The 57,671-nt window shown below is 51.7% G+C and carries 44 protein-coding genes, 2 tRNA genes and 1 riboswitch (1 of these 47 running past the window's edge); of the genes, 23 read left to right on the top strand and 23 right to left on the bottom strand.

The features are described from left to right. The 5 genes in view from K5L82_RS00845 to thiB are tightly spaced (at most 36 nt apart) and all read right to left on the bottom strand, a layout consistent with a single transcriptional unit that may run on beyond the window. Positions 1–727 carry the 5' portion of an ABC transporter ATP-binding protein gene (locus tag K5L82_RS00845; RefSeq protein ID WP_133005384.1) on the bottom strand. It extends 95 nt beyond the left edge of the window, so the window shows 727 of its 822 coding nt (coding positions 1–727); it begins with the start codon at positions 725–727; its stop codon lies beyond the left edge, outside the window. Positions 728–730: 3 nt separating this feature from the next. Next, complete coding sequence (locus K5L82_RS00840; protein WP_223132838.1) at positions 731–1,882, bottom strand: ABC transporter permease; 1,152 nt, start codon at positions 1,880–1,882, stop codon at positions 731–733. Positions 1,883–1,918: 36 nt separating this feature from the next. Next, positions 1,919–2,533 (bottom strand): ATP-binding cassette domain-containing protein, encoded by a 615-nt coding sequence (locus tag K5L82_RS00835; RefSeq protein WP_223132837.1) that lies wholly within the window; start codon positions 2,531–2,533, stop codon positions 1,919–1,921. Continuing rightward, the gene (gene thiP, locus K5L82_RS00830) at positions 2,526–4,196 is read right to left on the bottom strand and encodes a thiamine/thiamine pyrophosphate ABC transporter permease (RefSeq protein WP_223132836.1); all 1,671 of its coding nucleotides are present in this window, start codon (positions 4,194–4,196) and stop codon (positions 2,526–2,528) included. The genes K5L82_RS00835 and thiP overlap by 8 nt, the downstream gene beginning before the upstream one ends. Positions 4,197–4,200: 4 nt before the next feature. Then, positions 4,201–5,205: a thiamine ABC transporter substrate binding subunit gene (gene thiB / locus K5L82_RS00825; RefSeq protein WP_223132835.1), complete on the bottom strand. Its 1,005-nt coding sequence runs from the start codon at positions 5,203–5,205 to the stop codon at positions 4,201–4,203. Positions 5,206–5,249: 44 nt separating this feature from the next. Then, a riboswitch (TPP riboswitch) is annotated at positions 5,250–5,349 on the bottom strand. A 165-nt stretch (positions 5,350–5,514) separates the two neighbouring features. Here thiB and K5L82_RS00820 point away from each other — a divergent pair. After that, positions 5,515–6,240, top strand: coding sequence for a murein L,D-transpeptidase catalytic domain family protein (locus tag K5L82_RS00820; RefSeq protein ID WP_410505840.1), 726 nt, complete (start codon positions 5,515–5,517; stop codon positions 6,238–6,240). 14 nt (positions 6,241–6,254) lie between these two features. On the opposite strand, the gene K5L82_RS00815 is transcribed toward K5L82_RS00820, so the two are convergent. After that, positions 6,255–6,959 carry an START domain-containing protein gene (locus K5L82_RS00815; protein ID WP_223132833.1) on the bottom strand — a complete coding sequence of 235 codons (705 nt, stop codon included), beginning with the start codon at positions 6,957–6,959 and terminating at the stop codon, positions 6,255–6,257. A gap of 240 nt (positions 6,960–7,199) precedes the next feature. On the opposite strand from K5L82_RS00815, the gene K5L82_RS00810 reads away from it, so the two are divergent. From K5L82_RS00810 to K5L82_RS00800, 3 genes are all read left to right on the top strand, one after another. Then, positions 7,200–7,275, top strand: a tRNA-Gly gene (locus tag K5L82_RS00810). A 50-nt stretch (positions 7,276–7,325) separates the two neighbouring features. After that, positions 7,326–7,399, top strand: a tRNA-Cys gene (locus K5L82_RS00805). 599 nt (positions 7,400–7,998) lie between these two features. Next, complete coding sequence (locus K5L82_RS00800; protein ID WP_223132832.1) at positions 7,999–10,152, top strand: prolyl oligopeptidase family serine peptidase; 2,154 nt, start codon at positions 7,999–8,001, stop codon at positions 10,150–10,152. A gap of 493 nt (positions 10,153–10,645) precedes the next feature. On the opposite strand, the gene K5L82_RS00795 is transcribed toward K5L82_RS00800, so the two are convergent. Beyond that, on the bottom strand, positions 10,646–13,078 hold the full coding sequence (locus tag K5L82_RS00795; protein WP_223132831.1) for a metallophosphoesterase family protein: 2,433 nt from the start codon (positions 13,076–13,078) through the stop codon (positions 10,646–10,648). Between the two features lie 159 nt (positions 13,079–13,237). On the opposite strand from K5L82_RS00795, the gene K5L82_RS00790 reads away from it, so the two are divergent. The 8 genes from K5L82_RS00790 (at position 13,238) to K5L82_RS00755 (ending at position 22,235) form a co-directional block, all read left to right on the top strand. Further along, a complete protein-coding gene (locus tag K5L82_RS00790) occupies positions 13,238–13,969 on the top strand; it encodes a UTRA domain-containing protein (protein WP_223132830.1) in 732 nt (243 codons plus the stop codon). Positions 13,970–14,057: 88 nt separating this feature from the next. After that, positions 14,058–15,290 (top strand): NAD(P)/FAD-dependent oxidoreductase, encoded by a 1,233-nt coding sequence (locus K5L82_RS00785; RefSeq protein WP_223132829.1) that lies wholly within the window; start codon positions 14,058–14,060, stop codon positions 15,288–15,290. An 18-nt stretch (positions 15,291–15,308) separates the two neighbouring features. Next, complete coding sequence (locus tag K5L82_RS00780; RefSeq protein WP_223132828.1) at positions 15,309–16,460, top strand: 2-aminoethylphosphonate--pyruvate transaminase; 1,152 nt, start codon at positions 15,309–15,311, stop codon at positions 16,458–16,460. A 10-nt stretch (positions 16,461–16,470) separates the two neighbouring features. Next, a complete protein-coding gene (gene phnX, locus K5L82_RS00775) occupies positions 16,471–17,298 on the top strand; it encodes a phosphonoacetaldehyde hydrolase (protein WP_223132827.1) in 828 nt (275 codons plus the stop codon). A 127-nt stretch (positions 17,299–17,425) separates the two neighbouring features. After that, the gene (locus K5L82_RS00770) at positions 17,426–18,439 is read left to right on the top strand and encodes a putative 2-aminoethylphosphonate ABC transporter substrate-binding protein (protein ID WP_223132826.1); all 1,014 of its coding nucleotides are present in this window, start codon (positions 17,426–17,428) and stop codon (positions 18,437–18,439) included. A gap of 73 nt (positions 18,440–18,512) precedes the next feature. After that, on the top strand, positions 18,513–19,583 hold the full coding sequence (locus K5L82_RS00765) for a putative 2-aminoethylphosphonate ABC transporter ATP-binding protein (RefSeq protein WP_223132825.1): 1,071 nt from the start codon (positions 18,513–18,515) through the stop codon (positions 19,581–19,583). A 34-nt stretch (positions 19,584–19,617) separates the two neighbouring features. Beyond that, on the top strand, positions 19,618–21,333 hold the full coding sequence (locus tag K5L82_RS00760; protein ID WP_262492453.1) for a putative 2-aminoethylphosphonate ABC transporter permease subunit: 1,716 nt from the start codon (positions 19,618–19,620) through the stop codon (positions 21,331–21,333). Continuing rightward, positions 21,330–22,235: a DMT family transporter gene (locus tag K5L82_RS00755; RefSeq protein ID WP_223132824.1), complete on the top strand. Its 906-nt coding sequence runs from the start codon at positions 21,330–21,332 to the stop codon at positions 22,233–22,235. Before K5L82_RS00760 ends, K5L82_RS00755 begins: the two co-directional genes overlap by 4 nt. 11 nt (positions 22,236–22,246) lie before the next feature. On the opposite strand, the gene K5L82_RS00750 is transcribed toward K5L82_RS00755, so the two are convergent. The 5 genes from K5L82_RS00750 to K5L82_RS00730 all read right to left on the bottom strand — a co-directional run bounded on the left by K5L82_RS00750 (position 22,247) and on the right by K5L82_RS00730 (position 27,711). After that, positions 22,247–22,903 (bottom strand): HAD family hydrolase, encoded by a 657-nt coding sequence (locus K5L82_RS00750; RefSeq protein ID WP_223132823.1) that lies wholly within the window; start codon positions 22,901–22,903, stop codon positions 22,247–22,249. A gap of 75 nt (positions 22,904–22,978) precedes the next feature. After that, entirely contained in the window at positions 22,979–24,970 is a 1,992-nt protein-coding gene (locus K5L82_RS00745) for an alkaline phosphatase family protein (protein WP_223132822.1), read from the bottom strand. A 236-nt stretch (positions 24,971–25,206) separates the two neighbouring features. After that, positions 25,207–25,584, bottom strand: coding sequence for a RidA family protein (locus K5L82_RS00740; RefSeq protein ID WP_223132821.1), 378 nt, complete (start codon positions 25,582–25,584; stop codon positions 25,207–25,209). A 27-nt stretch (positions 25,585–25,611) separates the two neighbouring features. After that, positions 25,612–26,886 carry an NAD(P)/FAD-dependent oxidoreductase gene (locus K5L82_RS00735; protein ID WP_223132820.1) on the bottom strand — a complete coding sequence of 425 codons (1,275 nt, stop codon included), beginning with the start codon at positions 26,884–26,886 and terminating at the stop codon, positions 25,612–25,614. An 18-nt stretch (positions 26,887–26,904) separates the two neighbouring features. Further along, positions 26,905–27,711: an IclR family transcriptional regulator gene (locus K5L82_RS00730; RefSeq protein ID WP_223132819.1), complete on the bottom strand. Its 807-nt coding sequence runs from the start codon at positions 27,709–27,711 to the stop codon at positions 26,905–26,907. A gap of 188 nt (positions 27,712–27,899) precedes the next feature. Between K5L82_RS00730 and hutG the strand changes: the two genes are divergently transcribed. Genes hutG through K5L82_RS00705 form a run of 5 tightly spaced genes read left to right on the top strand, consistent with a single transcriptional unit; the run spans position 27,900 to position 33,384 of the window. Continuing rightward, positions 27,900–28,871: a formimidoylglutamase gene (hutG, locus tag K5L82_RS00725; protein WP_223132818.1), complete on the top strand. Its 972-nt coding sequence runs from the start codon at positions 27,900–27,902 to the stop codon at positions 28,869–28,871. 41 nt (positions 28,872–28,912) lie between these two features. Continuing rightward, positions 28,913–29,878: a TAXI family TRAP transporter solute-binding subunit gene (locus K5L82_RS00720; protein WP_223132817.1), complete on the top strand. Its 966-nt coding sequence runs from the start codon at positions 28,913–28,915 to the stop codon at positions 29,876–29,878. Then, positions 29,871–30,341 carry a DUF1850 domain-containing protein gene (locus K5L82_RS00715; RefSeq protein WP_223132816.1) on the top strand — a complete coding sequence of 157 codons (471 nt, stop codon included), beginning with the start codon at positions 29,871–29,873 and terminating at the stop codon, positions 30,339–30,341. Before K5L82_RS00720 ends, K5L82_RS00715 begins: the two co-directional genes overlap by 8 nt. A gap of 16 nt (positions 30,342–30,357) precedes the next feature. Beyond that, complete coding sequence (locus K5L82_RS00710; RefSeq protein WP_223132815.1) at positions 30,358–32,604, top strand: TRAP transporter permease; 2,247 nt, start codon at positions 30,358–30,360, stop codon at positions 32,602–32,604. Positions 32,605–32,616: 12 nt separating this feature from the next. Continuing rightward, a complete protein-coding gene (locus tag K5L82_RS00705) occupies positions 32,617–33,384 on the top strand; it encodes an IclR family transcriptional regulator (protein WP_133005425.1) in 768 nt (255 codons plus the stop codon). Positions 33,385–33,438: 54 nt separating this feature from the next. Here K5L82_RS00705 and K5L82_RS00700 read toward each other — a convergent pair whose 3' ends face one another. The 4 genes from K5L82_RS00700 to K5L82_RS00685 all read right to left on the bottom strand — a co-directional run bounded on the left by K5L82_RS00700 (position 33,439) and on the right by K5L82_RS00685 (position 40,199). Then, positions 33,439–35,487: a TonB-dependent receptor family protein gene (locus K5L82_RS00700; RefSeq protein WP_223132814.1), complete on the bottom strand. Its 2,049-nt coding sequence runs from the start codon at positions 35,485–35,487 to the stop codon at positions 33,439–33,441. Positions 35,488–35,584: 97 nt separating this feature from the next. After that, positions 35,585–37,099 (bottom strand): aldehyde dehydrogenase family protein, encoded by a 1,515-nt coding sequence (locus K5L82_RS00695; protein ID WP_223132813.1) that lies wholly within the window; start codon positions 37,097–37,099, stop codon positions 35,585–35,587. Between the two features lie 15 nt (positions 37,100–37,114). Next, entirely contained in the window at positions 37,115–39,226 is a 2,112-nt protein-coding gene (locus tag K5L82_RS00690; RefSeq protein WP_223132812.1) for a PQQ-dependent dehydrogenase, methanol/ethanol family, read from the bottom strand. 49 nt (positions 39,227–39,275) lie between these two features. After that, complete coding sequence (locus tag K5L82_RS00685; RefSeq protein ID WP_223132811.1) at positions 39,276–40,199, bottom strand: transporter; 924 nt, start codon at positions 40,197–40,199, stop codon at positions 39,276–39,278. A 211-nt stretch (positions 40,200–40,410) separates the two neighbouring features. Here K5L82_RS00685 and K5L82_RS00680 point away from each other — a divergent pair, with 211 nt between their 5' ends. From K5L82_RS00680 to K5L82_RS00665, 4 genes are all read left to right on the top strand, one after another. Then, positions 40,411–42,291: a sigma-54-dependent Fis family transcriptional regulator gene (locus tag K5L82_RS00680; RefSeq protein WP_223132810.1), complete on the top strand. Its 1,881-nt coding sequence runs from the start codon at positions 40,411–40,413 to the stop codon at positions 42,289–42,291. Between the two features lie 340 nt (positions 42,292–42,631). Then, on the top strand, positions 42,632–44,020 hold the full coding sequence (locus K5L82_RS00675) for a PepSY-associated TM helix domain-containing protein (protein WP_223132809.1): 1,389 nt from the start codon (positions 42,632–42,634) through the stop codon (positions 44,018–44,020). A 287-nt stretch (positions 44,021–44,307) separates the two neighbouring features. After that, on the top strand, positions 44,308–45,105 hold the full coding sequence (locus K5L82_RS00670; RefSeq protein WP_223132808.1) for an enoyl-CoA hydratase/isomerase family protein: 798 nt from the start codon (positions 44,308–44,310) through the stop codon (positions 45,103–45,105). A 79-nt stretch (positions 45,106–45,184) separates the two neighbouring features. Next, on the top strand, positions 45,185–46,159 hold the full coding sequence (locus K5L82_RS00665; RefSeq protein WP_133005432.1) for a GlxA family transcriptional regulator: 975 nt from the start codon (positions 45,185–45,187) through the stop codon (positions 46,157–46,159). A gap of 57 nt (positions 46,160–46,216) precedes the next feature. Here the strand turns inward: K5L82_RS00665 and K5L82_RS00660 are convergent, their stop codons facing one another. The 6 genes from K5L82_RS00660 to K5L82_RS00635 are packed head-to-tail and all read right to left on the bottom strand — an operon-like array spanning position 46,217 to position 53,767. Further along, positions 46,217–47,194 carry an NAD(P)H-dependent flavin oxidoreductase gene (locus K5L82_RS00660; protein ID WP_223132807.1) on the bottom strand — a complete coding sequence of 326 codons (978 nt, stop codon included), beginning with the start codon at positions 47,192–47,194 and terminating at the stop codon, positions 46,217–46,219. Continuing rightward, the gene (locus tag K5L82_RS00655; protein ID WP_223132806.1) at positions 47,187–48,818 is read right to left on the bottom strand and encodes a BCCT family transporter; all 1,632 of its coding nucleotides are present in this window, start codon (positions 48,816–48,818) and stop codon (positions 47,187–47,189) included. The genes K5L82_RS00660 and K5L82_RS00655 overlap by 8 nt, the downstream gene beginning before the upstream one ends. Before the next feature lie 60 nt (positions 48,819–48,878). After that, positions 48,879–50,039, bottom strand: coding sequence for an acyl-CoA dehydrogenase family protein (locus K5L82_RS00650; protein ID WP_223132805.1), 1,161 nt, complete (start codon positions 50,037–50,039; stop codon positions 48,879–48,881). A gap of 24 nt (positions 50,040–50,063) precedes the next feature. After that, on the bottom strand, positions 50,064–50,846 hold the full coding sequence (locus K5L82_RS00645) for an enoyl-CoA hydratase-related protein (protein WP_223132804.1): 783 nt from the start codon (positions 50,844–50,846) through the stop codon (positions 50,064–50,066). A 39-nt stretch (positions 50,847–50,885) separates the two neighbouring features. Further along, positions 50,886–51,668, bottom strand: coding sequence for an enoyl-CoA hydratase-related protein (locus tag K5L82_RS00640; RefSeq protein WP_223132803.1), 783 nt, complete (start codon positions 51,666–51,668; stop codon positions 50,886–50,888). Continuing rightward, the gene (locus tag K5L82_RS00635) at positions 51,668–53,767 is read right to left on the bottom strand and encodes an acetate--CoA ligase family protein (protein ID WP_223132802.1); all 2,100 of its coding nucleotides are present in this window, start codon (positions 53,765–53,767) and stop codon (positions 51,668–51,670) included. The genes K5L82_RS00640 and K5L82_RS00635 overlap by 1 nt, the downstream gene beginning before the upstream one ends. Positions 53,768–54,379: 612 nt before the next feature. On the opposite strand from K5L82_RS00635, the gene K5L82_RS00630 reads away from it, so the two are divergent. Further along, positions 54,380–54,916, top strand: coding sequence for a PRC-barrel domain-containing protein (locus K5L82_RS00630; protein ID WP_223132801.1), 537 nt, complete (start codon positions 54,380–54,382; stop codon positions 54,914–54,916). A 58-nt stretch (positions 54,917–54,974) separates the two neighbouring features. After that, the gene (locus K5L82_RS00625) at positions 54,975–55,490 is read left to right on the top strand and encodes a hypothetical protein (RefSeq protein ID WP_223132800.1); all 516 of its coding nucleotides are present in this window, start codon (positions 54,975–54,977) and stop codon (positions 55,488–55,490) included. Between the two features lie 64 nt (positions 55,491–55,554). Here the strand turns inward: K5L82_RS00625 and K5L82_RS00620 are convergent, their stop codons facing one another. Next, positions 55,555–57,291 carry a putative bifunctional diguanylate cyclase/phosphodiesterase gene (locus K5L82_RS00620; protein ID WP_223132799.1) on the bottom strand — a complete coding sequence of 579 codons (1,737 nt, stop codon included), beginning with the start codon at positions 57,289–57,291 and terminating at the stop codon, positions 55,555–55,557. Positions 57,292–57,671 lie beyond the last annotated feature (380 nt).

Raw genomic sequence — 57,671 nt, 5'->3', positions numbered from 1 at the left:
TTTGGGCAACGTGGTCAAGGGTATCGGCCACTAATACCTTACGTTGAGCGAGAACAGCGACACGGTCACAGGTTGAATACAGTGTGTCCAAATCGTGAGTCACCAGAAAAACGGTAAGACCCAGCGCCCGACTCAGGGTAACGATCAGTTCATCGAAGGCAGCAGCTCCAATGGGGTCGAGACCAGCTGTAGGTTCATCCAAAAACAGAATTTCAGGGTCCAGAGCCAAAGCGCGGGCTAGCGCCGCGCGCTTAACCATGCCACCGGAGAGTTCGGCCGGATATTTCAAAGCCGCTTCGGGTGGTAATCCGGTTAAGGCAAGTTTCATACGAGCTAAACCTTCAGCATCAGAACGACTAAGCCCTGCATGTTCGATCAATGGTAAGGAGATGTTTTGGACCAAGTTCAGCGAGGTGAACAACGCGCCGCCCTGAAATAGCACTCCGAAACGCTGTTCGTACTGCGAGCGCTCCCCTGCGGACAGATCGGTAAGGTCCACACCGAACACGCGGATATGCCCGGCGTTGGAGGTATTCAAACCTACAATGGTGCGCAGTAGTACCGACTTGCCCGTTCCTGATCCTCCAACCACACCCAATATTTCACCTGAGTACAGGTTTAGGTCCAAGCCTTCGTGAACAACATGATTGCCAAAGCGTGTACTCAAGCCCCGTACTTCAATAATGGGCTCGCTGGCGCCATAGCGTTGGATAAAAGGTTCGGTCATGCGTTACCAGCCCATTTCCATAAAGAATAACGCGGCGATGGAATCCAGAAGAATCACCATGAAGATCGACTGCACGACACTGGATGTCGTGTGCTCGCCGACCGATTGCGCGCTGCCAGACACCTTAAAGCCTTCCAGGCACCCGATAACGGCGATTAAAAATGCAAACACCGGCGCTTTGCCGATGCCTACCAGAAAGTGGGTTAAGCCGATGTCCCGTTCGACAATGGCCATATATTGGCTTGGCGGAATTTCTAACGTAATGGCGCACACCACCGCACCGCCGATCATCCCGGAAATCATGCCCACAAACGTAAGTACCGGGAGGCTTACCATCATCGCCAGCACTTTTGGAACAACTAACAGCTCCACAGGGTTCAGGCCCAATGTCCGTATAGCGTCCAGTTCTTCGTTCACCTTCATCGCGCCGATGTGTGCGGTGAAAGAGCTGGCCGTACGGCCAGCCAACAAAATAGCAGCCAGCAAAACGCCAAATTCCCGCAGAAATGAAAAAGCCACGAGGTTTACGGTGTAAATGGTGGCGCCAAAGTCTTGCAATACGGTGGCGCCCAAAAAGGCGACAACAGCACCCACCAAAAAGGTGAGCAGTGCGACAATGGGCAGGGCATTCAGCCCGGTGTCGTGAACGGCAGCGACAAACGGGGTGAATCGCCAACGACTAGGGCGTGGCAAGATGTAGAACAGCGTTGCTAACGTTTCTCCAATGAAGCCGGCTAAAAGCCAGGCTAGGCGGGCAACGGCGGTCACCTTTTCTCCGGTGCTTGCTAGAAACGCCAGAATTGGGTTGGATTTAGGGGCAGGGTGTTCTGTTGCCTCCATGGCCGACGCTACCGTTGTAATCAAGGCAGTTTGCTCAGTGCCAAGATCGCTCACTCGAAGTGCATGCACTAACGCTGTGCTGCCAGCCAGTTTTACGAGCAAAGACGCGCCCGCAGTATCTACCCGGCCGAGCTGAGACACTTCCAAGCTGACGTTCGATAGATTGTTTCTTTGTACCTGCTCGACCAGTCTAGCTAGGATTGTGTAGTTGGCCAGTGTCCAATCGCCGCTGAACGTCAGCGCTGAACCATTGAGCTCAACGTTGCCTGATGACCGTTCCGGTGAATTCGAATGTTGCTGGGGAGAGATCGTCACTACGAAATGACATCCTTGCTGCTGTTCACTGCAAGCTTAGAGATTCCAGTAGCAGTCCGCCAGTAACTTTCGGTCATCTTCGTCGTGACTGGCTAGAACCAAGGCCACGCCTCGCGACTTCTCTTCCAAAAGCATCGCCCGAAGAGCGGTCTTCGCGTTGTTATCCAGTCCCGTTAAGGGCTCGTCCAACAGCAGCAAAGGTTGCCTACGCAAAATAGCTCTCACCAGTGCTACACGTTGCCGCTGACCTCCGGACAAATCACCCGGCATTCTAGTACCGAAGCCGGCAAGCCCGGTGCGCTCAAGCCCTTGATCGATACTCTTCTTTTGCTCAGGGGTCAGCTTCAAGCCTGGATGCAGTCCGAGTCCAATATTGGTGGCAACATCTAAATGCTCAAAAAGATTGTGTTCTTGAAATACGCTGGTCACTGGCCGGTTCCAAGGCTTCAGGTTCTGAATAGGTTCACCTTTCCAGATAATTTGGCCGGAATCCGGCTCCAGAAAACCGGCAATCAAATTCAACAGCGTGGTTTTGCCGCTTCCACTGGCGCCGTGAATTGCCACGCAATGTCCGGGAGACAGCGAGAAGTGGTATTCCCAGCCCTTAATTTGCCCTGGGTAGCGAAAACTCAAGTGTTCGACATCAAGCATGCTCGGGCTCCAAGGTGGTTTCGGGAAAAATGGCTTCTCGTTGGTGCGCGGGCGGTCGGCCAATGGCAGACAAAAGCCCGAAAATGGACACCAGTAACACCAGCAACCAAAGGCCGGTACCTGCTGCGGCCGACACCTGGTAACTGCTCAATTGTTGGTAAAGCAGAACAGGCAATGTCGGTTGCCCAGGACTTCCAAATAACGCAATTACGCCGAAATCCCCCACCGAAAGCGCGATGCCATAGGCCAGCCCTAACGCCATCGGGCGGCGTAGCAAGGGCCAAAAAATCCGACGCCAGCGGTACCAACCCAAAATGCCCAGCTGATCTGCAACTCGAAGAGAGTGGCTATCTAGGCTGTTCAACGGGCCGCGAAGTACCTGAATAACGAAGGGCAGGGCCATCAAGCTGTTGATTAAAGCAACCAGCACCCATCCCTGCGCATGGTTATCCAAGCTTGGGCGAAGCAGGAGGAATAGCCCGGTACCAAGTACGATGGGTGGCACAATCAACGGCAGGTAGCCGGTGGTCGTAGGGATGGCTTTTAATATCGGGTTAGTCGTTTTGTTGGCCGAAGCCAGAATCATTAAAGATGCGGCAACGGAGCCAAGGCCAGCGGGCAGCGCAATTAGCAAGCTGCGCCCGGTTGCGGGTAATAGTTGTTCATAGATGGAAGCGCCGGTATTCAGAGTAAGCAACGCCGGCAAGCCACGGATGCTAATGGCCAACAAGGGCAGCAACAAGAAAAGGCTGAACGCCAGTAGTAGAATGCCAGACAACACCGCCTGTGTTGGCCAAGGCTTTAGCGGAACCCTGTGAGACAGCTGCCGATTGGGAAGGAGAGAAGTTTCCAAACGCTGGCGGAACACCAGCCACCACAAGCTACCACAAATCAATAATTGAATGACCGCTAAAACCGCCGCTTGCGGGAAGTCGAATTCGAAACGCAGCGCCTGATAAATCGCCACTTCCAGTGTCGTTGCAGCAGGTCCACCCCCGAGAGTCATGATGATGGCAAAGCTGGTGAAACATAAGGTAAAGACCAGAGCGCTCAGCCCCGGTAAAACAGGGCGCAGGGCCGGCCATTCAACCGAACGCCACAGCCACCAGCCGCGAAGCCCGAGTTGGGAGGCAATCCGAAGGCGCGATGGGGGCACCGCTTCTAATGATTGCAGCATCACGCGGGCTGCAAGAGGCGCATTAAAGAATATGTGGGCCAGCAGAATGCCATTCAGCCCGTAAAGGTTCCAGCCGTTTCCGGGAAACCATTCGGTCAACAAACCGGTAACCCAGCCTTGACGACCATACATGCCAATAATGCCTGACACGGCAACGATGGTGGGTAGCACCAAGCTGAGCTCCATCACTCGAAGTAATGCCGAGCGGCCTGGGAAGCGTCGGTATCGTGCCAAGGCGCGGGAGATGGGCAGTGCCAATGCCAAACTGACTAAAACTGATAGTGTCGCCTGCCAGACGGTGAACCACACCACCCCTCTTAAATACCGGCTGTTAAACACCGTGGAGAGGTCTAGACCTCCGGCGGTTATCAGCATACTGCCAAGGCCAAGGGCGACCAGTAACAATAAGGCCATCCCAATGAGTTGGCCCGGGATAAGCTGCCATCCCGGGTGGTCTAATGGTGCTTTCATCGGTGTAGAGCGCATGGAATTATCGAGTCATCGCATCCAGCCAGTCGTTTACGAGCTGGCGCCGTTGCTCGGCAACATCGGCAGGGGGCAGGAAGAACGTGTGCTCAGGGGTAATCAGTCGGTCGAAAACGCCGGGTAGGTCGTCCCCCAGGTCGATGGCGGGGTACATCACGTTCTTAAGGGGGATGTGCTTTTGAAATTCAGGAGTTAGCATGAAATCCAAAAATTTGCGTGCCAAGGCTTTTTGTTGGGACGATTCGATCAGCGCGGCCACCTCAACTTGCAGGTAGTGACCTTCTTCAAATTGAACCGCTTGGTAACGGTCGGTTTTATCAACCGCCATGTGATAGGCGGGTGAAGTGCTGTACGAAAGAATCATCGGTGCTTCGCCACTCATAAACAGCGAGAAGTAGCCATCACTCCAGCTTTGTGTGGTGGCCAAAACTTTGTCATTAAGTTGTTCCCATTTGGCCGGAGCTTTGTCGCCGTAGACCGAATGCATCCACAACAACAGGCCGAGCCCTGGGGTGCTGGTGCGCGGGTCCTGAATAATGATTTTCAGCTCATCGGGTGAGCTAATCAGTTCCTCGAAACTGGTCGGGGGCTTTGGCAGCTGCTGGGTGTCGTACACAAACGCAAAGTAACCCCAGTCATAAGGGATGAAATGCGCATCATCCCACTCGATCGGTAAAGCCAGCGCGTCCAAAGAGCGCTTGTGCTCACCGATGAGGCCGGTCTGAAGGGCGGTTTCCATGGTTGCGGTATCCAGGCCCAACACCACATCGGCCGGGGTTGAAGTACCTTCCAATCTTAGCCTCTGCAAAATATCACCGCCGCTGTTCAGTACGGTGTAATTGAGTGTGCAATCACATTGCTTCTCGAAGGCATCTTTGACACCGGGCCCGGGGCCCCATTCAGCCGCGAATGACGGATGGGTGTACACGTTCAATTCAGGGCGGTCGGCAGAGCGTGTGGCCAGCGGTAAAGTGATGGCCAACAACAAAAGGGATAAGCGATATAGCATATGCGGCATCCTATATTGGGGGAGCCATGCCGCGGGAGGCACTGTGTTCAGTGCGACTCAATTCCTTCGCCGGCATTATCCGTGTCAGGTTCCGCGGGTGTGGTCTCAGCCCTTTCTAGATAGAGGGCACCCCGTTGAGTTAGCGCGATTCTACCATGGCGCGGTGGTAGGACAAATGCGAGGTGTTTGTAGGCTAAAGGTTAAAAAATGTACGGAAAGACGAAAGTCTCAAATTTCGCTGATAGAATGAGGCACCTTTTCAGTCAGCTACACAACTATTTAAACCCTTGAGGTAATGTGCGTATGTCTTTGCACACAAAACGACGCCCTTTGACATTGCTGTCGGGCCTGGCATTTCTTGTGTCGTTTTCCGTACAAACGAATGCTTCATCTTTTGATGAAGAACTGCTCGATAAATTAGCAGGCTCCGCACCCTACTTGAGCGCAGAGGTGTTAGGTGCGGCGTTTAAAGCAACCCAGTGCGCGGTTAACAACGGCGTTGCTATGCCCGAGCGGCTGGCGGTCATTGATTTTTCGCTGCCATCCAGTGCGGAGCGTATGTGGATCTTCGATTTGAGCAAGGGAGATTTGTTGCTTAGAGACCTAGTGGCCCATGGAAAGAACTCCGGAAACGTCGAAGCCAACGCCTTCTCAAATATCGAAGGTAGCCACCAATCCAGTATCGGCCTGTTTAAGGGCAACGAAAGCTACAGCGGAACCCACGGTTACGCATTGCGGTTAGATGGATTAGAGCCGGGAGTGAACGATCTGGCCCGTCAGCGAGCCATTGTGATTCATGGCGCAGATTACGTTAGCCCAGACTGGGTAGCAGACTATGGACGGATTGGTCGCAGCCACGGCTGTCCTGCGGTAGACAGAAAAGTGATTCGTTCAGTCGTGGATAATCTGAAGGGTGGGCAGTTGGTGTTTACCTATTACCCGGATCAGGAATGGTTGCAGAGTTCCAGCTTCCTGAATTGTGATGCCCCCGCCCAAGTGGCCGAAGCCAGTCAGGCGAAGGGTAATAACACATAAGCAGGCTGGCTCTTTTAAGAACCCAGCGTTGAGAAGCGCAGGTTGTGCTTCTCAACGAGTCCTGTCGGTACGTTTTCCTCGCTGTAGTGTTTGAACGGTTCCTTGTTCATCATTTTCTGAAGGCCCTCCAAAGTCCGAATGGGCGCATCAGTCGCTACCATGTTCGCAATCCACGCAGGAACCAATCCGCCAGGATCTACCTGCGTTGTAAAGGTAATACGCGTCCAGCCGTCTGCAAGTGGTTCGATGTAAAAGCTATTGTTCAGCATCGGAATGCGAACGTAGTCGGATTGCTCCGGAGCTGCTTGCGGACGACCAATAGATTGGACGGTGACAGGCCCATCTACTTTTGTTTGTTCAAACGAAGACTTCATAACCAGGTCGCGATCGGAAGCAGGCCAAACGCCATCGAACATCATCCAAAGAAACTTTTCGCCGTCGTTTGTGTGATGGTAACGCGCTTTCTGGCAGTTGTAGATCCACTGCTGGCACAGAGAAATGTCGTTGATGACTGACATGGCTGAAAAGATGGAATGCTGAGTCTCCACCACACCACGGAATTGCTTGATAGATGAGTTATCCGCATCGCGAACATAGGTTGTGATATCGGAACGCTCTTCGCCCTGTTGTTTGACCACCCAATCTGAGGCAAGGGTAGGGCTCATGCTGAATAGCGACAGCGTTAGAAAGGCCAAAGTCGAAAGAATGAAATGCCGCATAGTTAATACAAACCTTTATGGAAACGGAACACTAATAGACCGGGATTCTCGGAGATACAGAAAGGTGACGCTATGGCGGGAATGACTGAAGCATAGAGAGGAAAGGCAAAGACGATGGGTTTTGGCTAAAAAATGGCCAAATAATGCGTAAAAACAAAAGGTTGAAAAAAGTTGTTGACGGCGGCGAAGTAATCCGTAGAATACGCATCCGTTGACGAGGCAAAGCCTCTTAAACGAAGAGCGGGAATAGCTCAGTTGGTAGAGCACAACCTTGCCAAGGTTGGGGTCGCGAGTTCGAATCTCGTTTCCCGCTCCATTTCTAAGTCTCTCACGCCCCCTGAGAGCAAGGCCCGAAAAGGCTTACCCGGCGCGGTGGCAGAGTGGTTATGCAGCGGACTGCAACTCCGTGTACGCCGGTTCGATTCCGACCCGCGCCTCCATTTTTACCTTTTAAAATCAACAAATTACTTAATTCGAATTTAGTTGATTATCTTACCAAAAAAATATCCAAACTAAACTCCAAATATTATCCGTTTGCCTGATTCGCTTTATCTAATGATTGGCTCTTGTCGGCACTGAGATAATTCCCCGCGTGCATGCCGAAAAACTTCTTCCTGTTCTAAAAGTTTTCCCTCTGAATCTGAGAGTGAGAAGCAGATCAAGGTAAAAATGGTGAGTCGATCCAGTCAAACGCAATTGCCCGTTGATTTTAGTGAGTCAACGGGTAGGGCGCAGAGGGTTCTCAAAGAACCCTCCATAACATGGCCTTGCTTTGTAACCTTAAACTGATCGCCCATAGCTGCGATACGATGATATTGGGGCGAAGTGTGATATCGAGCTTCTAAACAAAAGCGAACATTCTATTCAGGGCTTTCCGCCAGAGCACTTCTCTAAGCTTCGACCTTGAAGTGCAAGATTAACGTCTGCCATGTTGACTGGATCGACGTCATTTCCGGCTTGTTCCAGCCAATCACCTCTGGATGGCTTTACTGTCAACTGAACTCATCTAAAAATAAAGGGTGAAATGATGGGTAGGCTGTTGAAGTTAAGTTTGGTGATTTCCCTGGGGGTTTTGTCCGGCTGCGAAGGAGGTGGTGGAGAATCTGGTGCAAACAGCCCGCAACTTGAAGAAAATGCCGAAATTACACAGGTCAATCAGGAGCCAAAGGTGAACTGTTCCAGGGAAAGCTGGGTAGCTGGCACGGTTGAGTGGTGTGAAGGCAGACTTGCTTACTACGATTACATCTATGATGATTACGGTGCTGACCGCGGCCTTATCTCCCTGGCCCCGACTCTGCTCAATGTGCTGAACAGAGGTGGACAGCTGGGCTCGCCGATCGCGAACACTCCTGGTTTGCTGTCGCCAACTGCTGGTGACGAACGGTACCCCGAGGGTCTTCTTAATACTTCAGACCTAGTCAAACTTCATGTCGAAAAACTCGGTGGTACGCTCAAAATGACCGCTGAGCTAAATACTCTTTACAATCCTGACGATGCGATACTCGGTGTAGCGCTGGACCTAGACCCTGGCCAGTCAACTGGCGGAGGCCACTGGGGAAGGATCGATGTTTCTAGCGATGGCTGGGACCAAGTTCATTTTCAGGACAGAGGTGATCCCAATTCCAATAAATTGGTGCTGAAAATTCCAGCTCCGACTACCGATAGTTTCCGACTCCAGGCAGTTGTTGCCCAAAAGACTGGTACCGTTATGAATGTTGCATTTCGCGGCATTCATGAAGGTGCCTCCGCAGGCGGCGGTGTGAACCAGGTTTTGCCCTCAACAGGCAATTGGTGGGATGAACGCCAGGCACAGGCCTTGGGACGTGGTGACATCAGCGAATTTGGGGTGACGATAGAGCTCCAAGATTTTGAAACCAGGCGATCCGATGCTATTGAATTACCCAGCGGCTTCTATCAACGAGTGTACACGTCGGATTACCCTTTGGGTGAAGGCGTTGCTATACCGGGAATCACTGGTCGCGACGGCGGCGGCATCTTTTGCGGTCAATCCTTTAATTACTTAGGTAAATACCAACCTTATGGAATTTATGTTCCCGAATCGGCTGTCCAGCCGGGTACCGAGGCAGGTATGCAGGTTGTCATGCATGGCTGTGAGGCAAATCATGCCAGCCAGATTAATCAGGCGAACATGCAGCAGCGGTTTGGTGATGCGCTCAATCGCATATTAGTCTCGCCACTGGCGCGTGGCCCGCATGGCTTTTACACGGGCCCTTCGGAGCGAGACGTTCTGGACGTTATGGAGGATGTACAGGACACTTACTCAATCGATGCGAAAAAAGTTTTCGCATCGGGATATTCCATGGGAGGTTATGGCGCCTTGCATTTCGCAACCCATTACCCAGACCGGTTTGCGGGCGTGGTCAACTGGGTGGGATACACAGGTGACCTGTTTAACATTCCGGAACTCCTCCCTGTTATTGATGAATTACTAGCGCAGGTCACAGAAATCGCCCCACGCGCGATTCTGGGTGAACTGTTGGGCAGCATTGCGAACTCGCCAGACGGGTTTGCTAATGTTGTCGACTATACCGAGAATCTCCGTCATGTTCCTAGCGCTCACCTCTACGCGGCAGCAGACGAGCTTGTGCAGGTGAATCAAGCCCTCGCTCTTGCCCAACGGCTCGAGTCTACATCAACTTTAGACTATAGCTTCTACTTGCACCCAGTCGCGGAGCATCTGACGTTTTTAGTTCTGGATGACTGGCGAAAAGAGGCTCTCGTGTCTGCCAGTTGGGTGCTAGAGGAGAATCCTGCCAACGTGGCGTACACCTTTGATTCGACGTTCGATTACCCCGAATTTAATATTAAGCACGATTCCGCGTATTGGATAAGCAATTTGGTTGCCCGTGAGTCGAAGGTAGCTCAAATCAAACTCAGTGGTTCGGGATGCAGATCGGTCAGATCAGAGACCTCCAGCATACTGACTTTAGGACTGGATCCGGTACCCTGGAGTGGCATGCGTGGAGAAGTTGTTCAGCGGCCCGGGCCCGTCACGAGTGAGCTCATCGGAAAATTGCTGAATATCGGCAGTGCAACGATCGATGTTGACGATATTTGTTTGGCTGACATGCCAATTTACTACCGAATTGAGAGTGACGGAGAGGCCTCACTAATCTTCAGCGATGGCAGGACATTAGCTATAAAAAAAGGCTTGCAGGAAGGCGTTCTGTAAAAGAGTGTCCTACGTGGGCGCTTAATCATTCTGATAAATCACTGACTCAACCGATTCGTTGAGCCAGTGATTCATTTAAAGTGACTCTGAGTAAGTCTCACAATTGGCAATAATATGCCCATCGCCAACCGCACAAGATCCGTTGCCACCATGGATCAGATCATCTCTTCAAGGGAAGGTGTTGATCTATTCGCTTGAATGTTCGCTTTGCGACCATGGCGGTTGTTGTAAAAGTCTCTACTCAAAGCTTCGTTTATGGTGGCAATATCACCGCCCAGGCTGGTGTCCAAAATTATTGAATCACTACATTCTGATTGAGAAGTTGCCGAAGTAACTAACGACTAAGTGGTTGGACAGTAGCTCAAAAAATGAAAATACAACTTATTGATTGAAAAGGGTTTTGCAACGCCGTGTTCGCCGGTTCGATTCCGACCCGCCCCTCCCTCATTTAATGAGGGAGGGGGAGGCTCCAGATGCTAATTTAATAAAGGCTTTAGTGAAGAAGGTTGAGATTCAAATCGTCGAAGTAGACATCGTTGTCGCTGCCTTGCTTTCGTGTACCGCCAATATAGACCTTAATGCTCCTAACGCCGGCCGGAATTTGGTCGATGATGGTCATGGTATCCCAGTTCCGAACTGCGCCACTTCTATGGGGGCCAGAGGAACTCCATGGAACGGTGTTTTCATTGGCATCCAATAATTCTATCGTCAGCTCGGGTTCGTCTACTCCATTCCAGGTGGCTACCTTGGCGCTCAATTCGATGTAAGCCTGCTCGGTGTCGATGAGATCCGTATAGCTTGATACATCGACGACTTGGAGTGCAGTGTCAGTGCAGCAGTCGGCTGGCTGCCCGTTTCCAAAGCCTCGGCCCGTAAAGTAGTATTCGCCCTGGGCCGCATTGAGTACGCCGGAGTTGTTAACGCCAGATACAGTATTGACTGACCCGTTGAGGACAGCCCAGCCAGTGAGGTCGCCAGACTCCGCGTCACCATTTATTAACAGGTTGGGCGTACGAGAGCCTTCCACGTCAAATTTATAGTGATGACTCCAGTTAGACCAGTTCATGTTTTTATCTCTTACACGAGCTCTCCAGTAGTATGCTGTACCGGGTTTTAGTGTCAGGTTTGGTCGGGAGCGCCCCTGGTAATCATCGTGTGCTGATGTGTGGGTGTTTTGGCTTGCGTAGCGTTTGTTCCAGCGGTAATGGTCATCTCCGCCAAGGCGAATGGTTTTCTGTTGAAGCAGCAACGAAAGATCAAGCTTAAAAAGGTCTACACCTTGTTGGGTGTCAATGGACTCAAAGCCTGCATACTCATCACCCCCAACTAACGACGCCTCGTCATAGAAATAATTATGCCGTCTTGTATCGTTACCCCAGATATCGAACACGGCCCCCGAAAAATCTTCTGTTTCGGTCACTTGCCACTGTACTTCATGGACGGAATCTGGAGCCCCAACTTGAATGCCTAGCTGAACGTCAGTGGCCGCCAGTGGCCCTGTGCCGGAGATGGCCTGAGGGAATTCGTTGTTTATTGCGGGCGAAAAAGTGACCTTATCGACAACTTCGAAGTCGGTATCACCGTTATACCCGCCCTTCTTACGGCGCAAGGTAACGGCTTGATCCTGGCCAAACTGGTATGTAAGAACGCTGTAACCAAATTCGCTACGACTGACTTCAAAGGTTTCGTAGTCGCTGATTTGGGCGTTCTGGAAACTTGGGTCATCTAGCGGTTCAATATAGCCAGATGCACTGGCAGCGTTCAGCCATAAATGCAGTGCCTCCATGGATTGGCCACGAGAGTAGGAGTGCGTATGGCCAAAGAAATGCCCAGTAACTGCGCCAGTACGTTCGCTGTATTGCTCCAACTCGGCCACTAATTCACAGGAGCCGATGCTTTCGCCGGCATTCCACATTTCGGAGAGACAGCCATGGTGGAATATGCCCATAACAAACGTCTTGTTGTGGATTTCGGCGTCTTTAAGTGTTTCACGGAGCCATTGGCGTTGTACGGCTAGGGTTTCTTGGTTGAAGTCGCCGTGCGCGCCGGAGATGGGATAGCTGTCAAGACCAATCAAGCGTAGGTCAAGGTAGTCGAGGAAGTACCAGTGGTCTTCATATCCTGCCGATCCATTGGCGGGTGGCGCCATGTAGGTGCGATACAGTTCAAGTTCGGCGTTGCCATAATAATCATGGTTTCCCGGAACGGTCACCAGGGGTACATAGGGGGTTATCTCTGCCATTCGCCCGAACAATTGCTCTCTCCAGTGAGTGCGGTTGCTACCAGTCTGAACGACATCTCCGGAGATCGTAATGGCAGCGATATTTTCCGAACAGGTTTCAGGTTGCGTGCGATCGCACTCCTTTGCCATGAAACCGTCGCTTACCACGTTGTTCAGTACGACTTCGTACATGGTTCGATCCAGTTGGGTGTCGCTGATCGCAATGAATTTTGCTTCGGCAACGCCATCACCAGGGCCCGGCCAGGTTTTGAACGCAAACGGTTGGGTTACCCGCTGGTTTCCTTCAGTATCGGTGGTCAGTACGTAGTACTCATACAGAGTGTTGGATTCCAGCTCTGAAAGCGGTGCGCGATATACCAAACCATCGCTAGAGTGTATCTCGCCCGCAACCTTGCGGAATTTTTCATTTGATCCGAATGAGCGAGCCCACACTTGAGGTTCAGTGTTTTCGGTTTCGAACATCACTGTCATCGTATCCGTGCTAGGGGCCTGCAGATAGGGCTGAACAATAAAGTCGGGGGCTGCATCCGCCTGTGGTGGGGGAATAACGACGGGGTCAGGCTGGCCCGGAATTTCGGGAGGAGTTGGCTCGGTTTCGGTGTTTGAGTTAGAGGAATCGTCGCAGCCAACAAGTAATAGGCCGGACAGCCCCAGAGCAAGAGCGAAGCGGTATTTGAAAAGCATGGAATCTCCTTTGGTGTATACCAGTATGGAACGCCAGCTAATCGTAGGTTGAAAGCATTTCAAGCGAGTGACTGTAATATTTCAGGTGCCTTTGGCGGTGTCACAAAGCTGCATTAAACTGTTGCTACCCTGTAACGTTTTCGCTAAGGAGTTTTGTGCATGCCAGAGAATTTCGTCACCTCAGAGGCCGACGCACCCCTATACCTGCGTGTAAGGGATCAGTTGGCTGATCTGATTAAAAGGGGAGAGGTGAGTGCGAACATCAGGTTGCCCTCGGAGCGTATTTTAGCTGAGCGTTTTGGTACCACCCGAGTAACAGCCCGGCTTGCGTTGGCTCAGTTGGAAGCAGAGGGGCGTATATATCGCTCCAATCGGAGGGGCTGGTTTGTGTCCCCACCGCGTCTGATCTACAACCCTACGGAAGATTATAGTTTTTCGGATAATGCGGTTTCCCAAGGACGCCTCCCTCGAACGGAAACGCTTGAGGTTCGCTGCACTGTTGTCTCGGCTTGGCTGGCGGGTAAGACAGGTCTTGAGACGGGAGATCCGGTTGTGCTGGTCCGGCGCCGACGTTACCTGGATGAGCGGCCGGTGCTGGTGGAAAACATCTTTCTCAACCCCCGCCGCCTCCCGGACATCAAAGATTTTGATTTTAATCGGTCTCTGTGGAAGCTTCTGCGCGATCAATACAGCGTTGATTTGGTTCAGAAGAAGATCGAAATGTTTCCCACTGCGCTGGTGGATCCTCAGGCAAGTGCGCTGAGCGTCAATGCTGGTACCGCAGGACTTTGCGTGAACCGCTGTAGCCGGGACGCTGCAGGGGTTTTCGTGGAGTTTGATGAGGAGTTTTGGCTTCACGACACCCTCAGCATTCAGGTGAATGTGGTCTGAGTCTGCTCGTTAGTTCGTCATCTATCCTTCATTAAACTGTCATAACTTCCCGCAATACTGGTCTATACCAGATTAGCGGGGAGTTACTATGTCCATTGCCAATCATCCAGATGTCGTCGTCATTGGTGGCGGCATCCTGGGATGTTCCATTGCCAGTTATCTCAGCCAGCAACCCGGTCTGACTGTTACCGTCATTGAGCGCGGAGGTCTGGCCGAGCAAACCACCAGTCAAGCAGCCGGCCTGTTGACCAGGATTCGTCCGTCCTCTGGTCTGACGGTACTGGCGACCGAGACCTTTGAAGCCATCGACCGGCTAGAGCAGGACGCTGGTACGCCACTGCCAATTCAGCGGGCGGGCAGTTTGCAGGTTGCTGCTTCCGCGTCAGGGCAATGTCAGCTCGATATTCTTGCTCTCCGAGCGGCCGAATTTGGTCGGCAGACCGAGTGGCTTGATAACTCCGAAGCGGAGAAATTGGCTCCTTGGTTGGCTCTGGGTGAGGGGGCTCGGGCTCTGTTTCTCCCAGACGATGGTTATATCGACCCGTATGCCTTGTGCATGGCATACGCCCGTGCGGCCCGGCGTAACGGTGTTCGATTCCTCTTGCACCACGAGGTGACGGAGCTGGTTGGCTCTGGGGAACGTGTTACAGGTGTTCGGCTGTCAACTGGCGATACAGTGCAGGCAGGATTGGTGATAGATGCCGCTGGTCCCTGGAGCACGGCGCTGGCGCGTCAAAAAGGTATCAACCTGGCGATGGCACCGATCCGAAGTCATTACTGGATTTCTGCGCCTCATCCGCGAATGGCTAACGGTGGTCCCATGACCATTCTGCCCGACAGCGGAGCCTACGCACGCCCAGAAGTAGGCGGCCTGCTGTTCGGGCTGCGTGATAGCCGCGCCGTTTACGCCCGACCGGACACTCTCCCAGATAGCCTGCATGGTTATCGCTTCGATGTCGATCCTACTGGCAATGAGGCCTTGGAAGCAGGCTATTCGGCATTTCAGCATCAATGTCAGGTGCTCGAAGAACTGACCCTCGCCCACTATATCAGCAGCATCTCCAGCTATACGCCGGACAGTGCGCCGCTAATCGGAGCGATGCCCGGTGTGTCTGGATTCCTCGTGGCTACCGGTTGTTCGGGTGCCGGTGTCGGTCTGTCGGGAGGTATTGGGCGCCTCGTATCAGATTTGGTGTCCGGTCAGACTCCTTTTGTTTCTCTCAACGATTTCAGGCTGGATCGGTTTGGTCCAGTCGATTCTTTTGATGCCACTTTTATCCAACGCTGTGCCGAGGCTCGCGCCCGTAAGCGTTCCGGTTAATTACCACGGAGATTACCTATGATTGAGAAAGACCCTTACCTGCTTACCCCTGGCCCGTTGACCACCAGCTTGACCGTCAAGCAGGCGATGTTGAGGGACTGGGGTTCTTGGGATGGTGATTTCAATGGCATGACCGCACAAGTGTGTCAGCGATTGCTGGAGGCAGCGGGCGGCGAGAAAAGCCACGTCTGTGTGCCGATGCAGGGCAGTGGCACCTTCGCTGTTGAGGCGGTCTTAGGGACGTTGGTTGCTCCAGACAGCCATACCCTCGTGCTGATGAACGGCGCTTATGGCAAGCGGATAGGTCAGATTCTGGATTACCTGGATCGGCCGTACTTGAGCATCGACAAAGGCGACTATGAGCCACCGCGCGGCGATGAAGTGGCCGCATTCCTGAGTGCTCACCCCGAGGTGGCCCAAGTTGTGGTGGTCCATTGCGAAACCAGCTCCGGGATCCTCAATCCGATTGAGGAAATTGCGGCAGTTTGTGAGCGAGCGGGTACCCGGTTGATCATTGATAGCATGAGTGCATTCGGAGCCTTGCCCGTAAATGTCGCAGCATTGCCCTGTGCTGCGCTTGTGTCATCCGCAAACAAGTGCTTTGAAGGTGTGCCCGGATTCGGCTTCGCAATCATTGAGCGGTCGTTGTTGGAAGGCGCTCAAGGCCGTTGTCACAGTCTGTCGCTGGATTTATATAAGCAGTGGCGCTACATGGAAAAAAACGGTCAGTGGCGGTATACCCCGCCGACCCACGTCGTAGCCGCGTTTCTGCAAGCGCTGAAAGAGCATGAGGCTGAAGGCGGCGTGGCGGGGCGTTTGGCACGGTATACCCGCAACCGGGACCGGCTGGTGGCTGGCATGCGTGAGCTGGGCTTCGAGACTTTGTTGGCCGACGAGTGGCTTTCTCCGATTATTACCACCTTTTTGTCTCCGAGCGCGTCAACGTTCGACTTCCGCCAGTTTTACGATGAGATCAAGCACCAGGGTTTTGTCATCTACCCTGGCAAGCTCACGGTTACTGACAGTTTCCGAATTGGCTGTATTGGCCAGTTGTTCGATGAGCAAATCGACGACGTTATTACTGCGGTGGCCAATGCCTGCAAAAATATGAAGCTGACACTGCCTGTGCCACCTCCCGTTTTGACCCCTGATAACCTCAAATCCGACTGAAGGAGTTGTTATGTACCGTTATACCCGTTCGTACACCGGGCCTGTACAGGCCATCATTCTGGATCTTGCCGGCACGTGTGTGGACTTTGGCTCGTTGGCACCGATTCAAGCGTTTCTCACACTGTTTGAATCCGAAGGTCTTTCGCTGACGGAGGCAGAGGCCCGTGAGCCGATGGGCACCGAAAAGCGAGAGCACATCCGGCAGCTGCTGGCGATGCCTCGAATACGGCAACAGTGGCGGGAGCGAAGTGGCGCCGAACCGACTGAGCAGGACATTGAACGTCTGTATCACGCGTTTGTACCGTTCCAGACCCAGGCAATTGCAGAGCGCTCGGAGTTGATTCCCGGAGCCTTGGCTCTGCAGGGGTTTGCCCGCGACCACGGCATCAAGCTAGGCGTGAATACAGGTTACAGCCGCGAGATGGTGAACGTGATGCTACCGGAGCTTTACCGGCAGGGTTTTGAGCCTGACAGCGTTGTGTGTGCCACCGAGGTACCTCAGGGTCGCCCAGCGCCTTATATGAGTTTTTGCAATGCCATGGAGCTGGGGGCGACTGCCGTGCAAGGTTGCGTAAAAGTGGATGATACCGCTACGGGCATTGAGGAGGGGTTGAATGCCGGTATGTGGACAGTCGGCGTGGTCGCATCAGGGAATGCGGTCGGCCTTTCTCGAGAGCAATTTGATGGATTAGAGGAGACGGTGCGCGCGCAGCGTCTAGCACTTTCGCACCGTAAAATGGCTCAGTCGGGTGCACACTATCTTATTGATTCAATTGCAGATTTACCAGAGGTTTTGGCGTGTATCCAAGATCGAATTGAGGCCGGCGATTGCCCCTGATAGGAGGCAAAAAGAAACCGTCACGACTCTGTCACGACATTGAAATCTTAGCTGTTTATCGTGAGGGCGCGACTCTGGTGTAGACCAGTTGATAATTGCCCGCTCAATTTAAGATGAGGAACATCACGTGAAAAAATTGAAACTCGCAATCGCTTTGGGCTTGTGTGCTGCAGCTTTTGGAGCTCAGGCGAAAACTGAGCTGACGGTTTACACCGCTCTGGAAGCAGACGACTTGAAGCGATATGCGCAGCGTTTTAATGAAGATCATCCAGACATCAAAATTAACTGGGTTCGGGATTCCACTGGGATTGTCACAGCGCGCTTGTTGGCAGAGAAAGAAAACCCTCGTGCCGATGTTGTTTGGGGACTTGCGGGTACCAGCCTTCTGATGTTGAAAAATGAGGGTATGTTGCAACCGTATTCGCCCGAAGGGCTAGAAAAATTGTCTCCGAAGTTCCGTGACTCTGGGGATGAGCCTTCCTGGGTAGGCACCAATGCCTGGATGGCAGGCCTCTGTGTAAACACAATTGAGGCCGAAAAAGAGGGGCTACCCATTCCTTCGAGCTGGAATGATCTAACTAAGCCGGTTTACGAAGGTCACGTGGTTATGCCTAACCCAAACTCCTCCGGAACGGGCTATTTAGACGTTTCGGGCTGGTTGCAGATGATGGGTGAGGACGAAGGCTGGGCCTTCATGGATGGCCTGCACAACAATATCAGTCGTTACACTCACTCCGGTTCTAAGCCTTGCAAAATGGCAGCGTCTGGCGAAACCCCTATTGGGGTGTCATTCGCGTTCCGTGGTGCCCGTTTGAAAGACCAAGGTGCCCCCTTGGAGTTGGTATTCCCGAAAGAAGGTTTGGGGTGGGAAGTAGAAGCGGCAGGCATCATTAAAGGGACAGCGAAGGTGGATGCCGCTGAGACACTTGTTGACTGGGCTATTAGTCGTAAAGCGATGGAAATGTATAACGAAGGCTTCGCTATTGTGGCAATGCCGGGCGTGGCCAAACCGGTGAAGCACTTCCCAAGCAATGCAGAGGAGTTGATCATCGATAACGACTTTGCCTGGGCGGCGGAGAATCGCGAGGCGATTCTTTCGAAGTGGCAGCAGCGGTATGACAACAAATCGGAAGCGAAATAACTGAGTGGTTTCCGGCCCGGTAATCGGGTCGGGACTTTTGGTGCAATGGGATGAGTGAATGGAGGCTAGAGCTATGAAACAGTCAATCCAGGGAAGTCGCCTGATCGTAAACAATGTCAGTAAACATTTCGGTGACTTCTGTGCACTTCGGGACGTGAATCTGGATATTGAGCCAGGTGAGCTGGTGTGTTTTTTGGGCCCCTCGGGGTGTGGGAAAACCACATTGTTGCGAATCATCGCCGGTTTAGAGCAGCAATCCACTGGTTCGCTGCACCAAGGGGAGGTTGATATTTCCCTGAAACCGCCTCATGCGCGTGATTTCGGCATTGTTTTTCAGTCCTACGCGCTTTTCCCAAATATGACGGTTGAAGACAATGTTGCGTACGGATTGCGCAGTGTAGGGACGTCTAAACCACAGATTCAGTACAGGGTTAGCGAGCTGTTAGCCACAGTCGGTTTGCCTGAACAGGCAAAAAAATACCCAACCCAGTTGTCCGGTGGCCAACAACAGCGCGTAGCTTTGGCCCGTGCTTTAGCGCCCAGTCCGGGTTTGCTGCTGTTGGATGAGCCGCTATCGGCCCTCGATGCCAAAGTTCGTAATCACCTACGGGCAGAGATCCGACAGCTACAGCGGCAGTTGGGTGTGACCACCATTTTAGTCACGCATGATCAGGAAGAAGCCCTAGCGATGGCCGACCGCGTTGTGGTGATGAACAATGGTGTGATCGAACAAGTTGGAACACCGGTGGATATCTATCAACAGCCGGCTTCGGCGTTTGTTGCTGAATTTGTCGGAGCGATGAACTTCATGGACAGTTCAGCGGTAAGTGATCGCTCTGTGCAAGTGGGCAGTCGCGTACTTAACCTAAAACACCCGCTGAAAGGCGGACAGGGGCCGGTGCGGCTGGCGATTCGCCCAGAGGATGTCCATCTTCAGCCCCTCACTGGAAATGGTTGGCAAGCGCAGGTGGTCTCTGTGGATTACTTGGGGGCCTTCATCCGAATCGAAATCATCCTGAGAGAGTGCGGTCTGCGTTTGGTGGTTGATGTGTCCCCCCGCTCAGCTCGTCAGCTTGGATTGGCGCAAGGCGCATGGGTAAACGTAACGTTGCCCTCAGACTCACTGCATTGTTTTGCAGCCTGAGATCGTTATTTTTGACAGACTGAATGATGAATTTATGAACCTTTCTGTATCTGCTGATAAATTAGGGCCAATGGCTGAGAAAGTGCGACAACTCGGTCAGCGCTGGAACTATACGCTTTTTCTGGTTTTGGGTTGTAGCGTTCTGGTGCTTCTCGTCCTAGCCCCGCTGTACACCCTGTTATCTAAAAGCGTGAAAAATAAAGCCGGCGATTTTGTCGGTCTGGATAATTTCGCGCAGTATCTCGGGTCAGGGGCCATCGAATCTGCCTTCTTTAATTCTCTGTGGGTCGCATCCCTGAGCATGGTCATAGTAGTTTTGCTGGCCTTCATGGCAGCTTGGGCATTAACCAGAACTCGGCTGCCGATGACCGGTTTGATTCGTGGCATTCTCGTTGTGCCAATTCTGGCACCATCACTGCTTTCAGCGATCAGTTTGGTGTATCTGTTTGGAAACCAGGGGATACTGAAAAGTTGGCTGTTCGGTGCCGAAATCTACGGCCCAATAGGGGTCATTCTAGGTTCCTGTTTTTGGACGTTTCCTCACGCATTAATGATTCTTTTGACCGCGATGGAAAATGCCGATGGGCGTCATTACGAAGCCGCCACTTCGTTGAAAGCTAGCCCCTGGCGAACCTTCTGGACGGTCACAGTGCCGGGTGCCCGTTACGGGCTGGTTAGTGCAGCGTTTGTGGTATTCACCTTGGTGATAACAGATTTTGGGGTGCCCAAGGTAATTGGTGGTCAGTTTGATGTTCTGGCCACCGATATATACAAGCAGGTGGTTGGTCAGCAACGGTTTGAAATGGGTGCGGTGGTGAGTGTGTTGTTGTTACTGCCGGCACTTTTGGCTTTTGCCGCAGACCGTTATGTGCAGCGCAAGCAGACGGCCAGCTTTACCGCCCAGTCGACCCCCTACAAGCCCAGAGTTAACAAGGCCCGCGACTGGCTGGGCGCTATGATGCTGCTCCCTGCGGTTGTGTTTATTCTGGCGATCATTGGTATGGCCATCTATGCGTCGTTTGTAACTTTCTGGCCTTACAATCTGGACCTTAGTTTCAAGAATTACCAGTTCGACCTGATGGACGGTGGCGGCTGGGGGGCCTACTTTAACAGTATCCAAATGGCGTTGGGTGCGATGGTGCTAGGAGCGGCGCTGGTGTTTTTTAATGCTTGGTTAACAGAACGGACACCTCAGCCCTCTGGCCTTAAAGGTTTGTTTCATTTGCTAGCCCTGCTACCTCTTGCCGTACCGGGGCTGGTGCTGGGGCTTTCGTACATTTTCTTTTTTAATGATCCGGATAATCCGTTGAATGTGATTTACGGCTCACTGTTTATCCTGATGTTATGCACTGTCGCACACTTTTATTCAGTCTCGCACCTGACGGCGATCACAGCCCTGAAACAGCTGGATCGGGAGTTTGAGGCTGTGGGTGAGTCTCTGAATGCATCCCGCTGGCGGGTGTTAGTGACCGTTACGCTGCCGCTGTGTTTGCCAGCGATCCTGGATGTGGCGTTGTACTTTTTTGTAAATGCTATGACAACAGTGTCTGCCGTGGTGTTTTTGTACGGACATGACTCTCAACTGGCTTCTGTGGCCGTATTGAATATGGATGAAGCGGGGGACATCGCTCCGGCGGCGGCTATGGCAGTGCTGATTACCATAACCTGTGCCGGTGCTAAATTGGTCCAGGGGGTGTTACGGTTCTGGCTGGACCGCTCCACCAGAGGCTGGCGCCAAGGAAAAGCATGACCCTCTCGGCAATTCTGATTGTGCTGCTGTCGGCCCTAGCTCATGCAAGCTGGAATCTGTTCGGAAAAAGCGTCAGTCCAAGTGGCGCTTTTTTTTGGTACTGCACTGTTTGGGGAGTACTGTTTACGTCACCTGTGTTGCTCTCTTATCTGGATGTTTTGCGAACATTTACCCACGATATTTGGGCCTTGGTGGTTTTGACTGGGGTCTTTCAGGCGTCCTATCTTAGTGCGCTCGCGGCCGCGTACCGCCATGGCGAAATGTCTGTTGTTTATCCCATGGCCCGATCCTCACCGCTTATCATTTTGTTGATCGGAACCCTGTTTCTGGGGACTTCGGACAGGATTACCGCGGCGGCTGTCTGCGGCATTCTGCTGATCGTTGTAGGTTGTATGGTTCTGCCCATGCGCTATTTCCGAGATTTTCGCTGGTCGAACTATGCCAACCTTGCAACGTTTTTTGCGCTTGTTGCTGCCTTCAGTACGGCGGGTTACTCGTTGATCGATGATAACGCTACTCGGCAGATACGGGCGCTACCAGGTTTGGCGATCAATGACGGAGAAGTGGCGTTGCTGTTTGTCATATTACAAGCTTGGTCGGCTCTGGCGTGGCTCTCTCTGGGGGTGTTGTGCCAACCTGAAGAGCGGCGATTAATGAGGATTCTTGTCGGGAAATGGCGGAGCACTCTGGGTGCAGGACTTTTGATTCTGGGAACCTATGTCCTGGTGGTGTGGGCCATGGCCTACGCTGAAGACGTCAGTTATGTGGTCGCGTTTCGCCAGATCAGTATTCCTATGGGGGTTCTGATGGGTTGGTTGTTTTTGAAGGAGCCATTGCACGGTCCCAAAATACTGGGGGTCGGTGTGATTTTGAGTGGTTTGTTTCTTGTGGTTTTGGGGTAGGGGGCGGAGGCTCACGGCCTCACCCCCTCCAGAATGGTCCAACCGGCGGCCTGCGCTCGAGCTAGTAGCTTCGGGTCGGGATTAACAGCCACGGGGTGATCGACTTGCTCAAGCAGGGGTAGGTCGTTGTGGGAGTCGGAATAAAACCACGTGGGCCCCAGAGGTGTCGTTTGCACTGAGCTCCAGTGCTTCAGAGCTTCTATCTTGCCGGCTTGAAACGGGCGCCGAGCACCGATTTCTCCAGTCAGTTCACAGTCGTTCCAAAGTACTTCAATTCCGAGTGCGTCGTGAATCCCCAGTGCCTTTGCGATTGGTAAGACCAAATGTTCGCCGGTCGCAGAAATTATGAGCAGTCGGTGTTGTTGTTGCCGGTGCCAATCAAGGCGCTGTTTCATGGCTGGACAAATGCGTGGTTCGATCACTTCAATCACAAACGCATTTACCATATTTTCTAAACGTGTTTTGCTCCAACCTTTAAGGGGCTCCAGACTGAACTCCATATATTCTTCGAGGTTAAGAGTCCCGTTCTGGTATTTTTGGATAAACTGTTCGTCTTTGTGGGTTGCATCTGGATTTGGATGCAGACCTTGGCCGAGTAAGAAAGCTGTGAATAGATGAGCACTGTCACCGTGAATCAAAGTGTCGTCGAGATCGAAAATTGCAAGCATAAGGAGTTCTTGGATCTTAATTGGTTTTTGGGAAAGATAGCCCCGGCCCGGATTGCTTCGGACCGGGGGAAACGCTTAGAGGTCGCCCAAGGGCGCTGTTGAGTTGGCTAGAGCTTTTGCTTCGGCCTCTGTCAGGGCACGGTTAAAGGTCACAAAGTCAGTAATGTCCAACTCTACGCCACGACCTACGTTGAATTGTCCATCCCCACCTTCACCGATATTGAGCGGGTAAGGTGAAGCCAGGCTAGAGACAGAGCCGGTATTGGTCTGCGACGCCTGAAACCCAAAGGTTGCATCTTGCAGATAAAGCGCCGCTTTGCCGTTGGTTAAATCCATGGTCGCGAGTGCAAAAACCCATTGACCTTTGGCCAGTGACATCCAGCTGGTGTCGGCTCGGTGGGAGCCGTCTCCCAAATTCAATTTGATGCTGTTATTGGTCACAGTGACGATAAAGCCAGGGTTGTAACCGCTTGCCCAGTCTTTATTTGAGATGAGATGAGGGTCGCCTTGGATGTCGCCATTGACTCGGAACCGAAAACCGAAGGAGATCTGATCGTAATCGGAAAAATCCTTGTTTTGGCTCAGGTAGCCTTGGCTGCGCTGGAGATTGACTGCTTTGGTATCGGCGAAGGGGCCGTCCACATACGTGGGGATGGCGGAAGCTTCAGAGACCCAGCCGAATGGTGCAACGGTCCCATTGAAACTGGATAGACTTTCCCGTTCGGCTAGCAGGCTGCCAAGGTCGACGGGTTCCGCCAAAGAGACTTTAACCCGGCTGCTCACTGGCGCGCCTATGTCAGCCTGCACGGAGTAAACCACGGTATGAGATCCTTCTCCGAGGTCTTCTAGTTTCAGGGTATCAACGTAACTGCTTTCCTGGCCACTCGTTTTAGCGATCCGCTCGTTGTTGCGGTAGATAGCAACGTTTTCAACATCCTTAGTTAACTGCCATTGGAGATTAACGGTTGCTGATGTGAATTCAGGCTGATCTATAAAGCTGAGCAGCTTGTACGCGCCTAGCTCGCCGATCAATGAAGGGCTCGCAAGTTGATCGTCCACCTCTGGGATGCGGGCCAGATAGGTCATAACCGTTGGCATGATCGAGGTAATGGCGGGGTAAGCCATTAGAGTATTCTGTTCCGCATCATTGGATAAAGCCAATGGGGCTGATGGAGTCGTTAGGAATTGGTTGAACAGCTCTGGTTTATTCACTCCGATCACACTTGTCCGTTCAGCCACGGTATCACCGCCGTGGCCGCCGGCCGGCCGATGGCCGTGGTCGGATACAACCATAACCAACCAGTCTTCGTTCAGGTTACGTTCACGCTGCTCAATGGCAGCCATAATTTGCCCTAAACGAGCATCGGTTTCGCGCAGCGCGGCTTCATAGGGTTCACACCAACCGCAAGCATGGCCTGCGCCATCTACTTCATCTAAGTGAGTAAAAATAAAGTCTAGGTTGCTTTCCTCTTGTTCCAGCTCATTCACAAGCTGTTCGGTGATGAACGTATCGACCGACTTGCCATCGGGGCGGGAAGCGCCGTCGACCCTACGATCGATGTTCGACATTTCTTTGATCAGGTGCCCGCTGTTAATCGGTGTCCAAGATACAAAACTCCCGCTTTTTAACGCTGGATCACTCTGCTTCAGAGTCGCGAAAATACTGTTGGTAGCGACAGGCTTGTTGTTGTTACTTTGTACGCCGTGACCATCCACCCAAGTCCCTGTAAGGATGCTCGACCAGCTAGGTCCCGAATAGGAACGTTGGTGCGAGCTGGTATTGAGCAGCCCCCCAGCGAAGCTTTTGGTCAACGTGAAGCGGGCAAAGTTTGGTGTTTCTGGCTCGTTGAGATCGGGGCTATCGATGGGATCAATGTAGTCGTACATCAAACCATCGATGCCTATCACGAGTGCCTTGCGGGTTGGTTCGGTTACTGGAGTTTCGATTTCAGGTGTGGTGATTTTTGTGCTGTCATCTCTGCTATCGCTGTCATTGCAGCCACTCAGCGCGACAATCGCCGCGGTAGCAACGACTAGGTGTTTGCTCGGAAGCTTTCCAAAAGGCATCGTGTAATTCCTGTTTAGGTTGTTGACGCTCAGCATGATGAGTTCTGGTATATGCCAGATGCAGCTTAAGGAAGGTTCTTGACGAATAGATGTCAAAGTTATTGCACAGGTATCGAATGGAAGGGAGCAAAAAAGCCCCAAAGTGATTGGGGCTTTCATCGTGGTTAACCCAAGTAGCCTGCCTAGCTTGTTGGGAATTTCAAACAGAGAAGTGTTTTGGTGTCATTGTTTAACGCTTAATCTTCGACCGCCGCATAGACGACCAATTCAACCAGCATCTCTTCGCGAGCAAGGCCGGCTATTACCATAGCAGCACGGTTGGGATATGGCTCTTTGAAGTACTCTGCGTAGACTTTGTTTACAACCGGCAGGTGCGATCTATCGGTAACGTAAATCAGAACCTGTGTGACATCTGTGAGGCTTACCTTTGCGCATTCCAGTGTGTGGCGCAGGTTTTCCATAGTTTGACGGGTTTGGGCCTCAATTCCGCCGTCAACCACTTTCCCTTGGTCATCAATAGGGATCTGAGCAGTGAATAATATGCCGTTACCAATGGTTGCCCACTCTAGCGGTGACGGGGAGGCGTATAATTCGGTTTTTACTGTTTTGATCATGCTTACTCTTCCTTAGGTGGGTTTTGGTTAGCGTTCAGCACCTGCCAGCCGCCTTTCCACGGCGCTGACGAGGTTGAATCCAATGTGTCTAATTGGCTCAGGCGGCATCCAACTGGGCATGCCCATGAGCTCCTTTACGTTAAGGGATGGCTGGCCGGAAGCCAGATTGGCCAGCTGTTGTCCCAGAAGCGTTCCCTTCAAAATACCTACACCGTTGCAGCCGATGGAGGCGAATAGTCCTTTCTTAAGCTGGCCCCAAAGCGGTGCACCGTTTGCCGTCAGCGACGTGGTGCCGCCCCACCACTCTTCTAAGCCAAAACGGGTCAGTTCAGGGAAGCGGTTTATCAGACTTTGTTCAAGATAACGTCGTGTAGAGTCATTGCCTTCGCGCTCGTAACCGTAAAAGCCTCGTATGAGAAGTCTTCCATCGTCAGTGGTTCGCAGGGTGGAGCCGAGACGGTGGGCAGGCAGCAACCCCCATTGTCCTTCTGGTGCTAGGGCGGCGAATAAATCGGCTGGCAATTTTGGGGTGACTCCTGCATAGGTGAATATTTTCACGCTATAGGCATTTCCGAACCCCAAAGAGCTAGCGAAGGCATTGTTAGCCAGAAAGACCTTGGGTGCCTGAAGTGAACCGTCGGGTGTTGTGGCCAACCACCCGGATGAGTTTTGTGACAGGTGAACAGCCGGGCTTTTCTCATACACTTTAATTGTGGCTGGAAGACTTCGGGCCAGGTTTGAAATCAGTGCATAGGGGTTGACCAGGCTGTTGCCTGGCAAATTCAGCCCAGCACGGTAATAGTTACTGCCTGTTATCGACCTTAAACGTTTCCCACTCATCCACTCGAAGGGTTGGCCGCTCTTTTCGAGGAGTGAAGCTAAGGCCGATAAATTTCGCATGCCTCGGTCTGTAGCTGCGCCTTTGAAAATTGTAGAGTTTGCTGTGACGGCTCCTTGATAGCCTATTTCACGCATAGCATCTTGGGTGGACTGATAGTGCCGATAGAGTTCCCCAGCGGCCTCAGGGTCGGCTCCGGTGAAAGCGTGCTCAAGAACAAATCCCGAGTTGCGGCCCGGGGAGCCTGCTCCAATAGTTTCCGCCTCCAAAACTCTGATATCACTATTTGGCTGTAGCTTTGCGAGCTGGCGGGCTATGCCGATTCCAGTATAGCCAGCACCGACAATGATCGCGTCGCAGGTGTGAGAGCCGGTAAGGCGAGGGTGTTTCGGAGACAACTCAGCCGCCTCATTCCAGCCACAGGCGCGTTTATAGTCAGGGTAGGGGGCGCTGCTTCTGCTCATCGTGGATATACTCTTTTATCAGGTATGTTCTACCGGTTCGAAAAGGTTGTGGCTAATTGCTCTTGCACTGGCCAGAAGTGATTTCGTAAGGCAGCTGTAATGTTCGTCAGACAACCGGGAGCGCCGCAGGCAACAACTTAATGCAGCGATTGGTGTCTGGTTTTTTCCGAAGACAGGAACAGCTACACCCGTAAATTCGGGAGGATCAGAGCCTTCCACTCCGCAGGTGACTTCTAGGTGCCGGCAGTTGGCGATGGCTTCCTGCACACGACCGCGAGTAATTCCTTTTCCTCGCAGAAACGGCGCTTCGTTGTGTTCAAGGATGTGTGTCTGTTCTTGCTTGCTCAGAAAGCTAAGGATGGCAATGGACGCCTGGCCGACTCCGAAGGGAATTCGGTCACCCTTTTGACGGGTGTAGCTCCGTGCGGGGTGTTGCCCATCGGCGATATCGAGGCATAACACGTGAAAGCCGTCAGGAATCATAAGAAAAAAGCTGTCCCCTAAATTCTCTGCCATATCCAAAAGGTGCATGTGCGCAACCTTGTCCAGTGCGGCGCGGGTTAGCTCACTCCAGCTTAAGAGTTCCGGGCCGGGGTAGACTGGTCCGCGACTAAGTGGCTGCCTGACAAGACCTAGATCTTTTAAGGCGCGAACCAAACGATACACAGTTGACGTGCTCAGGCCTGTTGCGTCGGCGAGTTCTGAAATGGAGAGACCGTATTGCCCGGCTTTTATCACGAAGCGAAGCAATGAATAACTTCTATCCAGAGTTTGAATGCCGCTTTCATACATACCGGTCTTACCCTTTTTAATTTCATTGCTCACTTTGAGTGTAACTGTACCTCTTGGCGTTCATTTTGGCTTATCGCAAAGTGAGAAAATTATCGAAATATAGTCTTAAAAATTCATCAGCAAATATTTAATTCATATTTGGATGTCTTGTGGTGACAGGGTGTTTAAATGTCGATTTCTATGTGCTTATATGATCGCATCTTGAATTAGGGTGAGAGAGTATGGTCACGTTCAAGCCAGCATCAGAGTGGCACGGCAGGGTAGATAGTGAAGAAGGAGCGGGCGCAATACGTTGGCATCAGAAGGTGTCACTAGCGCCAGATGGATGCTCCGGTCAAACCGTGGGAATGCTTGGCTTCTCGTGCGATGCAGGTGTTCAGAGAAATAAAGGGCGCCTCGGCGCTGCGGCTGGCCCGGATGCTCTTCGGCGTCAACTGGGTGGCTTAGCTTGGCACGGTGGTGACGACCTGTCTGTAATTGACCTTGGTACGGTCGAGGTTAGCGGCGACGCACTTGAGAAGGGTCAAGATGAGTTGGCGTCAAAAGTTGCGGAAGCACTTTCGTCCGTTAGTCGCCTGTTAGTTGTGGGTGGGGGACATGAGACGGCTTGGGGTAGTTTTTCCGGTTTAGCCAAGGCTTACGACCCCACGACTACAAAAATCGGCATTATCAATTTAGACGCTCACTTTGATCTACGAATGAAAGGCGAACAAGGGGCGTCCTCCGGTACGCCCTTTGCTCAGATAGCTGAGCACTGCGGGCAGGATCATTTCCATTACTGCTGCTTGGGCGTTGCACGGACGAGCAATACCTCCTCATTATTCGATCGTGCTTGTGCTATGGGCGTTAGTTATCGTGAAGATAGGTATATGCGGGAGGTAGATATTCCGGACGTCATAGAACAAGTCCGCGAATTCAGTCAAGGTTTGGACATGCTCTACCTGACCATCGACTTGGATGTACTTCCTCATTATCAGGCACCGGGTGTCAGTGCTCCTGCGGCACGAGGCGTTGTGCTGGAAGTGGTGCAAGCTGTGGTTGATGAATTGGAGCAGATCGCTGCGACATTACCCTACGGCATGCCACTGGTAGAAATTTGCGAGTTGAATCCCGAATTTGATGAATCTGGCGTTACCGCTAAAACAGCGGCTCTGCTGGCGGACACCTTGCTGTGTCAACACTGCCGCTCATGAGGCGGTCTCACTAAGCTAAAAGAGTAAAGGAAGTCAAAACAATGAAAAAGCTGAAAATGATGCTTATGACCGCCGCTTTGGGCGTGGGTCTTGCGGCTGGAGCTGCGCAGGCACAGGAGCGGGTGTTTTTTGGAATCGCTACCGGCGGTACTGGCGGCACCTATTACCCGCTTGGCGGCATGTTAGCGCAAGTGATCTCCAATAATGCCGAGTTGGAAGGTAAGAAACTGTCAGCAACGGCAGAAACTGGAAACGCATCGGTAGCGAATGCCGGCTTGCTCGGACGGGGAGATATAGAGTCTGCTTTTGTTGCGGCTGATATCCTCGATTCCGCGTATAAAGGACAGAACCAGTTTGAGGGCAAGGCACAGAAGAATTTGCGAGCTCTGGGAGCTTTGTATCCAGAGGCTGTTCAATTGGTAGCCCAACCCGGTATTGCGTCATTCGGTGACTTGAAAGGCCATTCCGTTAGTTCCGGTTCGCCTGGCTCCGGGCAGTGGCAACTACTCGGCGATCTACTGGAAGCTCATGGCATGACCCGTGATGATTTAACCGAAGATTATTCGTCCTTTTCTCAATCTGCAGAAAAAATCAAAGATGGAAATCTTGACGCATCCTTGATTACTGCTGGTTCACCAACCGCATCTATCCTGGAATTGGCTAACGGGCACGATATCAACATCATTCCGTTGACCGGTGCACCGATCAAGAAACTGCAGGAAACCCAGCCGTATTACGCATCCACCATCCTGCCGGCTGGCACCTATAAAGGCGTGGACAACGATGTTGAAACCATTGCTGTCCGAGCGATCTGGGCAACCCATGCTGATTTGCCAGAAGATATTGCGTACGCGGTTACCAAGGCGCTTTACGAGAATACAGACACCTTGGCGAAGGTGCATGTGAAGGGTAAGGAAATTACACGTCAGAGTGCACTTGAATCGGTATCGATTCCGCTGCATCCAGGCGCGGAAAGATACTTCCGTGAAAAGGGTCTCATTGAATAAGTTTACGCTGCTGCTGGCCGGGGCCTTTGCCCTGGTTGGCGATCTTCAGGCCGCCGGTCTGGAGATTAGTCAGTACCGGGAGGGCAAGTTACTTACTTGTGTTCCTGTGGTAGATAGGAAGTTTGAGCTTTCGTTCATTCACTCCGTGTCGCTCACTCCCGTCAAGGATTACTACCGATTGGATGAGACTGCTTCCGGCGAACTGACGATCAATCAGACCTCGGAAGTTTTCCTCGCCCATGGGCAAGGGCTGCCCTCACTGGTGAACGAACCCGATGCGACGTCATTCAAACGCAAAAGTGGTGCATTCATTCTGGAGATGGACCGGAATATTGGGCAGCTGATTGTGCGAACCGATCGGCGCTTCAAGAACAGACTGCACACTGGAAATAAACATATAAATTTGAACCAATGGCCGGACAGCGGGCTGCTGATTTTTCCGGTCTCTAACTGCCAACCATAACTCAGAGTGAACGGGTATGAGCAACTCAAACAGCCAGGCGGACAACCGTTCTTCGTTCAGCGGGCCTGAAATGCACCAAGCCGATCTGGATAGCCTGATAAAAAAGTTCGATAACGAATCGAATTTCCGGGACCTGAAAGGGATTCTTAAAACGCTGGTGACTATCACTTGCGTGGTCCTGAGCGTTTTCCATATCTATACAGCTGGATTTGGTCTATTAAACGAGATTACCCACCGTAACGTGCACATGGCCTTCATCATGGGGCTGCTCTTTATTGTGTTTCCTCGGCGGCCACCGAAACACCTCAAAATCAATATCGTCTTGAGCCTTGCCTACGGCGCTTTCTATCTTCTGATTGCCCATCAGCTAGCCCAAGCCTTGGCGAGCGATATTCCGGTTTGGTGGACATGGATGATCTACGGTTTTGCGGGGTTCATGGCGCTGTCCGCTTTGCCCGTTGCTGCTATGGGAAGTCGGAATAAGCCCAGTTGGCTTGATTGGCCGTTGGTACTGGCAGGTGCCGGTTTTTCAGCCTACCTGGTCATTTTCTTCAAAGATATTTTCATCATCAACATAGGTTTCCCGAAAGCGTTTGATTATCTCATGGGCGGAATGGCCGTGATGTTGGTGGTTGAAGGTGCTCGCCGGACCATGGGTGAGTCCCTCTCCATCATTGGGGTCTTGGCGTTGCTATATGCGATGTTTGGTCCGAGCTTGCCCGGAGTTATGGCACACAGAGGTTACGATATTATTCGCCTCGTTGAGCACCTGTATCTCGGTACGGAGGGCATTTATGGCATAGCGATCGGTGTTGTCGCTACATATGTATTCCACTTTGTACTTTTTGGCGTACTGGCCCAAGCTTCCGGCCTTGGCCAACTGTTCATTGAGCTAGCAACCCTCGTTGCAGGGCGCTATTCAGGTGGTCCGGCAAAGGTTTCGGTCGTTTCGTCGGGTTTCTTTGGCATGATTTCCGGTTCACCGGTCGCTAACACGGTTACGACCGGTGCATTCACCATACCGATGATGAAAAAGTACGGCTTTAGCGGTCGCTTCGCTGCAGCCACAGAAGCGGCATCTTCTTGTGGTGGCCAGATTACCCCACCGATCATGGGCGCATCCGCATTCGTGATGGCGGAAATGCTGGGTGTTCCATACAGTGAGCTGATTCTGATTGCCATCATACCGGCTGCGTTTCACTATCTAGCAACCTTGTGCATGGTTCATTTTGAGGCCCGTCGCCTGGACCTTAAAGGCATGCCAGAAGAGCAAATTCCCCGCCTTGGAGCCGTGCTATCCAAACATTGGCATCAGGTTATTCCTTTGGTCGTCATGGTGACATTGCTGCTTATGCAGTTCACCCCATTCCTAGCGGCATTTTGGGGCATTATCCTGACCATTATTTGTTCTTACATACCTCTCGTGCTCCGGCCACTTGGATTCACCAAGCTGGATCATGAAAGTGCCTTAACTCCTCGACGATTGATTGACGGTTTAGAAGAAGGCGCCAAGCAATCCATAGCCATCACGGCTGCCTGCGCCTGTGTGGGCTTTCTTTTGGGCGTAACGACATTGACCGGGCTAGGATTCAAGTTCTCCGGAGCTATTATCGGTTTAGCTAATGACTTCGGTAGCACTCTGGCTGTCTTGATACCTTTCGATCTGGTCACTGAAGGCAGTTTGACTCTGTTCATCGCACTGATTTTGGTCGCATTGGCGTGTATTCTGATGGGGGCGGGAATTCCAACCACACCCACGTACATTATCCTTGCCGCTATCGTGGCTCCGGCATTGGATGATTTTGGTATTGCCTTGTTGGCATCCCACTTTTTCATCTTTTACTACGGTGTACTTGCCGATGTGACGCCGCCGGTAGCTTTGGCCGCGTATGCAGGGGCGGGGATCTCGGGGTCAGATCCGATGAAGACCGGGGTCACCGCATTCCGGCTATCTATGGGTAAGGCACTGGTGCCATTGATGTTCATCTATGCTCCGAGCCTGTTATTTCTCAATTTCACATGGTTCGAGTTCTCGCTCGCGATGATCAGTGGCATCTTGTGTATTGTAGCCTTGTCAGCGGCGTATATCGGTTTCTTCAGTGCGCCAATTTCGAAGGTTGAGAAAACAATACTTAGCCTTGCGGGGTTGTCTCTGGTAGGCAACAATCCTTGGCTGATCTTGGTCTCCGGCGCAGTAGTACTCGTGATTCTTGGGAGGAACTACAGGGCGGGGCACTCTCAACCGGTGGCGCACACAGCATAGGGAAGATACCTCTTGAGTCAGAAGGACTATACCGTTCCGGCCTTACAGAAAGGGCTACGTATCTTGGAAATGTTTGACAGTAACTGTCGGGCATTGAGCCAAGTGGAGATGGCACAGAGCTTAGGGGTCAGCACGAGTTCTTTATACAGAATCGTGCAGACTCTGGTCTCCATGGGGTACTTGAACAAGATCGGAACCAATACCTATTCGTTAGGTACTCAAGTGGTTTCTCGTGGTTTCAGCTACCTCGCCAGTCGGGAGATTGTCGAGGTAGCTGCTCCTTTCGTGACGCGATTGCGAGACAGCACTTCATTATCCAGCCATGTAGGCGTTCGCGCCGGGACGGAAGTACTCTATGTCTATCGTGCGTTGGCGTTACAGAGGGTTTCGGTCAACGTGCCTGTTGGTACTCGTCTTCCGCTGCACACAACCGCTATGGGTAGGGCACTTCTGACGGGGATGTCACCGGCTGAGTTGCAGCACCTTTTTCAGGGCCAGCGACTCGATGGCTATCCTCGGCCAGCACCCCAGTCAATGCCAGAATTGATGGCGCTCTGCGAAAAAGAGCGCGCTCAAGGCTGGACACATCACTATTCAGACCACTCGACGGCACTCGCGATTCCTATCCGAAATTTTACTGGGCAGGTAATAGCGGCCATAAACATTTCAGGACCTGATCCTGTTATGAATACTGAAGGCGTTATGGAAACATTACTCTCTGAATTGAAGCATACTGCAGCCGAAGTGATGCGGCACGTAGGTGGAATGAATTATAGGTAGCTAACATTTAGAAGCGAAGTTGTTGCTAGGGACCCGGGTCAAAGGAGCAATCCGTCAAAACACAAACTCAAGGCCCGTGTACCAAGTACGCCCAGAAGCCGGTTCATAGTACCGATCATTACTGGCGTTACTACGAACATTGGCAAAGTGATCCTTATCGCCTAGATTATTCACGCCAACAAATCCTTTCAACAGATAACTCCTTTCCGCGTACAACGTATTGCCTGCCCGAAAGTTGATCAACCAATAGTCATCGACCTTGGTTTCATTGGCATCGTCGGCGAAGATATCTCCGATATAACGGACCTCCAGGGTGGTAAACGCGCCGCCCAAACCTTGCCATGTGAGTTGGTTTGACCAAACTTGCTCAGGTAGGCCGGGTAACCGGTTTCCATCATAACTAGCGGTACTCGAACGGTACGTATCAAACTGGTAGCTAGCCAACGCGAGTGCTGTTTCTGCGCGCCAGCTAGGAGACATTAGCCAATCGGCTGCAGCCTCGAGACCTTTGCGTGTGGTATTGCCAGTATTACGGTAGTAGGTACGGTCATCCAGCCCAGGCAACTCATAGGGGATCAGTTCATCGCGGACATCTACCCAGAACAGGGCTATGTCGTAGTTGACGCCGCTACCAAAGCTGCCTCGCAGCCCAAGTTCATGATTCAGCGATTTTTGTGGTTCAGCTGCGGGGTTAAGCCCACCCACTCCAGACGGATTTGCAAACTCCGAGAAAGTTGGGGTTTCGTAAGCACTGCTGATATTGGCATAGGCCTGGTGGGATTTAAGGTAGCGGTAACTCAAACCCGCAGAGCCACTCCATTCACGTAGAGTGCGACTCCCGCTTTGGTCCCCGTCGGTGGTGAAAGAATCATCGACTTTGAGGTATACCCGATCAAAGCGACCACCCACTGATAGGGTTAATTGCTCGGACAGGCTCACATCTCCTTGTGCGAAGGCACCCAATGCCGTGGCGGTTTGCAGTTCATCGGCGGTCCGCCCTTTCAGCTCTCCGCCGAAGCTCATGCCTCGGCGGATACGATCATCCCTTTGTTTTCGGGCTTCTAGGCCAGCGACATAGCGAAAAGGCAACCCAGAGATCAAAATCGAATCTCGGTAATCGGCCCTTACCCCATAATAATCCCTATCGTAATCAATTCGGCTGTCACCGGGGTAGGGCAGTTGCTGTTCAAAGTTCCTGCGGAGGTAAAAGGTATTCGCGCGGAATTCGCCTGGTCCTGCAGAAAGATCCTGGTATTGGAGGCTTATCACTTGTTGATCAACGGATTGCCCGGTGTGGTACGCCTCAGTAAAGCGCCCAGCCTGAGATCGGTCTTTTTCAGCCTGTTGAGTAGTCAGTGCGCCCGGGTCTTTTGAGCGTGGGTTGTCTAGGAGGTTAACAATGGCGGTCATCGAGCGATCGTTTCCGAGCTCTCGGCGCAGCTTGGCATTCAGAAGGTATTTTTCTACCTTAGCGTTCGCGCGATATCCCTCATAGTTCAGTGCTGAACCGTTGATGCTGTGCGACCAGGGACCATTGTTCTGGCTGTTTTTGAGTGAGACCTTGCCAAAGCCATCGCTTCCGCCCGTAACTTGCAGAGATGTATGATTGGGTCTCCGACGCCCATCTGATGTGGTTACACTGATAACGCCACCAGCTGCGTTGCCATATAAAGCTGAGGCCGGGCCGCGGATAACTTCGATGCGTTCGGCGCTGTCGAGGTCAATCGCATCAAGCTGGGCCTGCCCATCTGGCAACGTATACGGGATGTCATCTACTACAACCGTAATACCCCGAACCCCAAAAGGCGCTCGCGCTCCAAACCCGCGTATGGCTATACGTTCTCCTTGTGCGAAGTTCTCTTTGTTTTGCAGAAAAAGACCAGGAACCATAGCAAGAGTTTCATCAAGCTTTACCTTGGGTTGACCTTTTTGAATCGAATCTGGCTGAACGACCGAGATGGCCGCCGGTGTTTGGTACAAAGTGCGCTCCATCACCGGCGAAGTCACCACTATTTCGGCGGGTGTTCGTGCATAGGTAGCCATGGTGAAAGGCAACATGATAAGTCCACTCAACAAGCGAAAGATTAATTTGTAGTTGTTCATAAGTGTCGTCTTGGGAGGGTGCTTCACACTGTAAACCAGTGGCTCGAAGATCGAGGCCCCGGTATCCGTTCCCCGGGGCCTCATGCTCTCTATTTTGTTAAAGGGCCATAAAAACCGATTTGGTTTCTAGGTAGGAGTCCAGAGACTGTTTGCCCATATCGCGGCCAACCCCAGAAAGTTTGTAGCCTCCAAATGGCACGTTTGCGTCAAGCAAGTTGTGCCCATTGACCCAGACCGTGCCAGCTTTAAGCTTTGGGACGATACGTTGTACCCGTGAGAGATCGTTTGACCAGATACTGGCTGCCAGACCGTAGCGACTGTCATTGGCGCGAAGAACGACATCGTCTTCATCATCAAAGGGGATTGCCACAAGTACGGGGCCAAATATTTCCTCTTTGGCAATAACGAGGCTGTCATCTTCACTGGTGAAAATGGTTGGTTTGACGTAGTAGCCCTTGCGATCTGCCCTCTCACCTCCCGTTACCAATTTGGCACCTTCCTCGCGCCCTTTTTCAATGAAATGACAGACCCTATCTAACTGTACCTGAGACACCAATGGACCCATTTCCGTTGCAGGGTCGAGACCTGAGCCAAGTGGAATGGTCTCGGCTAGCTCTGTGAGCCGACTTACAACCTCATCAAAGATGCTTCTGTGTATGTATAAGCGTGAACCCGCGCTACAGGTTTGCCCGTGATTAAAAAATATAGCTGTCGCTGCACCTTGTGCCGCCTTTTCAGGGTCACAGTCTCCCAAGACAATCATTGGCGACTTGCCGCCTAACTCGAGAGTTACGCGGGCCATATTATCCATGGCGGCGCGGCCGATGACCTGTCCGACCTGTGTTGACCCCGTGAAGCTGATTTTGTTGATGCCCGGGTGCTCAGTCAAAGCCGAGCCAGCATTTTGCCCATCGCCCGTGACGATGTTGACGACCCCGTCAGGGAAGCCGGCCTCTTCGATAAGTTCCCCTAAATACAGTGCGGAAAGGGATGTTTGCTCTGCAGGCTTAAGAACCACGGTACACCCGGCTGCAAGTGCTGGTGCGAGTTTCCAGCAGGCCATCAGGAATGGGAAATTCCACGGTATGATAGCGGCCACGACGCCAACTGGTTCCCGTCGGGTATAGGCGAAAAAGTCGGCTTCTGGCGGCGCAAAAGGTACCGATACATCCAAAGTGGACCCTTCAATCTTGGTCGTCCAGCCTGCCATGTAGCGGAAAAATTCTAGCCCTAAACCGATATCGACTGCCTGAGCAATGGCGGCAGACTTGCCATTGTCGATGGCTTCCAGTTCGGCGATAACTCGAGCGTCACGCTCAATCAGATCGGCGAGCTTTAATAGCAAATTTTGCCGGGTGGAAGGCCGCATTCGCGCCCACTCTCCATGTTCCAATGCGTTTATTGCACACTTCACAGCGATATCAACATCCTCTGCGTGAGCAGACGGTATGCTTCCAATTATCGCTTCATCAGCCGGGTTGACAACCTGTAGACGCTCGCCATTCAGTGCATCAACCCATTGTCCGCCTACCAACATGCTGTGATTTTGGCGATCGATAAATGCACGTGTCTTTTGTTGAGTATTTGCTAGTTCATTTGTCATTGTGTTCATTGAAAACACCTCAGTTCATTGGGTTTTTGGGCGAATAGCGTCGGCGGTACCTTGGATAAATGCCTTTATTTTCTCGACATCGGTCTCGCTTAACCTGCCCGTAAAGTCAGGCATCCCTTTGGAAACAAACGGACCGTTAAAGACAAAGGCATCTAGGTTTTCGATAACAGCACTATCGACGTAACCTAGGTTCGGAATGTTGCCGCCTTTGTCCACCCCGGGGACGCCGTGACAAAATACGCAGTTACTGACGTAAAGCCCGGTGCCTTCCTCGACAAACTCCGGATTGTATTTAACGCCGGATATCAGTGAACCCAATTGAAATTTGGTGAACTCAGGCATTTCCGCATCACCATTCAGGGCAAATGTATAAACGGTGCCGGGAGTCTTTAGGTCTGAGCCGCGTTGAGATTGGCCGTATACGCCGCCCCAGCCAGCTGCAATGGAAATATATTGGGTACCATCTACTTCATAAGTGACCGGCGCTGCGATCACGCCGGTTCCCATTGGAGACTCCCATAATGGTTCGCCTGTCTGAGCGTTAAATGCCATTAATCGAGCATCTGCTGTACCTTGAAAGACCAGGTTGCCCGCGGTAGAAAGCGCGCCTCCGTTCCAAGGAGAGGCATGCTCATAACGCCAGGCCTCTTCTTGTTTGACTGGGTCCCAGGCTGTCAGGCGTCCAAAAGGTTTGCTCGAAGGAGGGGCTTCGTTGATTCTCATGGCCGTATTCCAGCCGATACCGCTCATGGGCTGCCCGGGCTCATTGCTATCTATGTTTTGCCAAGTAGGGTCTTCGGATAACGTCACAGGAATGTTCTGAGACGGGAAGTACGCTAGCCCCGTATCAGAATTGAACGACATCGAGTGCCAATTGTGTCCGCCAAAGGGGCCGGGGATTGCATCAAACGGCTTGTCCGTAGCCCGCGCGCCAGGCACTTCGATAGGTCGTCCATTGCTGTCGTACCCTTCTGCCCAGTTAACATCGACGAAATTGTTGGCGGATATAAATTCCCCATTGGTCCGGTCGACTACGAAAAAGAATCCGTTTTTAGGCGCGTGTATAATAACTTTCCGCTGTTCGCCCTCTATCACCAGATCTGTAAGTATCATGTCCTGAGCTGAGGTGTAGTCCCAGTTATCTCCTGGCGTTTCTTGATAGTGCCAAACATACTTTCCGGTATCAGGGTTTAGTGCGACGATGGAAGCTACATAAAGGTTATCTCCACCTTTTGGGCTTCGCTTTTTATGCGACCATGGGGCGCCGTTCCCTGTCCCGATGTACATAAGGTTTAGTTCTGGATCGAAGACCATTGAGTTCCAAACCGTGCCGCCACCACCGCTTTCCCAATATTTGCTGCTTGGGTCCCAGGTTTTGGCGGCTGTTTCCATAGCCTCGTTCTCAAAGGGCTTGTTTGGGTTTCCGGGTACGGTGAACCAGCGCCATTTTTGCTCCCCATTTTTGGCGTCGTATGCTGTTATATAGCCTCTTACACCGCGTTCCGCGCCACCGTTCCCGATGATTACATTGCCCTTGAACACCCGTGGTGCCCCCGTCATCGTGTAACCAATTTCGTTGTCAATCAGCGTGTTTTTTTCCCAAACTTTGTCGCCGGATTTTGCATCGATGGCGACCAGTCGCCCGTCAAGTGCAGCAACATAGACGTTGCCTTCGTACAAGGCGACCCCTCTATTAACGACGTCACAGCACGCCTCGTAGCCTTTTTCGCGAGGAACTTCAGGGTCGAAGGTCCATAGTTTTTTGCCGGTTTTTGCATCAATAGCATGCACCACACTCCAGGATGCAGTGACATACATCACGCCGTCGACAACTAAGGGAGTTGCTTCAATTCCACGACTTGATTGCAGGTCGTAGGTCCAGGCAAGCCCCAGTTTGTCGACGTTATTGGCTGTAATTTGGGAGAGGGGACTGTAGCGTGTTTCTGAGTAATCAAAACCGTGAGCTGGCCAGTCTTTGCCTGTTTTGGCGTTTTCTATAATGTAGCTTTCATTGACGCGGTCAATGGCGTTGTCAGCGATTGAGTGGGTGCTAGCAAATCCTATGCTTATCGCTAGAGCCAAGTGAAGTGGTTGGGGGGGCGTCAAAATACCGAGTCTGTGTTTCATTAATCTCATCTCAATGTCCTTTCTCGTTGTTATTGCTGCTTCAAGATATTTAGAAGGCTTTTAGAACACGAAGGTTGATGCGGTGTTGCTCTTTGAAACCGTTTTCTACCGATAGGTCTTTTCCATAATTTGCCATCAACTGCAAGGCAGGCGTCACAGACCAGGCGGTTCCCAATGTCATCTTAGTGTGTGATAACCGGTTGTCTTGGTCGACACCGTTCACAGATGTTTCGCCACCGAGCGTATGTGACACACCTGTACGAAGATCCAGCTGAGAAGTTAGTTGATAGCGTAGAAATCCTTGGAATTGGTAAGAAGGATCCTGTTCGAGAGTTGCCTTAGTCGATCCAAATTTGTCGTTGTCGCCATAAAATGTGACGTCGGCGGCTAGATCTAAGGAGACCCGGGGGGAAAGCCCGGTGATGTATCCCGCTTGCAAGGCGTATTTCCAACGATTCTCTCCTAGGTTTAACGCATCTTCTCGGTCGTAGCTGCCAGTGGGGAGATAGAGAAAAGGTGTAATGCCAAAATAGGTATTACTTTCAGGCTTGTTCACCAGCCATACTGTGGCGGCTAGGGTTAGGTCACCTAGACCGCTGGCATCGCCTAGGCCAGAAGTGTCTTCTTTGCCTTCCAGCTTTCCTACAGGTAAAAGAAATTGAGGGTCTACGGTGTAACCTCCAATTTCAGTAAAGTGGACTCCACGAAGAATACCAATATGTGAGTCGAGCTTGGCATTAATAGGAGCTTTATCGCCATCGGAGTAAAGGGAGTCACGGGTAGCGAACTGGTAGTAGCCCATCGCTAAATTAGTGCCTGGCGGAAGCGCTGTGTAATCCCCCGCATCGATATCAACGGCGTTAGCGTTGCCTGAAGAGAGTAGTAAAATGGCTACAGCAGTTGAAGCTAGACTTTGGAAGCGCTGTTTCTGGGACGCTGAGATTCTTTTTTCAAACCTTGTCATAAGTGGCATAGTGCAGATTCCTTGTTGGTTTTATTGGTACCGCAGGCATGTCTAAGCAGAGCCCGTGCCAAGAAAGATTGATTGAAGATAACTTAACAAAAACAACTGGTTGCGCGCCAAAGAGTGGTTTTCGGAAGCCCAGGTAAAATAAAATCTGGATCGTTTTAAAACACACCATTCGGTCAGGTGAATAAGAATAAAACAGCGTGGTGGAGGCAGTATGGAGCTTCATGATTTCGGTTACGGTGCTCGGATTCAGAAAGCACGCGAGCTTTTTGATGCGGGTCTTGATGTGCCACCTCATTGGGTTAGGGATGAGGTTATGCGGTCCTGGCTACGCTCTAGAGAGCACGGACTTTCTCCTGTTGACCAGGTTTTACGACAGACCTTGTCGCTTAATGAATTACCTTCTTTGCACGATCAGCACCGAGATCTTCTGTGTTATGTAGAACCGGAAATGCGAAATCTGTTTCGGTCTTGGGGGGCGGCTGGCTGGGCCTTTGCCTGTCTGGAGAGAGAAGGACGGAGTATTAATTATTTTGGAAAGGAAAGCCTGCTGGGAACATCGTTAAGCTCGGGGCTCGACCTTTCTGAACAGGTCGCGGGTACTAATGGCCCTGGCTGTGCTTTGCTCGAACACAGGCCTTCAGTCGTGTGTGGTGATGAGCATTTTCTACATGAATTTAGAAATCTTGCTTGTGTTGCTGTCCCCATTTTTGACCCGGCAGGAATGGTGGTCGGCGCTCTAAATGCGACTAAGCACTACGATGGTCGTCCTGTAGGGATACTCGAGTCCGTTGCGTTGGCGAGCAGAGCCGTTGAAAACCGAATGGTAGGAGATCTGTCTGGTGCTTGGGTGCTGGCAATTCACTATCTTCCAGAGCTAACTAGTTCACCGATGCGAGGTCTGATTCATTTCTGTGCAGATGGCGAAGTGTTGGGGGCAAACCCAACTGCGCGGCAGATGCTGGAACTGGATATTCCTGAGCAGAACGGGGGAGCGGTGACGTTTAGAGATTTGTTCTCTTGCAGTCTTGATGAGGTAAGGCGTTCCCAACGTAATCCAATTAAAGTGGTATGCCACAATGGATCAGAACTGTTTTTAAGGGCCGAAACAGTGCCCGAAGTATCCCCATCTATTCTTGCCCGAGTTGAGTTGGACCGCGCATCAATACCGTCACCATTTTTTGCAGACGCTTCACTGCGCCCTCTTTTTGAAAAGGCGCGCCGTGCTTTCATGCATCGTGTGCCAATGTTAATTAACGGTGAAACGGGAACAGGAAAGGAGGTTCTCGCCCGTTGGCTGCACTCGCAAGGACCTTCCCCTAAAGGTGCCTTTGTGGCTGTAAATTGCTCAGCTATCCCGGCAGGCTTAATTGAATCTGAGTTATTTGGCTACGCTGATGGAGCGTTCACCGGTGCTCGCCGTGGAGGCGCCAAAGGGAAGTTCGAAGAGGCCAGTGGAGGGACGTTGTTTCTTGATGAGATCGGAGACATGCCGGTGGAGTTTCAAGCACGTTTGTTACGTGTACTGCAGGAGCGAACGGTAACTCGGTTGGGGGAAGAAAAAATTCGAGAGGTCTGCTTTTCTTTGATTTGTGCTACGCACCGGAACTTGGATGAGTTGATGGAACAAGGGAGCTTTCGCGATGATCTATACTATCGAGTGAATGGTCTGAAGGTCACGTTGCCGCCATTAAGAGAGCGTGAAGATCTAGACGGATTGATCGATCATTTGCTGGCGATCGCCGCATCACCAAGCATACCATCTATATTGTCTCCGGAAGCTCGCGACCTGTTAAGACATTATCCCTGGAAAGGAAACATTCGGGAGTTGGAGCAGGCGCTAAAGTTAGGTCAGGCGCTCGCTAACAATGGTGTTATTGAAGTGGATCATCTGCCTGAAGCAGTCAAGGCGAATCGATTTAACGCGTTAACGCCAGCAACGGATCCGAAATCAGGAAGCTTATTGGCTAATGCCGAACGCGACGCTGTGAGTGCTGCGCTTGAAAAATGCAAAGACAATATCAGTGCCGCGGCGCGAGAGCTGGGAATAACCCGAGCAACGCTTTACCGGAAAATAAAACGGTTTGGGCTTTAAATGTGTTTTGGCCAAGGGAATGGCCTTTGAGGATAAACCATTGGGTTAATCTCAAATACGGTGCGATTCGCACCGAAGAGGGCTCGTTTAGCGGAGGAGGGGAATGATAAGTTTGGAATTTGAAGGTTGTTGATAAAGGGTAAATTTGCCTTAAAAGGCGATCCAGTCTGCAACCCCGTGTACGCCGGTTCGTTACCGACCCGCTGCATGTCGGCAACTAGCACATGCGACAAATAACCACACCTCACCCCATCCTTTATTTATCTACAATTTGCGCAATCTGACGAAGGTTTTACCTCACTCTAAAAAAGCCACCATATTTTGCGCGGAAATAGGTTCCATGGAAAAGTCTGTTACTACTTCAGCCGCTTCGGCTCAGAGCCGAGGGATCTCTGGCGTTGACCTCTATCGCGCTGTCTGGCGCTGGCACTTCTATGCAGGCTTATTAGTGCTGCCTTTCATGATTTTGCTTGCTGTGACAGGCGCTCTGTACCTCTTTCGTGATGAGATCGATCAGGTTTTACACGCTGATCTGATGAAAGTGGAAGTGGAGAAGGGCAGTGACATAACGCCGGAGCGTCAAATGGCTGCGGCGCTCCAAAGATATCCCGGAGAGGTCTTCAAGTATGTCCCGCCCGCTGCGGAGCATCTCGCCACCGAAATCGACATAAAAACGGACGCGGGAGAGAAACTCGCCGTTTATGTGAACCCCTACGACAACGCTGTACTTGGAGCGATGGAGTATCGCGGCAGTGCCATGTGGTTTATCCGAAAATTGCACAGTTTGGAAAAGCTGGGACCCATAGCCAATGGGGCACTGGAGATAGCCGCAGGACTGTCGATTCTGCTGGTCATCACCGGCACTTATCTATGGTGGCCGAGGGGGCAGAACGGAGGCGTAATTAAGATACGAGGCAGCCGCAGGGAGCGGGTTTTTTGGCGTGATTTGCACGCAGTGTCAGGCGTGACAGTGGGAGGTATCATCCTTTTTCTGGCAATCACCGGAATGCCCTGGTCCATTGTCTGGGGGGATAAGGTCAATGAACTCGCCAATGGCCATAATTTTGGTTACCCCGCGGGTGTACGGGTTGATGTCCCAATGTCCGGGGAGCGCCTGTCCGAGCGAGTCCAAACAAGCTGGTCTCTGGAGCAGGCCCAGATTCCATTATCCGTTCAACACCCGGCTGATGGGCAAAATATAACGACACCAATCGGTCTTGACCAGGCCGTCGCGCGTTTCGATGAACTTGGTCTGGCGCCGGGATATTCGGTCAATCTGCCGTCGTCTACTGACGGTGTGTATACGGGGTCCGTTTACCCGGATGATCTTAGTCGGCAGCGGGTCGTGCATCTTGATCAGTACAGTGGCCAAGTATTAATAGATATGAACTACGCCGACTACGGTCCTCTTGGACGCAGCTTAGAATGGGGCATTAACGTGCACATGGGCCAGGAATTCGGCATCTGGAACCAAGTCGTGCTAGCGCTGGCCTGCGTCGTGATCGTGATCTTCAGCGTATCTGCGGGCGTTATGTGGTGGAAGCGGCGTCCGAGCGGGAGACTGGGGGTGCCCCCGCTTCCTCAAAACCCCCGTCGTCTTTGGGCGGTATTGGGGCTTTTGATGATCGGTGGCATCATTTTTCCCTTGGTAGGCGTGATGTTGATGCTTATAGCCATTGTGGATTTTCTTGGCCAGCGCGCTAGGTGCCGCGGAGAGCGTGTTATTTAGCCTGGTGACCGAACACAAGCCGGTTGCCCATCGTGCGGATCTTGCCCATTCAGCTTTGCAACGCTTCCCAACCAGTTCTGATGTTCATGCTGAGGGTTTTATGGATGAGCCCCAAAAAATAGATGTTACTGGGTAGCGGTAGGTTTAAAAACCAAGGTCCGTGCAGGTCCGGGATGTATCGAAAGTCGCAGAGAATACCTGCTGGAAATTCAGTACGCTTTTAGGGTCAATCTTCGTTTGAACCATTGAATCCGCGTCACCCCTACGCGCACTCCACTGAGGTTAAGATGTCCCATTGCGTCAATCTTGAGTACGTTCAGCATACAGCGACTATTACCATTAGCCGCCCTTCTCAGCTCAACTCCTTGTCTGAAGAGGCCTTCCTTGAGCTTCGGCAAATGCTTCGTGAGTTACATAACAATCACAACGTACGAGTAGTGATATTGAAGGGTGAGGGCAAGGTGTTCTGCGCAGGAGGTGATATTGATTTCTTTGCAGAATTGGTTGATCTCCCTCCTTCAGAACGGTCTGAAAAAGCGCGCCAATATGTTAGCTTAGCTCATGAGGTTATGGCGCTTTTTGTTTCACTGCGTGTTCCGTTGCTAGTGGCTGTGCAAGGCGCGGCGGCAGGCTTTGGTCTCAGCCTTTGTTGCATCGCCGACATAGTTGTTGCGGCTCGTGGTAGCCGATTCGTACCCGCGTACCTTGGTCTTGGTGTGACTCCTGATGGGGGGCTATCGTACAGCCTGCCCCGCTTGATTGGAGAGACGCGAGCATCAGATTTACTTTTAACTAATCGGAGCTTTGATGCCGAGCAAGCAGAGAGTTGGGGGCTTGTTACGAGGTTGGTTGACGTAAATGAGTTAGATGGCAATGTCAGCGAGGTGGCGAAACAGCTGGTATCAGGTCCGACTAAGGCTGCAGAAAATACGCTGCGGTTGTTACAAGTTCAGCGTAATTTCGATGCATTTAATACAACTCTGGCAGCGGAGTTAGATAGCTTTTCCGATTGCGTTTATGTCGATGACTTCGTAGAAGGGGTTAGGGCGTTCTTGGACCGGCGGTCGCCTAGTTTTTCGGGCTAAGTGCATGGGCAGTTTCATGGGATGTGCGGCCTCGGGATGAGTCGTGGTTATTAAAGCTGATGAATCGGGTCGATGAGCGATGATCAAAAATTACGGCATCCTTTTACTGCCAGAGTTCAGTAATCTTTGTTTTTCCAATCTAATTGAGCCCATTCGCGCTGCGAATGATCTGTCGGAGCGGCCTGTTGCTAAGTGGCATTTATTCTCGGTTGATGGCCAATGTGTATCAAGTACCAGTGGGCTGACGTTCCCGGTTAGTAAAAGCATTGCCGACATTCCCGGTACAGCGCCGCTGGACGTGCTCTTTTTATTAGCCAGCTATAATTATGAATCGTATATCACCGCGGATTTGGTAAAGAGCCTCCGGAAACTTAAGCCCTATGCAGTCCAAATGGCAGGGCTGGATGCTGGCGCTTTTGCGCTCGCTAAAGCGGGCTTGCTGAGTGGTTATCGGGCCACGATTCATTGGGCAGAGCTAGAGGTGTTTCATGAGCGCTTCCCCGACATCAAAGTGTGTGCTGATCGTTATGTGATTGATAGAGACAGGATCACGACAGGTGGGGCCAGTACATCTATGGATCTCATCTTGGAGTTGATACGTCAGCATCATGGCGAACAGTTAGCCCTTGCGGTAGCGGAGTACCTCATTTTCGATATCGAGCAACCGGGCAGTAAGCAACAGAGAGAATATGCGCCTACCTGGCTCAGCGTCCGGGCTCCGCGATTGGCGAAAGCCGTGAGAATCATGGAGGCGAATATTGAGCAGCCAATTGCGATCTCAGATTTGGCTTCAAAGGTAGGTACTTCGCAACGTCAGCTTGAGCGCGAGTTTCATGAAATGTTTAAAACAACACCGGCTCGTCATTACATTGAATTGCGGGTAGCTTCAGCTCAGCGGCTATTGAGGGAAACGAGTCTCGGTATTACTCAGATAGCTGTGCGTTGTGGGTTCAGTTCTTCTGCTGCACTGACACGAAATTACCATTCTGTGTATAGCTGTACCCCGTCGAACGACCGAAAATCTCATCGGGCGCGTATTTCTGCTTCTGTTTAGTTATAAAAAAACCCCCGAAGGGGCAAAGGTTAAGAAATCTTTCTTGCCAAATGTGTCCTACTCGCTGAGCAGTTTAGACAGACGCCCTTGAATAATTTCGGAAGCATCTGAAACCAATCGTTTGACTAAAGTATCCACGGTTGGGATGTCAGATATCAGGCCTTGTGACATACCTGCCCACCAAATGCCATGTTCCATGTCACCGGTTTCTAGAACTTTGGCACCGCGCTTCCCGGACACTAACTCCGCTATATCCGCAAACTCGGTGTCCTTTTTTAGCTCAATGCTGACAACCTCTTCGGCTACAGAGTTTCGGTAGACTCGGGCCGTGTTACGGAACTTACGAAAAATCAGCTGCGTATCTAACTCGCTACCTTCAAGAAGTTTGTCCTTGAGGTTCTGGTGTATAGGTGCTTCTACAGTTCCCAGAAAACGAGTACCCATGCTAACGGCTTCTGCGCCCATTGCCAGAGCTGCGGCCAGCCCTCGGCCATCGCTGAACCCACCACAGGCTATAACCGGGATATCCAGAGCATCAACGGTGCGAGGGAGCAGCACGAGCGACGGAATGTCATCTTCCCCAGGGTGGCCGGCCGCCTCAAACCCGTCAATAATGACAGCATCGCAACCGACCTCTTGTGCTTTCAGTGCATGGCGCACCGACGTGCACTTGTGTGCCACCTTTATGCCCGCTTCTTTGAATGCGGCCATGAACGGCTTGGGGCTGCGTCCTGCGGTTTCGACGACCTTCACGCCAGAATCAATGATAACTTGAGCATACTCTTCGTACGGAGGAGGTGTAATGCTCGGCAAGATCGTCAGGTTCACCCCGAAAGGCTTGTTCGTCATCGCCTGAGTTCGAGTAATTTCGTCAGCCAGCGCCGCAGGGGTGGGCTGGGTGAGGGCGCTCAGAAATCCCAGCCCTCCGGCATTCGCCACAGCTGCAACCAACTCTGCAGTTGAGACCCGTTGCATTCCGCCCTGAATAACGGGGTGCTCAATACCGAAAAGTTCGGTTATTCGAGTCTTAAACATAGCTCTCTGCTCCTACTGCTGAGTTACGGTTGGCTTCGACATTCATGTGTTCGTTGCCCGTCATTTTTTTCTCGATGCCTGGGGTAAGCATGGGGTAGTCCGCCTTCAACCAATTTAAAAGTGAGAAGAAGGACATGCACATCACTACCAGAAGCGGTACGCCGACAACGAGACTCGCTGTTTTAATGGGCTCAAGACCACCCGCATTCATAAGAACCAGTCCAGCCCCCCCTAATGCAATCGCCCAGAAAAAACGGTTGGCAACGTTTGGTTCAACGCCTTCACGGAGGTTATAGGAAGTGACGGAGGCTAAAACATACGCTGAGGAATCGACCGTTGTGCCTGAATAGACGAAGCCAACTATGATGAACAGGATGAGGATGACGTCATAAAATGGCAGCTGCTCTAACGTGCCCAAAATCGCAGCCGAAGGACTTTCGTTGGCAATTGTTTCGAGTACCGGGAAAGCACCCGTTAGTTCTGCGTTCATAGAGGTGCTGCCAAAGAGCACGAAGAACAACATGCACCCGGCGCTGCCCGCCGACAAAACAGTCAGGCCAATGTCTCTGAAGGTACGGCCACGAGAAATCCGTGCAATGAAAATGCCCATATAGGGCCCCATCGCTACCCACCAAGCCCAGTAGAAAATCGTCCACCACTGCGGGAACATGCTGTTAGCAATGGGATCTGTGTAGAACGCCATATGTGCGAACTCGGTGACCATCAGGCCGAGACTGTTGGTAAAGCTGTTCAACATGAAGAACGTTGGGCCACCAACAAACACAAGGATGCACAGAATGGTCAGCGCATACATGTTGAGCCGACTTAGACGCTGGATACCTTTCTTAAGGCCGAGCACGACCGATGTGACGAAGATCGCCACCCATACAAGGACAACCGCGATATCGACTTTAAACGTGTGTTCAATGTTCAATTGACGGCTAACGGCCTCTGCAAGCATCGGTGTGCCCGAAGCGAGTACTGTGCCGATACCTCCCACTAGGCCGAATACCATAAGGATATCGATGACCTTACCGGCGAGGCCATTGGCGTGCTTATCGCCAAGAAGCCCTGAACAGGCAGCACTTAGTCGCAGCTGAGATTTTTTTCGGTTGTAGAAGGCATATCCGATAGGGAAGGCGGTCAAACAATAAAACGCCCAGGCAAGTGGTCCCCAGTGGAACATACCGTACATCGCAGCGTAATCTGCGGCAAGATCACTTCTGGGCTCCAGCCCGAAAGGAGGCGCCGTAAAGTAATAAGTCCACTCGATCGAAGACCAAAAAATTAGCGACGTCCCAATACCTGAGCAGAAAAACATGGTGATCCAGCTCAGGCGGGTGAATTCAGGGCGAGCATCGGGCCCGCCGAGGCGGACTTGACTATAGCGCCCCAGCGATAACCATAACACGGCACCGAAGAAGAACGCTCCAGCCCAGATGTAGGCAAAGCCGAATTGGTTGGTTACAAAATCAAATGCTACCTTGATACCCGCTAACGCCTGATCTTCGAAGGCGATCATCCCTATGATGACGGCTGAAACGATTAGGCAAGAAGGCCAGAAGATGTGTTTATCGATTGGAGCATCTTTGGGGCGGGCAGCCCCAGCAGTATTGTTATTCATTTTTTAATGCCTTTGTTTGGATCTGTTTTATTGTTGGAAGATCTTTTTGGGCAATATCTTTTACTGTGCCTGAGTTCGCAGCAGGTCTTTTGAAATAATGTGGCGCTGAATCTCAGACGTGCCTTCCCAAATCCGCTCAATCCGTGCGTTTCGCCACAATCTTTCTACAGGAGTTTCATTCATCAATCCCATGCCGCCGAAAATTTGCACCGCTTCATCGGTGACCCGGCCCAGCATTTCACTTGCGAATAATTTTGCCATTCCAGCATCTGAATCAGTCATAGTACCTTGGTCCATTTTCCAGGCAGCATGCAGTGTCAGCAGCTCTGCGGCGCGAATCTCTGTGGCCATATCCGCAAGTTTGAACGACACGCCTTGATTTCTGCCTATGGCTTTGCCGAACTGCTTACGATCTGCAGCCCATTGGACGGCCATATCCATGGCACGCTGCGCTTGTCCCACACAGTTTGCAGCCACCATGACGCGTCCCGCTGTCAACCAAGTGTTCGCGACGTCCCAACCTTTGCCGACTTCGCCCAGCACCTTGGATTTGTGTACGCGGCAATCATCAAAGAACAACTCATATTGCTCGTAACCGCGGTTGCTGACGCAAATCGGGCCGCGGCGGCATTCAAACCCAGCGGTGCCTTTGTCGACTAGGAATGCCGTTACTTGATTGCGTGGGCGTGATGAGGAGTTATCAACGCCTGTCACTGCAAAGACAATGGCAAAGTCAGCCTCACCGGCATGGCTTATAAAATGTTTGCCACCGTTGATAACATACTCTTCGCCGTCTTCTCGTGCTCGAGTGGTGATGCCGGCGGCGTCCGAACCGGCTCCTGGCTCTGTAAGGGCAAAACAATCCGATTTTTCGCCGCGCACGCATGGCATCAGATAGTCTTTGATTTGGTCGTCTCGACAGGCCATTAAGATATTGCTGGGGCGAGCAACGTTTACGTGAATCGCCCACGAAACTTTCGATAGCTCCCGCTCAATTAGCGCTTGGCTAACGTGATCAATTCCGAGCCCACCAGCCGATTCTGGGAGATTAAAGGCGTAGAGGCCTGCATGAAGGGCTTTTGACCGGATGCTGGCTGCCAGCTCTGGGCTAACAAAACCGCGTTCTTCAACTTCGTTTTCATAAGGAAGCAGTTCTTTTTCCACAAATGTGGAAACGGTCTGCACCAGCATATTCTGTTCTTCAGTCAGTTGAAAATCCATAATGTTTCTCCGATTCGAATATTGTTATTGTCCGGTCCACTCCGGTGAACGTCCCTCGAGAAAAGCTTTGGCGCCTTCCTGCGCATCACTGCTATCGAGCATGGCCATAAAGGCCGGCCATTCTTTCGAGCGAAGGGCAGCGTAGCTTTCACTGAATGTGAGCCCCTCAGTCAGTTCAGCGGCTTCTTTTATAGCGGCCAGCGATAGCGGTGCGGCTTTGATGAGTTCCTCTGCAAGATCACGTGCTGCCGCCATAGCTTGCCCTGCTGGTACAACACTGTTTACCAGCCCTAGGTCCGCCAACTCGTGGCCTGTATATCGACGGCCGGTCATTAAAATTTCCATGGCCTTTTGACGTGGCAAGAGTTTCGGTAGCAGGAAGGTTGCGACATCTGGCGCAACGCCAAGCTGAGATTCTGGAAGCCAGAACTGTGCATTCTCAGCAGCAATCACAAAGTCGGAGCGAAGCAACATTTCGAAACCAGCGCCAATCGCGTAGCCGTTAACTGCACAAATGACGGGTTTATAGAGCTTCGGCAATTCGATGAATCCGCCAAAGCCGCCTTCACCAAAGTCGCCGGTATACTCCTCTCCGTCTGCTACAGAATTCAGATCCCAGCCACCGCAAAAGAATTTCTCGCCCGCACCAGTCAGTATTGCGACCCGCAGGGATGGGTCGTCGCGAAATTCGGCAAACAGTTTTCCCATCTCCCGACTCAGGGCGGCGCTGACGGCATTGCCTTTTGGCTTATTTATAGTGATTTCGAAAATTTCGTCGTTACGCACAGCGCGTAAAAAGTCAGACATTACGATCATCCTTTATTGTTCTGGGTGAATTTGGGTTGCTTAATTTTGAGCCCAGCGGGGAGGGCGACGTTCGCCAAATGCTTTGGCACCTTCTACCGCGTCATCGCTATCCAGCATGGCCTTGAATGCGGGCCATGGACTGTTCCGCAAGCGTTGGTAGCAGTCAGAAAACGTCGTGGTTTCAGTGTCGTCAACGGCTTCTTTGATAGCTGCCAATGACAGTGGGGCGGAGGTTAGCAAACTTTCAGACAGCGCCCGGGCAGCCGCCATCAACTCCGCCCCCGGCACCACTTGAGTTACGAGGCCCCAGCTCGCCATTTGTTGGGCTGAAAAGCGCCGTCGAGTCATCAGGACCTCCATGGCGCGCTGGCGAGTTAACAACTTGGGTAGCGTGAAGGTGCCGATGTCCGGAGCGATTCCGATACCTACTTCTGGTAACAAGAACTCGGCGTGGTCGGCGGCAACGACAAAGTCAGCACGGGTTAGCATTTCAAAGCCAGCACCTACGGCCATACCGTTAACCGCACAGATCACCGGCTTGTTGAGTGATTTCAATTCGGGAAAGCCGGCGAATCCGCCTTCGCCAAATTCGCCGATGTATTCTTCGCCATCAGCAACAGCATTAAGGTCCCAGCCCGCAGAATAGAAACGATCTCCAGCCCCGGTCATAATGGCAACACGAAGCTCGGGATCATCTCGAAACTCAGCAAAAACCCGGCTCAGTTCCTGGCTCAACGGAATATCAATGGTGTTTGCCTTCGGCCGGTTTAGCGTGATTTCGAGTACCGCTCCACGACGTTCTAGTTCCAAATAGTTATTCATCACACAGGCTCCTGATCGGCTATCTCGCGAACGCTTTGTTTTGCATGGAGGGCTCCGGGTGCAAGGCGAATCAATGCATCTGCAGCTACCACGCCTTGGCCTTTAGCCAGAACCATTAAGGGATTGACGTCTAATTCAATCAGCGAAGCAGCATGTGCTTGAGCGTAAGCAGCGATTGCCAACACGGCATCAATGACAGCTTCAAGATCAGCTTCTTTCCGCCCCCGAAAGCCAAACAGCAAGCTGGAAGTTTTAAGTGATCGAAGCGCTGCCTCTATTTCAAATCGGCTGGTCGGTAATAAAAGTGGCTGGCTGTCTTTAAGCAGCTCTACCATAATCCCGCCGGCACCAACCACAAGATGTAACCCGAACTGCTCATCGCGGTTAACCCCGACGATCAACTCGGTGACTGCGCTTGTTACCATCTTCTCGACAAGAACATCCTGAGCCAGCAGCCTCATTTCAGATACCGCTTCGGCAACAGACGCTGGGCTGGTTAGGTTCAGGCGAACGCCGCCTACATCGGTTTTGTGAGCGATGCCCAATGCTTTAATAACCACTGGGTACCCAAGAGCGTTAGCGGCAGCAACGCCTTCCTCTTCGGTATTAACAATGCGGGACGAAGGGATAGCTAAGCCGTGTTTAGCGAGCGCTGCTTTTGCGCTCGCTTCATCAATAATCTGCTCGTCCGGAAGGTCTGTTGGGACACTAGGTAGTATCAGTTCCGTTGGCGAAGGACGCGCCCAGAGTTGGCCGATGCGGGCTGCTGCCTCGATCGCCGGAACCGCTGCTTGAATGCCGTTTAGGGGTACGATTCCGCTGTCAAATAAACGAAGTGCCAGTGCTTCAGGTAGGTTGTCTGAAATTGTCGACATGACGGCAGTGGGGTACTGGGCGTTTTTGCTGGCTTCGATGAATGCATATTCGGCACTTTGCCAATCAGACCCGTCGCACCGATCTTCGCGAGGAAGGTCGAGCATACTCACGGTTAGGTCGAAGCCCTCATTCATAAACGCTTCGTACGTGATCTGTAGTCGTTCTTGGTCCCCCCAATCGAACAGCTGGTAATCCAGCGGGTTACCAACCACCATGCGTTCGTGAACTACTTGTTTCAGCGCTATCGCGCCGCTATCAGATAGTGGCGCCAGCGTTAACGTAGTCTCGCTGATAGCATCTGCCAGGATTGTCATGTCTCCACCGGAGGTGCTCATCGCGCCAACTCGGGCGCCGCTAAGAGGGCCGTGCACATGTAGCAGCTTCAACGTTTCAATTAGCGTCTCCAAAGAGTTCACCCTGGCTACGCCTGAACGCTCGAATAACGCGTCGATCAGTTCGTCAGAACCACTGAGAGCAGCGGTGTGGGACATGACAACCCGGCTGGCGACTTCTGAATGGCCGGACTTTAGGGCGACAATTGGCTTGCCAAACTGACGCGCGACTTCGGCTGCCTCCTGGAATGCTCGAGGATCTGCAATACCTTCGACATACAGCCCAATTGCGGTGACTTCTTCTTGCTGGGCAAAGGTGGTGATCGCGTCTTGCAGGTCAAACTTGAGGCGATTGCCCAAAGATACGAGGTACGAGATTGGCAAGCCGCGCCGTTGCATCGTGAGATTGAAAGCGATGTTACTCGACATGGTAATCAGAGCGACGCCCTGGTCTACCTGTCGACCGCCTTGTTGGTCAGGCCACATCATGGCCCCCTGAATATAATTCAGGAACCCATAACAATTAGGCCCGAGCAACGGCATGTTTCCGGCTGCCTTCAATAATTGCTGCTCAAGTTCCTTGCCATCCTTTCCAGACTCAGAGAACCCAGTGGCATAGCAGACCACACCACCTGCATTCCGGGCGGCTAGCTCCGACACAATCTGGATGCTCAGGTTTCGATTGACGGCGATATAGGCCGCGTCAGGGCTGTTAGGTAGCTCGGCAACCGAGCGGTATGTTTTACGCCCGGAAATTTCGGTGTGCTTAGGGTGGACCGGCCAAATTTCTCCGGTAAACCCCACGGCCTCGCACTGTTCAATAACTTTTTTAGCTTCGCGCCCACCAAACACAGCAATGGATTTTGGGCGTAAGAAACGTGCAGATAACATGAGGATTAATCCCTCCGGCTTGGTTTTTTGTTTTTGCTATATTTCGCCATTACTCAGGTAGAGAGTTCTGGAGCTCAACTGCTCCTTGAGATGTTTACCCGGAACATGACCTAGTGTTACTCACGAGGTGATAAGCGGAACTTCTAAAAATCGACAGAAAAGGATCAAAAAACGACATTGTTGGTTTTGGTCCACGGAGACTAGAAAATTTGTCGGCATTTAAGGGAGGGGTTCTAATCGGCACCAAAGATGGTTCGTTTAGGCGAGTCACGAAAATGATGAGTCGGAAAGTTGAAGGCTGTTAAAGGGGGCTCAAAGGAATCATGACGGAGTTTCTTTGAATTACTTTGAGTGCTTCAAAAATCCCAAAATACCTTGTGACAAAACCGCGACATCGATTTCATTTTTCATGCGCGCACCTTAGTGGCTTTAACAGTTAACGGGGAATTACCTTAGCGTCATTTGGACCCCGTTAAATCCTTTGCTACGTTGGGTGTGCGACAAGATGTTTCGAATCAACTGGTTCGATTATTGGTCATATTTACCAGAAGCTCGCCCTTTGAAATAATTTTCTGGGCGATTGCCAAAGCCACAAACGGTAGGAGTACGACAATGCGTAAATTTCTTTCACGCACTATGGGAACCTCGGTGTTGGTAGGCGGGATGGCGTTGAGTCTTTCGGCTGTTGCTGCGGAAGGTCTGTATTCTATGGATGAGCTGACGGATGCAAATGTTTTTGACAGAACTGGCGAAGAAATCGGTGAGGTTGAAGATGTTCTGTTGACGAATGACATGTCAGTACATTCGCTGGTTATCGAAACGGGTGAAATTCTAGGATTAGGAGGCGGCGAGATTATTGCCGAGCGCGGTACGTTCACCGTGGCTGTAGCTTCCGATAAACGCAGTTTCGATGACGTTGAGTACGAAGTTCACATGGAATTGTCTCAGGAAGAGTTAAAGGTATTACCTCAATACAATGAGGATTGGTGGAACGAGACTAGCCAAAGCCTTCAGCAAGCATGGGAAAGCACAAAGGAAATCAGTGAAAGCGCTTGGGAGAGTACTAAGCAAGCTACCTCTTCAGTTTGGTATGACGTTAAGCGTGGTGTAGCTGAAATGGGTGAAGAAACTAAGGACGCAGTCGAATAAATCGTCCGGGAAGAGCGTGCCATGGAGGGCGGACACGTCCGCATACAGGAGGAATATAATGTCTAGCGCCATGCAGCTAGGGGAAAAGTTCTCTCACAAGATTGCTACTGAATTCGAAGACGAGCGCGCCGCAAATAAAGCGGTAGATGCTCTTAATTCAGCGGGAATGTCCGCCTCACAAATCAAAGTAGTGCGACCCGATGACCCCGATATGGCGAGAAAAGTAGAGCCTGAAGTTCAGGGAGTGGCGCGATCTCTTATTAACACTCATATCACCTTCGGCAGTGTGGGGCTCGTTATTGGTCTCATGCTTGCCACTGTATTGGTGTTAGTCGGGCCCACCCTCACACAGTCGAGCCCCTTAATGACCTATATCGCGTTTGGTTTCCTGTGTCCGGTGTTAGCGCTCTTGGTCGCTGGGGTCATCTCCATTCGCCCGGATCATGATCCTTTCATAGAGAAAACGCGCAAGGCCCAGAATGTAGGTCGCTGGACAGTGGTCGTTCACTGTGAAAGTAGCGATCAGCAAAGAGTTGCCAGAGAAGCGATGGGCTCGGATATACAGTCACTCTAAGAAGTGGCAGCTTGGCCCTCGCCCGACAGATCAATAATCACGCCTATTTGGCTTTGCCCGATAGTCAGGTCGATCTCATCGAGTGCGGTTCGACTTCACGATATAGAAGGGCGGGCAGCGTTCTAATTTGGGTGATCGGCAGAGCTTTGGAAAACAGGTAGCCTTGTAAAGAGTCGCAATCAAGATCAACAAGATGATCTCGATGTTCAGCCGTTTCAACGCCTTCCGCTACAACTTCGAGGCCCAGGCGGTGCGCCATGGTGATGATCCCCTCTACAATCGCTGCATTCGCATTGTTGTTGCTGATGTGGCGGATAAACGCTTGATCGATCTTGATTTTGTTAATCGGGAACCGATGAAGATACGCGAGGTTTGAGTACCCGGTACCAAAATCGTCGATTGCAACCCTGACACCTAGCGATCGCAAGTCCTGCAAACGCTTTACCGATCTTTCTGTGTCCATCATCAAAGAGTTTTCTGTCACCTCGAGTTCCAAGTATTGCGGGCTAAGCCCACTGATTTGGAGTACGTGTTCTATTTCCTCAATAAATCCGTTGCGTCCGAAGTGGGCCGGGGAGATGTTAACGGCGATGGTTAGAGGGGACTCCCGGGTGGAATTTAACTCGTAGATGTCTTTGCAGGCTCGCCGAAGCACCCAGCGTTCGATATCAATGATTTGTCCGGTCTTCTCAGCCAGCGAAATGAACTCTTGTGGTGACATCAAGCCGCGGCTGGGATGTTGCCACCTCACGAGTGCTTCTAAAGATTTTACGGTGCTCGTTCGCGAATCTACCAGCGGTTGGTAGTGCAGTACGAGGGCATCACCGTCGATGGCAGCGGCTAGCTCCCGACGGAGCGAAACATGTTCGAGTACAACCGAATGAGAGTCCTCAGAATACCAGCCCCAGGTGTTTCGGCCTTGAGCTTTTGCATCTGTCACCGCGATACACGCGCGCTGAATTAATGTCGAACTATGTGGACTGGCACTGTGATGGAATGCGATGCCGATGCTTGCGGTTATTTGAAGCGCTTGCTGATCAATAATGAAAGGACAGGAGAGCAGGTACAAATAGCCTTCTGCAATTTGTAGCGCAATCTCTTCATTAGTAATGTTCGAAAGGAGCAGGCCAAACTCGTCGCCGGCAAATCGCGCTAAGAAGCATCCGGGTTGAAGGCCTTCATCCAGGCGCTTTGCTGCTTCTTGCAGTAGCCGGTCGCCTATGGCGTGGCCAAGATGTCGGTTGACGGACCCAAAATCGTCTAAATTAATGATGAGAACTGCAGAGAGTTGTCCGTCACGCTGTTGAACTTCTCGAATTTGGGTTTCAAAGGCTGATCGATCCGGCAGTCCAGTAAGGATGTCTTCGCGAAGCGGGTCACTCATGGTGACCTGATGGCTGGATAGTTCCTTCGCAATGCCGTGCACGCCTCTTACCGTCCGATCAATAAATATCGGGGAAAGGGTGACCTCTATTAACGAGTCTTTGTGCGAGCTCCGACGGATTCTGCATTCGAACGTAGTCTGGGATCCTTGGAGTGCGAGTTGTATGGCTTGATGCAAAGCACCAGGATCATCGAGATGGGCCAGTTTTTCGAACCGTTCGCCAGTAAGCGCTGCTTTACTTATCGCAAACAGGCTCTCGAATTTGTCGTTGGCAGCCGTAAAGCGGCTATACCCGTCAAGCTCAAAAACCGCATCGGGGTGGAGCGCGAGAAGCGAATGGTAACGTTGCTCTTCTATAGAGGTGCCTTGGGTGGAGTCCGGTCCACAGAGCGTGCTGTTTTGTAGTGTGTCTGGCATAAGGTGACGATCTTTAGTTCTATTTATAGTGGCAACGTATCATTTGGTTTAGACTAACACCATATTCGAGAGCGGTTTTGTTGGGTGTTCTGGTTGTTTTTTGTTCGCTCTGTTTAATTAATAAACGAATACGTTTCAGTGGGTTGCGGGAAACCGAAACAAAGCGAAATTTGTTGATAATGCTTGTTGACAGGATCCTAGAACGCTGTAGAATTCGCCCCACTGTTGAGCAACGAGACGCTCAAACGCTCTTTAAAAAGTTGACCAAGTAATTCGTGTGGGCGCTGGCCGAGGTATTTCAGATACGAAATATCAGGACAGTGACTCGTCGAAAATTGAGTTTTGTCTTGAGCAAGAATTAAGAATCTTCGGATTCTTGT

Origin of the sequence: Marinobacter sp. AL4B (genome assembly GCF_019916045.1) — a bacterium.
Lineage (GTDB): Bacteria > Pseudomonadota > Gammaproteobacteria > Pseudomonadales > Oleiphilaceae > Marinobacter.
This window is presented reverse-complemented; position numbering and strand designations above follow the sequence as displayed.

Excerpts from the sequence above, each read along its gene's own strand:
- K5L82_RS00835 (WP_223132837.1), bottom strand. The coding sequence starts at position 2,533 with ATGCTTGATGTCGAACACTTGAGTTTTCGCTACCCAGGGCAAATTAAG.
- thiP (WP_223132836.1), bottom strand. The coding sequence starts at position 4,196 with ATGCGCTCTACACCGATGAAAGCACCATTAGACCACCCGGGATGGCAG.
- thiB (WP_223132835.1), bottom strand. The coding sequence starts at position 5,205 with ATGCTATATCGCTTATCCCTTTTGTTGTTGGCCATCACTTTACCGCTG.
- K5L82_RS00815 (WP_223132833.1), bottom strand. The coding sequence starts at position 6,959 with ATGCGGCATTTCATTCTTTCGACTTTGGCCTTTCTAACGCTGTCGCTA.
- K5L82_RS00795 (WP_223132831.1), bottom strand. The coding sequence starts at position 13,078 with ATGCTTTTCAAATACCGCTTCGCTCTTGCTCTGGGGCTGTCCGGCCTA.
- K5L82_RS00790 (WP_223132830.1), top strand. The coding sequence starts at position 13,238 with ATGCCAGAGAATTTCGTCACCTCAGAGGCCGACGCACCCCTATACCTG.
- K5L82_RS00785 (WP_223132829.1), top strand. The coding sequence starts at position 14,058 with ATGTCCATTGCCAATCATCCAGATGTCGTCGTCATTGGTGGCGGCATC.
- K5L82_RS00780 (WP_223132828.1), top strand. The coding sequence starts at position 15,309 with ATGATTGAGAAAGACCCTTACCTGCTTACCCCTGGCCCGTTGACCACC.
- phnX (WP_223132827.1), top strand. The coding sequence starts at position 16,471 with ATGTACCGTTATACCCGTTCGTACACCGGGCCTGTACAGGCCATCATT.
- K5L82_RS00765 (WP_223132825.1), top strand. The coding sequence starts at position 18,513 with ATGAAACAGTCAATCCAGGGAAGTCGCCTGATCGTAAACAATGTCAGT.
- K5L82_RS00760 (WP_262492453.1), top strand. The coding sequence starts at position 19,618 with ATGAACCTTTCTGTATCTGCTGATAAATTAGGGCCAATGGCTGAGAAA.
- K5L82_RS00755 (WP_223132824.1), top strand. The coding sequence starts at position 21,330 with ATGACCCTCTCGGCAATTCTGATTGTGCTGCTGTCGGCCCTAGCTCAT.
- K5L82_RS00750 (WP_223132823.1), bottom strand. The coding sequence starts at position 22,903 with ATGCTTGCAATTTTCGATCTCGACGACACTTTGATTCACGGTGACAGT.
- K5L82_RS00745 (WP_223132822.1), bottom strand. The coding sequence starts at position 24,970 with ATGCCTTTTGGAAAGCTTCCGAGCAAACACCTAGTCGTTGCTACCGCG.
- K5L82_RS00740 (WP_223132821.1), bottom strand. The coding sequence starts at position 25,584 with ATGATCAAAACAGTAAAAACCGAATTATACGCCTCCCCGTCACCGCTA.
- K5L82_RS00735 (WP_223132820.1), bottom strand. The coding sequence starts at position 26,886 with ATGAGCAGAAGCAGCGCCCCCTACCCTGACTATAAACGCGCCTGTGGC.
- hutG (WP_223132818.1), top strand. The coding sequence starts at position 27,900 with ATGGTCACGTTCAAGCCAGCATCAGAGTGGCACGGCAGGGTAGATAGT.
- K5L82_RS00720 (WP_223132817.1), top strand. The coding sequence starts at position 28,913 with ATGAAAAAGCTGAAAATGATGCTTATGACCGCCGCTTTGGGCGTGGGT.
- K5L82_RS00710 (WP_223132815.1), top strand. The coding sequence starts at position 30,358 with ATGAGCAACTCAAACAGCCAGGCGGACAACCGTTCTTCGTTCAGCGGG.
- K5L82_RS00700 (WP_223132814.1), bottom strand. The coding sequence starts at position 35,487 with ATGAACAACTACAAATTAATCTTTCGCTTGTTGAGTGGACTTATCATG.
- K5L82_RS00695 (WP_223132813.1), bottom strand. The coding sequence starts at position 37,099 with ATGAACACAATGACAAATGAACTAGCAAATACTCAACAAAAGACACGT.
- K5L82_RS00690 (WP_223132812.1), bottom strand. The coding sequence starts at position 39,226 with ATGAAACACAGACTCGGTATTTTGACGCCCCCCCAACCACTTCACTTG.
- K5L82_RS00685 (WP_223132811.1), bottom strand. The coding sequence starts at position 40,199 with ATGCCACTTATGACAAGGTTTGAAAAAAGAATCTCAGCGTCCCAGAAA.
- K5L82_RS00680 (WP_223132810.1), top strand. The coding sequence starts at position 40,411 with ATGGAGCTTCATGATTTCGGTTACGGTGCTCGGATTCAGAAAGCACGC.
- K5L82_RS00675 (WP_223132809.1), top strand. The coding sequence starts at position 42,632 with ATGGAAAAGTCTGTTACTACTTCAGCCGCTTCGGCTCAGAGCCGAGGG.
- K5L82_RS00670 (WP_223132808.1), top strand. The coding sequence starts at position 44,308 with ATGTCCCATTGCGTCAATCTTGAGTACGTTCAGCATACAGCGACTATT.
- K5L82_RS00665 (WP_133005432.1), top strand. The coding sequence starts at position 45,185 with ATGATCAAAAATTACGGCATCCTTTTACTGCCAGAGTTCAGTAATCTT.
- K5L82_RS00660 (WP_223132807.1), bottom strand. The coding sequence starts at position 47,194 with ATGTTTAAGACTCGAATAACCGAACTTTTCGGTATTGAGCACCCCGTT.
- K5L82_RS00655 (WP_223132806.1), bottom strand. The coding sequence starts at position 48,818 with ATGAATAACAATACTGCTGGGGCTGCCCGCCCCAAAGATGCTCCAATC.
- K5L82_RS00650 (WP_223132805.1), bottom strand. The coding sequence starts at position 50,039 with ATGGATTTTCAACTGACTGAAGAACAGAATATGCTGGTGCAGACCGTT.
- K5L82_RS00645 (WP_223132804.1), bottom strand. The coding sequence starts at position 50,846 with ATGTCTGACTTTTTACGCGCTGTGCGTAACGACGAAATTTTCGAAATC.
- K5L82_RS00640 (WP_223132803.1), bottom strand. The coding sequence starts at position 51,668 with ATGAATAACTATTTGGAACTAGAACGTCGTGGAGCGGTACTCGAAATC.
- K5L82_RS00635 (WP_223132802.1), bottom strand. The coding sequence starts at position 53,767 with ATGTTATCTGCACGTTTCTTACGCCCAAAATCCATTGCTGTGTTTGGT.
- K5L82_RS00630 (WP_223132801.1), top strand. The coding sequence starts at position 54,380 with ATGCGTAAATTTCTTTCACGCACTATGGGAACCTCGGTGTTGGTAGGC.
- K5L82_RS00625 (WP_223132800.1), top strand. The coding sequence starts at position 54,975 with ATGTCTAGCGCCATGCAGCTAGGGGAAAAGTTCTCTCACAAGATTGCT.
- K5L82_RS00620 (WP_223132799.1), bottom strand. The coding sequence starts at position 57,291 with ATGCCAGACACACTACAAAACAGCACGCTCTGTGGACCGGACTCCACC.